The sequence below is a fragment of the Marinibacterium profundimaris genome, assembly GCF_002210095.1.
GTDB classification, from domain to species: Bacteria; Pseudomonadota; Alphaproteobacteria; order Rhodobacterales; family Rhodobacteraceae; genus Marinibacterium; species Marinibacterium profundimaris.
The window spans coordinates 1-57,671 of record NZ_AQQR01000003.1 but is presented as its reverse complement, the minus strand read 5'-3'; the positions used below and the strand labels follow the sequence as shown (position 1 = coordinate 57,671).

At 66.9% G+C, this 57,671-nt stretch carries 48 protein-coding genes and 1 tRNA gene (1 of these 49 running past the window's edge); 34 read left to right on the top strand and 15 right to left on the bottom strand.

All coding sequences use genetic code 11. The features are described 5' to 3' along the window. Together ATO3_RS08505 and ATO3_RS08500 are read right to left on the bottom strand one after the other, a co-directional pair. Positions 1-374: the 5' portion of a GNAT family N-acetyltransferase gene (locus ATO3_RS08505; protein ID WP_088649427.1), read on the bottom strand. Its footprint begins 223 nt before the window's first position; only the first 374 of its 597 coding nucleotides appear in the window; the start codon lies at positions 372-374; the stop codon falls past the left edge of the window. Beyond that, a complete protein-coding gene (locus ATO3_RS08500; protein WP_088649426.1) occupies positions 371-727 on the bottom strand; it encodes an MmcQ/YjbR family DNA-binding protein in 357 nt (118 codons plus the stop codon). Before ATO3_RS08500 ends, ATO3_RS08505 begins: the two co-directional genes overlap by 4 nt. A 354-nt stretch (positions 728-1,081) precedes the next feature. Here ATO3_RS08500 and cysS point away from each other — a divergent pair, with 354 nt between their 5' ends. The 4 genes from cysS (at position 1,082) to ATO3_RS08480 (ending at position 5,842) form a co-directional block, all read left to right on the top strand. After that, positions 1,082-2,521, top strand: a complete 1,440-nt coding sequence (gene cysS, locus ATO3_RS08495) for a cysteine--tRNA ligase (RefSeq protein WP_088649425.1) — start codon at positions 1,082-1,084, stop codon at positions 2,519-2,521. Positions 2,522-2,721: 200 nt separating this feature from the next. After that, entirely contained in the window at positions 2,722-4,368 is a 1,647-nt protein-coding gene (gene cimA / locus ATO3_RS08490; RefSeq protein ID WP_088649424.1) for a citramalate synthase, read from the top strand. Then, entirely contained in the window at positions 4,365-5,069 is a 705-nt protein-coding gene (locus ATO3_RS08485) for a class I SAM-dependent methyltransferase (protein ID WP_088649423.1), read from the top strand. The genes cimA and ATO3_RS08485 overlap by 4 nt, the downstream gene beginning before the upstream one ends. Continuing rightward, the gene (locus tag ATO3_RS08480; RefSeq protein ID WP_088649422.1) at positions 5,066-5,842 is read left to right on the top strand and encodes a squalene/phytoene synthase family protein; all 777 of its coding nucleotides are present in this window, start codon (positions 5,066-5,068) and stop codon (positions 5,840-5,842) included. The genes ATO3_RS08485 and ATO3_RS08480 overlap by 4 nt, the downstream gene beginning before the upstream one ends. 18 nt (positions 5,843-5,860) lie before the next feature. Here the strand turns inward: ATO3_RS08480 and ATO3_RS08475 are convergent, their stop codons facing one another. Beyond that, complete coding sequence (locus tag ATO3_RS08475) at positions 5,861-7,126, bottom strand: MFS transporter (protein WP_088649421.1); 1,266 nt, start codon at positions 7,124-7,126, stop codon at positions 5,861-5,863. A gap of 96 nt (positions 7,127-7,222) precedes the next feature. On the opposite strand from ATO3_RS08475, the gene ATO3_RS08470 reads away from it, so the two are divergent. The 3 genes from ATO3_RS08470 (at position 7,223) to ATO3_RS08460 (ending at position 9,039) form a co-directional block, all read left to right on the top strand. After that, positions 7,223-7,852 (top strand): DNA-3-methyladenine glycosylase family protein, encoded by a 630-nt coding sequence (locus tag ATO3_RS08470; RefSeq protein ID WP_233152083.1) that lies wholly within the window; start codon positions 7,223-7,225, stop codon positions 7,850-7,852. Next, a complete protein-coding gene (locus ATO3_RS08465) occupies positions 7,849-8,259 on the top strand; it encodes a hypothetical protein (protein ID WP_088649419.1) in 411 nt (136 codons plus the stop codon). Before ATO3_RS08470 ends, ATO3_RS08465 begins: the two co-directional genes overlap by 4 nt. A gap of 114 nt (positions 8,260-8,373) precedes the next feature. Then, positions 8,374-9,039 carry an alpha/beta hydrolase gene (locus ATO3_RS08460; RefSeq protein ID WP_088649418.1) on the top strand — a complete coding sequence of 222 codons (666 nt, stop codon included), beginning with the start codon at positions 8,374-8,376 and terminating at the stop codon, positions 9,037-9,039. Between the two features lie 27 nt (positions 9,040-9,066). Here ATO3_RS08460 and ATO3_RS08455 read toward each other — a convergent pair whose 3' ends face one another. Further along, complete coding sequence (locus tag ATO3_RS08455; protein ID WP_088649417.1) at positions 9,067-9,753, bottom strand: pseudouridine synthase; 687 nt, start codon at positions 9,751-9,753, stop codon at positions 9,067-9,069. 231 nt (positions 9,754-9,984) lie between these two features. On the opposite strand from ATO3_RS08455, the gene ATO3_RS08450 reads away from it, so the two are divergent. Beyond that, positions 9,985-10,569 carry an HNH endonuclease gene (locus ATO3_RS08450; protein ID WP_088649416.1) on the top strand — a complete coding sequence of 195 codons (585 nt, stop codon included), beginning with the start codon at positions 9,985-9,987 and terminating at the stop codon, positions 10,567-10,569. A gap of 363 nt (positions 10,570-10,932) precedes the next feature. Here ATO3_RS08450 and ATO3_RS08445 read toward each other — a convergent pair whose 3' ends face one another. Together ATO3_RS08445 and ATO3_RS08440 are read right to left on the bottom strand one after the other, a co-directional pair. Then, on the bottom strand, positions 10,933-11,394 hold the full coding sequence (locus ATO3_RS08445; RefSeq protein WP_088649415.1) for a disulfide bond formation protein B: 462 nt from the start codon (positions 11,392-11,394) through the stop codon (positions 10,933-10,935). Next, a complete protein-coding gene (locus ATO3_RS08440) occupies positions 11,391-11,969 on the bottom strand; it encodes a YqaA family protein (protein ID WP_088649414.1) in 579 nt (192 codons plus the stop codon). Before ATO3_RS08440 ends, ATO3_RS08445 begins: the two co-directional genes overlap by 4 nt. Positions 11,970-12,159: 190 nt before the next feature. Between ATO3_RS08440 and ATO3_RS08435 the strand changes: the two genes are divergently transcribed. The 4 genes from ATO3_RS08435 to ATO3_RS08420 all read left to right on the top strand — a co-directional run bounded on the left by ATO3_RS08435 (position 12,160) and on the right by ATO3_RS08420 (position 17,661). Beyond that, positions 12,160-12,633 carry a hypothetical protein gene (locus tag ATO3_RS08435; protein ID WP_088649413.1) on the top strand — a complete coding sequence of 158 codons (474 nt, stop codon included), beginning with the start codon at positions 12,160-12,162 and terminating at the stop codon, positions 12,631-12,633. 42 nt (positions 12,634-12,675) lie between these two features. After that, positions 12,676-12,759: transfer RNA gene (locus ATO3_RS08430), tRNA-Leu, on the top strand. A gap of 208 nt (positions 12,760-12,967) precedes the next feature. After that, on the top strand, positions 12,968-14,221 hold the full coding sequence (locus ATO3_RS08425) for a metallophosphoesterase family protein (RefSeq protein WP_233152082.1): 1,254 nt from the start codon (positions 12,968-12,970) through the stop codon (positions 14,219-14,221). Then, positions 14,221-17,661, top strand: a complete 3,441-nt coding sequence (locus tag ATO3_RS08420; RefSeq protein ID WP_088649411.1) for a YhaN family protein — start codon at positions 14,221-14,223, stop codon at positions 17,659-17,661. The genes ATO3_RS08425 and ATO3_RS08420 overlap by 1 nt, the downstream gene beginning before the upstream one ends. A 138-nt stretch (positions 17,662-17,799) precedes the next feature. Here ATO3_RS08420 and ATO3_RS08415 read toward each other — a convergent pair whose 3' ends face one another. The 3 genes from ATO3_RS08415 to hisD form a co-directional block, all read right to left on the bottom strand. Further along, positions 17,800-19,020 carry an HlyD family secretion protein gene (locus ATO3_RS08415; protein ID WP_088649410.1) on the bottom strand — a complete coding sequence of 407 codons (1,221 nt, stop codon included), beginning with the start codon at positions 19,018-19,020 and terminating at the stop codon, positions 17,800-17,802. Then, on the bottom strand, positions 19,017-19,568 hold the full coding sequence (locus ATO3_RS08410) for a hypothetical protein (RefSeq protein ID WP_088649409.1): 552 nt from the start codon (positions 19,566-19,568) through the stop codon (positions 19,017-19,019). The genes ATO3_RS08415 and ATO3_RS08410 overlap by 4 nt, the downstream gene beginning before the upstream one ends. Before the next feature lie 174 nt (positions 19,569-19,742). Next, positions 19,743-21,101 carry a histidinol dehydrogenase gene (gene hisD / locus ATO3_RS08405; RefSeq protein ID WP_088649408.1) on the bottom strand — a complete coding sequence of 453 codons (1,359 nt, stop codon included), beginning with the start codon at positions 21,099-21,101 and terminating at the stop codon, positions 19,743-19,745. A gap of 631 nt (positions 21,102-21,732) precedes the next feature. Between hisD and ATO3_RS08400 the strand changes: the two genes are divergently transcribed. From ATO3_RS08400 to preA, 3 genes are all read left to right on the top strand, one after another. Beyond that, positions 21,733-22,242 carry a hypothetical protein gene (locus ATO3_RS08400; RefSeq protein WP_088649407.1) on the top strand — a complete coding sequence of 170 codons (510 nt, stop codon included), beginning with the start codon at positions 21,733-21,735 and terminating at the stop codon, positions 22,240-22,242. A 246-nt stretch (positions 22,243-22,488) separates the two neighbouring features. Beyond that, on the top strand, positions 22,489-23,823 hold the full coding sequence (locus tag ATO3_RS08395; protein ID WP_088649406.1) for an NAD(P)-dependent oxidoreductase: 1,335 nt from the start codon (positions 22,489-22,491) through the stop codon (positions 23,821-23,823). Between the two features lie 68 nt (positions 23,824-23,891). After that, positions 23,892-25,196, top strand: coding sequence for an NAD-dependent dihydropyrimidine dehydrogenase subunit PreA (gene preA, locus ATO3_RS08390; protein WP_088649405.1), 1,305 nt, complete (start codon positions 23,892-23,894; stop codon positions 25,194-25,196). Positions 25,197-25,264: 68 nt separating this feature from the next. Here preA and ATO3_RS08385 read toward each other — a convergent pair whose 3' ends face one another. Then, the gene (locus ATO3_RS08385) at positions 25,265-25,510 is read right to left on the bottom strand and encodes an N-(5'-phosphoribosyl)anthranilate isomerase (protein WP_088649404.1); all 246 of its coding nucleotides are present in this window, start codon (positions 25,508-25,510) and stop codon (positions 25,265-25,267) included. A gap of 35 nt (positions 25,511-25,545) precedes the next feature. After that, positions 25,546-26,154, bottom strand: coding sequence for a TetR family transcriptional regulator C-terminal domain-containing protein (locus ATO3_RS08380; RefSeq protein ID WP_088649403.1), 609 nt, complete (start codon positions 26,152-26,154; stop codon positions 25,546-25,548). 196 nt (positions 26,155-26,350) lie between these two features. On the opposite strand from ATO3_RS08380, the gene ATO3_RS08375 reads away from it, so the two are divergent. Then, positions 26,351-27,601, top strand: coding sequence for a Zn-dependent hydrolase (locus ATO3_RS08375; RefSeq protein WP_088649402.1), 1,251 nt, complete (start codon positions 26,351-26,353; stop codon positions 27,599-27,601). Between the two features lie 118 nt (positions 27,602-27,719). Next, positions 27,720-29,171 (top strand): dihydropyrimidinase, encoded by a 1,452-nt coding sequence (hydA, locus tag ATO3_RS08370; RefSeq protein WP_088649401.1) that lies wholly within the window; start codon positions 27,720-27,722, stop codon positions 29,169-29,171. 90 nt (positions 29,172-29,261) lie between these two features. On the opposite strand, the gene ATO3_RS08365 is transcribed toward hydA, so the two are convergent. Then, positions 29,262-29,657, bottom strand: coding sequence for a cupin domain-containing protein (locus ATO3_RS08365; protein ID WP_198963252.1), 396 nt, complete (start codon positions 29,655-29,657; stop codon positions 29,262-29,264). Between the two features lie 95 nt (positions 29,658-29,752). Here ATO3_RS08365 and ATO3_RS08360 point away from each other — a divergent pair, with 95 nt between their 5' ends. Then, positions 29,753-30,172 (top strand): VOC family protein, encoded by a 420-nt coding sequence (locus ATO3_RS08360; RefSeq protein ID WP_088649399.1) that lies wholly within the window; start codon positions 29,753-29,755, stop codon positions 30,170-30,172. Between the two features lie 224 nt (positions 30,173-30,396). Here the strand turns inward: ATO3_RS08360 and ATO3_RS08355 are convergent, their stop codons facing one another. Together ATO3_RS08355 and acs are read right to left on the bottom strand one after the other, a co-directional pair. Then, entirely contained in the window at positions 30,397-31,083 is a 687-nt protein-coding gene (locus tag ATO3_RS08355) for an adenylate kinase (RefSeq protein ID WP_088649398.1), read from the bottom strand. A gap of 162 nt (positions 31,084-31,245) precedes the next feature. Beyond that, positions 31,246-33,204, bottom strand: coding sequence for an acetate--CoA ligase (gene acs, locus ATO3_RS08350; RefSeq protein ID WP_088649885.1), 1,959 nt, complete (start codon positions 33,202-33,204; stop codon positions 31,246-31,248). Positions 33,205-33,888: 684 nt separating this feature from the next. Between acs and ATO3_RS08345 the strand changes: the two genes are divergently transcribed. From ATO3_RS08345 to ATO3_RS28790, 14 genes are all read left to right on the top strand, one after another. Further along, positions 33,889-34,905 (top strand): C4-dicarboxylate TRAP transporter substrate-binding protein, encoded by a 1,017-nt coding sequence (locus ATO3_RS08345; protein ID WP_088649397.1) that lies wholly within the window; start codon positions 33,889-33,891, stop codon positions 34,903-34,905. 151 nt (positions 34,906-35,056) lie between these two features. Continuing rightward, positions 35,057-35,686, top strand: a complete 630-nt coding sequence (locus ATO3_RS08340; RefSeq protein WP_088649396.1) for a TRAP transporter small permease subunit — start codon at positions 35,057-35,059, stop codon at positions 35,684-35,686. Then, a complete protein-coding gene (locus tag ATO3_RS08335) occupies positions 35,686-37,083 on the top strand; it encodes a TRAP transporter large permease (RefSeq protein ID WP_088649395.1) in 1,398 nt (465 codons plus the stop codon). The genes ATO3_RS08340 and ATO3_RS08335 overlap by 1 nt, the downstream gene beginning before the upstream one ends. A gap of 104 nt (positions 37,084-37,187) precedes the next feature. After that, complete coding sequence (locus ATO3_RS08330) at positions 37,188-37,652, top strand: hypothetical protein (RefSeq protein WP_088649394.1); 465 nt, start codon at positions 37,188-37,190, stop codon at positions 37,650-37,652. Positions 37,653-37,827: 175 nt separating this feature from the next. Beyond that, entirely contained in the window at positions 37,828-38,382 is a 555-nt protein-coding gene (locus ATO3_RS08325; RefSeq protein ID WP_143747248.1) for a CZB domain-containing protein, read from the top strand. Positions 38,383-38,600: 218 nt separating this feature from the next. Continuing rightward, positions 38,601-39,320 (top strand): SpoIIAA family protein, encoded by a 720-nt coding sequence (locus ATO3_RS08320; protein ID WP_158217922.1) that lies wholly within the window; start codon positions 38,601-38,603, stop codon positions 39,318-39,320. A 407-nt stretch (positions 39,321-39,727) separates the two neighbouring features. Continuing rightward, on the top strand, positions 39,728-40,561 hold the full coding sequence (locus ATO3_RS08315) for an ABC transporter ATP-binding protein (protein ID WP_088649391.1): 834 nt from the start codon (positions 39,728-39,730) through the stop codon (positions 40,559-40,561). Positions 40,562-40,628: 67 nt separating this feature from the next. Beyond that, a complete protein-coding gene (locus ATO3_RS08310; protein WP_088649390.1) occupies positions 40,629-41,510 on the top strand; it encodes a branched-chain amino acid ABC transporter permease in 882 nt (293 codons plus the stop codon). Positions 41,511-41,514: 4 nt separating this feature from the next. Further along, positions 41,515-42,558 (top strand): branched-chain amino acid ABC transporter permease, encoded by a 1,044-nt coding sequence (locus ATO3_RS08305; protein WP_088649389.1) that lies wholly within the window; start codon positions 41,515-41,517, stop codon positions 42,556-42,558. A 27-nt stretch (positions 42,559-42,585) separates the two neighbouring features. Next, positions 42,586-43,755: an ABC transporter substrate-binding protein gene (locus ATO3_RS08300; protein WP_088649388.1), complete on the top strand. Its 1,170-nt coding sequence runs from the start codon at positions 42,586-42,588 to the stop codon at positions 43,753-43,755. 6 nt (positions 43,756-43,761) lie between these two features. Next, the gene (locus ATO3_RS08295) at positions 43,762-44,571 is read left to right on the top strand and encodes an ABC transporter ATP-binding protein (protein ID WP_088649387.1); all 810 of its coding nucleotides are present in this window, start codon (positions 43,762-43,764) and stop codon (positions 44,569-44,571) included. Positions 44,572-44,581: 10 nt separating this feature from the next. After that, on the top strand, positions 44,582-46,378 hold the full coding sequence (locus tag ATO3_RS08290; RefSeq protein WP_088649386.1) for an AMP-dependent synthetase/ligase: 1,797 nt from the start codon (positions 44,582-44,584) through the stop codon (positions 46,376-46,378). Between the two features lie 686 nt (positions 46,379-47,064). After that, positions 47,065-54,075, top strand: coding sequence for an autotransporter outer membrane beta-barrel domain-containing protein (locus tag ATO3_RS08285; protein WP_143747247.1), 7,011 nt, complete (start codon positions 47,065-47,067; stop codon positions 54,073-54,075). 355 nt (positions 54,076-54,430) lie between these two features. Beyond that, on the top strand, positions 54,431-54,586 hold the full coding sequence (locus tag ATO3_RS28790) for a hypothetical protein (protein WP_158217921.1): 156 nt from the start codon (positions 54,431-54,433) through the stop codon (positions 54,584-54,586). A 193-nt stretch (positions 54,587-54,779) separates the two neighbouring features. Here ATO3_RS28790 and ATO3_RS08280 read toward each other — a convergent pair whose 3' ends face one another. After that, positions 54,780-55,763 (bottom strand): zinc ABC transporter substrate-binding protein, encoded by a 984-nt coding sequence (locus ATO3_RS08280; RefSeq protein ID WP_088649384.1) that lies wholly within the window; start codon positions 55,761-55,763, stop codon positions 54,780-54,782. A gap of 86 nt (positions 55,764-55,849) precedes the next feature. Here ATO3_RS08280 and ATO3_RS08275 point away from each other — a divergent pair, with 86 nt between their 5' ends. Together ATO3_RS08275 and ATO3_RS08270 are read left to right on the top strand one after the other, a co-directional pair. Then, a complete protein-coding gene (locus tag ATO3_RS08275; protein ID WP_088649383.1) occupies positions 55,850-56,311 on the top strand; it encodes a helix-turn-helix domain-containing protein in 462 nt (153 codons plus the stop codon). A 56-nt stretch (positions 56,312-56,367) separates the two neighbouring features. Beyond that, a protein-coding gene (locus ATO3_RS08270) for an IS3 family transposase (RefSeq protein ID WP_088649382.1) occupies positions 56,368-57,515 on the top strand; the annotation gives its coding sequence in 2 pieces (ribosomal slippage) (positions 56,368-56,611 and positions 56,611-57,515; 1,149 coding nt in all). Positions 57,516-57,671: the final 156 nt, after the last annotated feature.

Genomic DNA, 57,671 nt, shown 5'->3' with positions numbered 1-57,671 from the left:
TCGGGCAGGACGGCGATGAAATCGATGTACCAGTCCCCGGCCATGTGCCGCTTCAGCCGCCGCAGCGGGGCCAGATCGGCGATCGGCGCGGCATCGGGATCGCCGGGATCCGTCATCGGGTAGGTCCAGACCCCGCCGGTCGGCGCCGCACCGGTGTCCGACAGCAGCATCCGCCCCGGCACGCCCCCGGCCAGCAGCCGCGCGTAGCTCTCGGTCCCGACGGCCCAGATGTCCTTGTCCGCCGTCACCTCGCGCGCCCAGATCAGCCGGGGCAGTTCCTCGTCGGCCATATCGCTCAGCCGCGCCACAAGGGCCGCGTCGCGCGCCGTCGCCGGGCGCAGGCCGGACCCTGGCCTCTCGTCGTCCGGGCTCATGCGCCCGGGACCGCGCGGGGCGCGAGCGTGGCCTGGACCGTCTTGGTCAGCCCCGCGCGGACGATGTCGTAGGAGCTTTCCAGCCGGTGGCGCAGCTCATCCTCGGGCGTGCCCCAGGGAAGCAGCAGCCAGGAGCGATGAAAATAGGGCGCCTTCTCGCCCACGCCGGCGTCGATCAGCATGGTCGCGGTCTCGACTGACTCCGTCTTTACCGCGACGCCCGCATCCATCGTGCCGATGCAGGCGAACATCTTGCCGCCGACCTTCCATGCGTCATGGCCTCCGCCCCATGGGTCGGATTTTTCGGCTCCCGGCAAGGGCGCGCAGATGGCTGTGACAAGGTCCCGGCTCATGCGCGGAGCGTGCCAGTGTCGGGGCGCCATCGCAACTGCGCAATGCGGACAGACCGGGGGTCGCGGCGGCGCTGCCCGGGCATCGGGCCATGGCGGGCCGCGCGTCTTGTGCCGGTCCGGAAACCGGGGCACCGACCTCTCGAAGCCACGCCAAACGGTCATGGCTTGGCGGCGGCGGAAAGAGGTGTTATCAGGCGGCCATGACACGGCACGCACGCATCAACATCTGCTGCATTACCGGCTGACATCGTCAGGCGGGCCGTTCTTTCTGTTTCCATCCCAGAGTGAACTTGCTAAGCCCGCCGGGCCTTGGCCGCCATTTTGCAACTCATTTGCAACCTTGCTTGGGGAAACATGGGCATGATCAGGTTCCACAATACGAAGACCCGCCAGAAAGAGGTCTTTGCACCGATCGATCCGGAAAATGTGCGGCTCTATGTCTGCGGCCCGACGGTCTATGACCGGGCACACCTGGGCAATGCCCGGCCGGTGGTGGTCTTCGACACGCTCTACCGGCTGCTGCGGCAGGTCTACGGGCCTGACCATGTCACCTACGTGCGGAATTTCACCGACGTCGACGACAAGATCAACGCCCGCGCGGCGGCCTCGGGGCGGCCGATTTCCGAGATCACCGAGGAAACCATCGGCTGGTACCTGGACGACATGGGCGCCCTTGGCGCGCTTCAGCCCGACCACATGCCGCGCGCCACCGCCTACATCCCGCAGATGATCGCCATGATCGAGGGGCTGATCGCCTCGGGCCACGCCTATGCGGCCGAGGGGCATGTGCTGTTCTCGGTCGAAAGCTATGCCGACTACGGCGCGCTCTCGGGCCGATCGGTGGACGACATGATCGCCGGCGCACGGGTCGAGGTCGCGCCCTACAAGAAGAACCCGATGGATTTCGTGCTGTGGAAGCCCTCGTCGGACGACCTGCCGGGCTGGGACTCGCCCTGGGGCCGGGGGCGTCCGGGCTGGCATATCGAATGCTCGGCCATGTCGGATGCGCTGCTGGGCGATCATTTCGACATCCACGGCGGCGGCAACGACCTGATGTTCCCGCACCACGAGAACGAGATCGCCCAAAGCTGCTGCGCCCACCCCGGCGCGGGTTTCGCCAATGTCTGGCTGCACAACGAGATGCTGCAGGTCGAAGGCAAGAAGATGTCGAAATCGCTCGGCAATTTCTTCACCGTGCGGGATCTGCTGGACCAGGGGATCCCCGGCGAGGTGGTGCGTTTCGTGCTGCTCTCGACGCATTACCGCAAGCCGATGGACTGGACGGCGAAGAAGGTCGATGAAGCTAAGGTCGTTCTGGACCGGTGGCGAAAAGCGCAAGAGGCCGCCGAAGGGAGCTTCCTGCGTCATGAGCTTGACCCGAGCGAGCAGAGCCCGGCGGTTCTGGATTCTCTCTGTGATGATCTGAACACCTTCAATGCGCGCCGTGGTCTCGATCTGCTGGCGAAGCGGGTTCTTGATGCTTCGGTGTCGGCAGACGACTGGAAAGTTGCGGCCAAGCAGTTCCTCAACGGGCTGGACCTGATGGGTTTTGACGAGCTTCTCACCAACGCCGCATCGGTGGATACGCTCAACGCGGCCGAGGTTCTGACTGGTCTCAAAGAGCGGCTTGGTACCGTACGTGAGACGGCCATGGCCACCAAGGATTTCACTGAGGTCGACCGCCTGAAGGCCGCGCTTGTGGCGGCCGGGGTCGAGGTGCGGATGTCGAAGGCGGGGGTCGAGCTGGTACCGGGGCCGGGCTTTGACGCCGCCAAGCTGGAGGAGATCGGGTGAGGGACGCAGAGGGTGGAGGGGGGCTGTCTGCCCCCCGCGCTGCGCGCCCCCCCGAGAGGTATTTTTGCAAAGATGAAGACAGGGTGTCGGTGTGACCCGGCGACCACGGAGGTTAAGACTTCATGAAGACGCCTCTGTAACCTGTTGAAAAGAAACAAGCGGAGGTCTGTCCCACGCGTGGGACATGCGGGAGCCAGGCGATGACCAAAGAGCGACTTTATCTCTATGACACCACGCTGCGGGATGGCCAGCAGACGCAGGGCGTGCAGTTTTCCGTGGCCGAGAAGCTGCGGATCGCCGAGGCGCTGGACGGGCTGGGGATCGATTATGTCGAAGGCGGCTGGCCCGGGGCGAACCCCACCGACAGCGCGTTCTTTGACGCCGCTCCGGACCTGCGGGCGCGCCTGACCGCCTTCGGGATGACCAAGCGGGCCGGGCGCTCGGCCGAGAACGACGACGTGCTGGCGGCGGTGATGAACGCCGGGACGGGCGCCGTCTGCCTGGTCGGCAAATCCGACAGCTATCACGTCGCGGCGGCGCTGGGGATTTCCGAGGAGGAGAACCTCGAGAACATCCGCGCGTCGGTCGCGCATCTGGTGGCCTCGGGACGGGAGGCGCTGTTCGATGCCGAGCATTTCTTTGACGGCTACAAACGCACCCCATCCTACGCGCTGGCCTGCTGCCGCGCCGCGCTGGAGGCCGGGGCGCGCTGGATCGTCCTGTGCGACACCAACGGCGGCACGCTGCCCGACGAGATCGCGCGGATCACCGGTGAGGTGATCGCCGCGGGGATCCCCGGCAACCGGCTGGGCATCCATTGCCACAACGATACCGAGATGGCGGTGGCGGGCTCTCTGGCCGCCGTCGGTGCCGGGGCGCGGCAGATCCAGGGCACGCTGAACGGGCTGGGCGAGCGCTGTGGCAACGCCAGCCTGACCTCGCTGATCCCGACGCTGCTGCTGAAGGCGCCCTGGTGCGAGCGGTTCGACATCGGCGTCACCCGCGAGGCGCTGGAAGGGCTGACCCAGGTCAGCCGGATGCTGGACGACATCCTCAACCGCGTGCCGATGAAACAGCTGCCCTATGTCGGCGCCTCGGCCTTTGCCCACAAGGCCGGGCTGCATGCCAGCGCGATCCTCAAGGACCCCTCGACCTATGAACATGTCGAGCCGTCGGCCGTGGGCAATGCGCGGATCGTGCCGATGTCGAACCAGGCGGGGCAATCGAACCTGCGGCGGCGGCTGGCCGAGGCCGGGATCGAGGTGGAGAAGGGCGACCCGGCGCTGGCCCGCATCCTCGACGGGATCAAGGCCCGCGAGGACAAGGGGTATTCCTACGACACCGCGCAGGCGTCCTTCGAACTGCTGGCGCGCGAAGAACTGGGGCAGATGCCCGACTTCTTCGAGGTCAAGCGGTACAAGGTCACGGTCGAGCGGCGGAAGAACAAGCGCAACGAGATGGTTTCGGTCTCGGAGGCGGTGGTCGTGGTGAAGGTGGACGGCGAGAAGAAGCTGTCGGTGAGCGAGAGCTTCGATGCGCAGGGCTGTGACCGGGGGCCGGTCAACGCGCTGTGGCAGGCGCTGGCGAAGGATCTTGGCCGCTATTCGGCGCAGCTGGCCGACATGCACCTCGTGGACTTCAAGGTGCGGATCACGCAGGGCGGGACCGAGGCGGTGACCCGCGTCATCATCGACAGCGCAGACGGCAAGGGCCGGCGGTGGTCGACCGTGGGCGTGTCGGCGAACATAGTGGACGCGTCTTTCGAGGCGCTGCTGGACGCGATCCGCTGGAAGCTGGTGCGCGACCGTCTGCGGGCCGAGGCGCCGGAACTGGAGAGCGCCGGATGAGTGCTTTTCACCGCCTCTATTCCGGGCTGGACCGCGAGGGGCCGGGCCTGCCGGAGGATGTCCACTGGGCGCTGGACCGGCTTTCGCTGAAAGGTCCGGTGCGGGTCTGCGATGCGGGCTGCGGCTCGGGCGCGGATACGCGGACGCTGGGGATTGCCTTGCCCGAGGCGCGGATCGAGGCGGTGGAACAGATGCCGCACCTGGCCGGGGAGGCGAAGGCGCGCTGTGGCGATCTGGGCAACGTGTCCGTGCGGCATGGGGACATGGGGGCGCTGGAGGGGCCTTTCGATTTGATCTGGTCGGCCGGGGCGCTCTATTTCCTTGGTGTGACCGAAGGGCTGACGGCCTGGGCCGACGCCCTTGCACCGGGCGGCGGCGTGGCCTTTTCCGAGCCGGTGCGCCTGACCGGCAATGACCCGGAGGTGGAGCGCTTCTGGGCGGAGTACCCGGCGCTGACCGACCTCGACGGGATCGCGGCACGGGTGCGACAAGCGGGGTACGAGATGCTGGATCACAGGCTGATCCTCGGGGCGCCCTGGGCGGCCTATTACCAGTCGCTGGCGGCGCGGATCGTGGCGCTGTCGGTGGAGGCGGATGCGGAGATGCGCCGCGTTCTCGACACCTCCTGGACGGAAATCGCCAACTGGCGCGCGGCGCCGGACCGGATCGCCTATGCGCTGGTGATCGCGCGGCCGTCATGAGCTTTGATCCCGATGTCACCGCCTGCGCCGCCCTGGTGGAAAAGGCCGATCCCGATCGCTTCCTCGCGGTGATGGCCGCGCCCGTGGCGGCGCGCGAAACGCTGTTTCCGATCTACGCCATGAATGTCGAGGTCAGCCGCGCGCCCTGGGTCACGGCAGAGCCGATGATCGCGGAGATGCGGCTGCAATGGTGGCGCGACGCGCTGGCCGAGATCGCCGGACAGGGAGCTGTGCGCAAGCACGAGGTGACCACGCCGCTGGCCCGGGTGCTAAGCGCCGACGAGGCCGTGCGACTGGATGAATATGTCGCGGTAAGGCGTTGGGATATATACAAGGATCCCTTCGAGGACGAGCCGCATTTCGATGCCTATCTTGAACACTCCTCGGGCGCATTGCTGCGGGCTGCGGGGCAATCCCTGGGCGAGGCGCCCGAACAGGTCCTGCTGGATCTGGGCTGGGCCATGGGGCTGGCGAACTGGTTCCGCGCCGTGCCCGAGCTGGAGGCCGCGGGCCGGATCCCGCTGCTGGACGGGACCGGGACCGGGGTGAAGCGGCTGGCGGAACGCGGGCTCGACCGGCTGAGCCGGGGGCGCAAGCGCATGCGCGAGGTCTCGGTCGAGGCGCGGCCGGCGCTGCTGGCGGCCTGGCAGGCGGGGCCGGTGCTGCGGCAGGTGGCCAAGGCGCCCGGCGCCGTGGCGCGGGGCGAGGTGTCGCTGTCCGAAGGGGGCAAGCGGGCGCGGCTGATGTGGGCCTCGGCGACGGGGCGGGTCTGATACCGCCCCGGTGCGGGCTTAGCGGACCAGCCGCTTCTGCAGGGTCAGCCAGACCAGGGCGCCGCCCGCAAGGGTGATGAAGGGCGCCATGGCGATGTTCACCGCGTTCCAGCCATCCACCGGCGAGCCGCCCGAACAGTTCATCAACCCGCCCGAGGCCAGCGAGGCAGCTGTCACCGCGCCGAAGACGATCAAATCGTTCAGGCCCTGCATCCGGCCGCGTTCATGCGGGGCATGGGCCGAGGCCAGCAACGAGGTGGCGCCGATGAAGCCGAAGTTCCAGCCGATCCCCAACATGACCAGCGAGCCGTAGAAGTTCATCAGGTCCACGCCTTCCAGCGCGATCACCCCGCCCACGGCAAGGATGAACAGACCGACGCCCATGATCTTCTCGGCCCCGAAGCGGGCGATCAGGTGGCCGGTGAAGAAGGACGGCACGAACATCGCCAGAACGTGGCCCGTCACGATGTTCGAGGCATCCGCCACGGCAAAGCCGCAGCCAACCACGGCCAGCGGCGTAGAGGTCATGACCAGGTTCATCAGCGCATAGCTGACGGCGGCGCAGATGACGGCGACGGCGATGGTCGGATCGCTGAGCAACTCGCGCACGCTGCGGCCCCTGGGCGCGTCGTGGGCGGGTGGCACGGGTTTGGGGATGTCGAGGCCGAAGAACAGGAAGATGCCCGCCACGTTCACCAGCATCGCCGCGACATAGACCGGGAAGAACCGCATCGGAGTCGCGTCCGGCGTGCCGGACGTCAGGTAGGACACCACCTGTGGCCCGATGATGGCGGAGACCAGCCCGCCGGCCATGACATAAGAGATCGCCTTGGGCCGGTAGGCGTCCGAGGCGGTGTCGGTGGCGGCGAAGCGATAAAAGCCCTGCGCCGACATGTAGATGCCGGTCAGGTAGCCGCCCGCCGCGAAGATCCAGAAGTTGCCCAGCCACAGGCCCAGGGCCGCGACCAGCCCGCCGAGCATGCCTCCGCCGGCGCCGACCATGAAGCCCGCGCGCCGGCCATGGCGCTGCATGAAGGGCGACAGCCAGGGCGCCGTGGTCATCGACCCGAAGACGATCAGCGAGATCGGCAGGGTGGCGAGACAGGGGTTCGGCGCCAGCTGCTGGCCCGCCAGCCCCGCGACGACGAAATTCATGGGCATCTGGCTGCCCAGGATCGCCTGCGCCGCGACCAGGAAGGCCACGTTGCGCCTGGCCCTGCGGTCGGAGCCAGCCTGATCCGGAACCTGCGGATCCACCAGGGTCTGATCGGTCGATGCTTGCATAAGGAGCGAGTATCTGGCTTGTCGGGAACCGGCAAGTGTGCCGGAGCGTCGCGGATGTCAGACAGGACCGCAGCAATCCGGGGAACCGGGGGAAACGTGACAGGAAGGATCATCGAAACGCCCGATTGCGTGGCCGAGGGCGCCGCCTGGCTGGCCGCGCAGGATCCGCGCCTGGCCGCCGCCCTGCACGAGACCGGCCCGCTGCCGCTGCGCCGCAAGCCCGACGGCTTTGCCGAGCTGCTGTCGGCGATCGTCAGCCAGCAGGTCTCGACCGCGTCGGCCAACGCGATCTGGTCCCGGATGAAGGAGGCGCGGCTGACCGGGCCGCGCAAGATCATGTGGGCGACGGATGACGATCTGCGCGCGGTGGGACTTTCGCGGCAGAAGATCCGCTATGCCCGGGCGCTGGCGGAGGCGCGGATCGACTATGCCGCCCTGCGCGGCGCGCCCACCGACGAGGTGATCGCCACCCTGGTCGAGGTGCCGGGCATCGGCATCTGGACGGCGGAAATCTACGCGATGTTCAGCCTGGGCCGCGCGGATGTCTTCGCGCCGGGCGATCTGGCCTTGCAGGAGGCCGCCCGCATCCTGTTCGATCTTCCCGACCGTCCGAAGGAACGCGCCCTGCGCGAGATGGCGCAGGCCTGGTCGCCCTGGCGATCGGTTGCGGCGCGGCTGTTCTGGGCCTACTACCGGGTCGCGAAAAACAGGGAGGGGATCAGATGAAAGCTTGGCTGCGCGCGGCGGGGATGCCCCTGCTGCTGACGCTTGGCGCCACGGGACCGGCGGCGGCGGTCGATTTCTCGCGCGAGACCTGGTGCGAGGGAGAGGTGGTCTTTCCCGACGACACCGGCCATGCGGGCATCTACGAGATGAAGCTGTGGTTCCACGAAGGCGCCTATTCGGTCGTGGCCCGCGACCTGGCCAATGGCGAGGTGATCGAGGACAGCGGCCAGTGCGACCTGACGCAGGAGCGGATCTGCAAGCACGTGATCCCGGGCGACGAGGCCTCGCCCGAGGACGCCTATGCCTTCATGCTGCAACCGATGGAGGGCGGGCGATACCTGTACAAGGAAATCTGGTTGGACGGATCCCAGGGCCGGGGGCTGGTGACATGTTACGGCGCGCTGTGAGCGTGACGACGGCCGCGCGCGGCCTGCCGGTACGGTCGTGCCGGGCCGGCCGGAGTGCAGGATGATGCGCCCCGACACCGGGGCCAGCGAAGACACCAATCGGGAAGGACAAGAATGACACGCGTATTGACAGCCGGGCGCCGGGCGCCGGTTTCCGGAGACACCCGTTCGGTGGTGGTGTTCCTGCATGGCTACGGGGCCAACGGGGCCGACCTGCTGGGTCTGGCCGACGTGCTGGGCGAACACCTTCCGGACACGTTGTTCGTGGCGCCCGACGCGCCCGAGGACTGCCCCGGGTCGATGGGCGGATTCCAGTGGTTCCCGATCCCCTGGATCGACGGCTCGTCCGAAGAGGAAGCCGCGCGGTCGATGGAGACGGCGGTGCGGGACCTGGATGCGTTTCTGGATGCGCTGATGGTCGACGAGGACGTGCTGCCGGAACAGGTGGTGCTGTTCGGCTTTTCGCAGGGCACGATGATGAGCCTGCATGTCGCGCCGCGGCGCGAGGATCCGGTTGCCGGGGTCGTGGCCTTCTCGGGGCGCCTGATGTCGCCCGAGACGCTGGTGGACGAGACGGTCTCGCGCCCTCCGGTGCTTCTGGTGCATGGCGATTCCGACGACGTGGTGCCACCGCAATCGCTGCCGGAAGCGGCCGAGGCGCTGCAGCAGGCGGGATGGAAGGATGTCTATGCCCACGTGATGGAGGGCACGGGCCATGGCATCGCGCCCGACGGGCTGAGCGTCGCGCTGGCCTTCATGCGCGACAAGCTGGGGCTCTGATCCGGACGGGGCGCGGCCTCGCTGCGCTCAGCCGCCCCGGCGCGGGGCTTTCGAGGGCCGCCCCTTGCGGGGCGGTTTTCCGGTGGCGCGCTTCGCGCGGGCAGGAGAGGCCGATGGGCGGCGGCCCTGCGGGTCGGGCGGCCCTTCGGGCCGTTTCGATCGGGGAAAGATCGTCGGGCTGAGCTCCATCCAGGTGCCGGGTGCCAGGCCGGCCAGTGTGACCGGGCCGATCCGCCAGCGCACCAGGCGCAGGCAGGGATGGCCCACCGCCGCCGTCATCCGGCGCACCTGGCGGTTGCGCCCTTCGGTGATCGTGAGCTCGATCCAGCAATCCGGCACGCTCTTGCGCTCTCGGATCGGCGGCACCCGGGGCCAGAGCTCCGGCGGGTCGATCCGACGGGCCTTCGCGGGCCGCGTCGGGCCATCCTTCAGTGTCACGCCCCGTTCCAGCGCGGTCAGTGCCTCATTATCGGGCAGTCCCTCGACCTGCACGAGATAGGTTTTTTCCAGCTTGTTGCGCGGGTCCGAGATCCGCGCCTGCAGCCGCCCGTCATCGGTCAGCAGAAGCAGTCCCTCGCTGTCGCGATCCAGCCGCCCGGCGGGGTAGACGCCGGGCAGATCTATGTGATCGGCCAGTGTTGCAAGGCCCTCGCCGCCTCCGGAAAACTGGGTGAGCACACCGTAGGGCTTGTTGAAGGCGATCAGTCGGGACATGCGCAGCAATCGTGTTGGGCCGGAGGGCATGGGCCAATAGGACGCGCCCAGCGTGGCGCGGATGTGGATAAGTGTCACCCCCCTGTCACGGAATCGTCTTAACACGCGATCCAGGGTGGTACATCTGGGTCTTGCCAGAAGGAAACCACGAGATATAGTCCTTTTACAGGGGCCTGAAGGGCGGCCCCACGGGTAACGGGGCAGGGCAGACAGGGCGAGGACGGCACGGTCATGGACGGCGATTTCAGGACGGAATTTGTTCGAGAACCATCGGCGCTGAAGCAGCATCCGGCGCTGGTCCTGAATGCGGATTACAGGCCTCTGTCCTACTATCCGCTGTCGCTGTGGCCCTGGCAGGAGGCGATCAAGGCGGCCTGGCTGGACCGGGTGGACATCGTGGCCGAATACGACGAGGTGGTCCGCAGCCCCAGTACGCAGATCCGAATACCCTCCGTCGTTGTCCTCAAAGATTACGTAAAACCCCAAAAGCGCGTGGCCTTCACGCGCTTTAATCTTTTCTTGAGGGACGAATTCCGCTGCCAGTATTGCGGCACCAAGGGGGATCTGACCTTCGACCACGTGGTTCCGCGCGCCGCCGGGGGCATCACCAGCTGGCAGAACGTGGTCGCGGCCTGTTCCCGCTGCAATCTCAGGAAGGGGTCGAAATCGCTGCGGCAGGCGGGGATGTCCCTGCGCAAGCCGCCGCGCCAGCCCTATGCCGAAGAACTGCGCAACATGGGCCGGAAATTCCCGCCCAACTACCTGCACGACAGCTGGATGGATTTCCTCTACTGGGACAGCGAACTGGAAGCCTGATCCCGGCGGTCATGGCATGCGGGGCAGGGTTGGGTCGACCCGGACCGGACGACGCTGATCTGAGGGCTCCGGTGTGGCCCCTCGGGCACCCCCGGGCAATGGACCGTGCGGCGCGGAACGCCGGCATCGGAACCGGCGTAATGGCCCGTCGCGACGGTGACGTTTCCCGGTCCATGACCCCAAAGCAGAAAACGCAGGACGGAAACAAATATCGTCAGGGTTTCGCTTTATTCCGAATTCCCGAATTCGTGAAGTCTTGAAGGGGATTTCGGCTCATCCGATACCGGCCAAAGGTGCCGGATACGGCCGGGCACAAAAACACCTTTCCAGCCGCGGGCCAGGATGCTCCGAAAACGGCCGGGCTCAGGCGCTGCGCCGGGCCGCCGCCAGCCAGATCAGGGCCAGGCCGATCGCGATGATCGCGTTCCAGCTGGCCATCGACAGGCCGAACATCTCCCAGGCGATGTCGTCGCAGCGCACCAGAGGGGCGGACATGATCTGGTCCATCAGGTCGTCCGTCGACAGGCCCGTGACACTGCCCGAGGTGCAGCTGCTCGGGCCCTCCCACCAGCCGCGTTCGACGCCGGTGTGATAGATCCCGACACCCGCCGTGCCCAGGGCCGCCAGCCCGCCCAGCAGCGGCAGCAGCCGCCCCTGGATCGCCAGCGCCAGCGCGCCGATGACGACGGCGGCGACATGCGGGTAGCGCTGCCAGTAGCACAACTTGCACGGCGGCAGCCCGCCCAGGTACTGGAAGGCCAGGGCACCAAGCAGCAGCGCGGCAGAGCCGCCCGCGGCCAGAAGGATCAGTCGGGTTCGTGTCAAAGTGCTTTCACCAGAAGGAAGCCGCCGATCAGGGCGATCACGAAGGCGGTCAGGACAAGCCCCAGTCGCCGCTCGATAAAATCGCGGATCGGCGGGCCGAAGGCATGAAGAAGCCAAGCCACCAGGAAGAACCTGCCGGCCCGGGCCAGGATCGAGGTCGCGATGAAGGTGCCCAGCGGCATGCCGGTCCAGCCGGACATGATCGTGATCACCTTATACGGGAACGGCGTCAGCCCCGCGGTCAGCACCGCCCAGAAGCCGAGGTCGTTGAAGCGCTGGTTGAACTCCTCCATCGCGTGGGCCTTGCCCAGCGAGGCGAGGATCGGCTGGCCGATCGTGTCGAAGGCGAAGGCGCCGATCGCGTAGCCCAGCAGCCCGCCCAGCACCGACGACACCAGCGCCACGGTGGCGATCAGGAACGCCTTGTCGCGCGCCGCCAGTATCATCGGGATCATCAGCAGGTCGGGCGGGATCGGGAAGACCGAGCTTTCCAGGAAGGACACCCCGGCCAGCGCCCACAGCGCCCTGGGATGATGCGCCAGCGCGATCGTGCGGTCATAAAGATTTCTGATCATGTGGGATGCGTCCCGTAGCCGGCGATGGTCCTGCAAAAGCATGCCCCGTACGCGCGGTCAAGACTGCCCTTTTGGTCTCAATTCTGTTCTTGTGAAAGTCGACCCAGCCAAATCGGCCAATGCCGACGGATTGACCGAAGAGCCCGGTTTGTAAAAACAGCACGACAGGTTCGTAGGTGCAGAGGATATCATGAGTGACATTGAAGATCCCAGGATCGCGGTCTTGGCCGAGGGGGTCATCCGCTCGACCCGGCTGATGCGGGCGCTGGGGCTGGATGGTCTGGGCCTTGCCCTTGCCATCGCCTTCCACGATGCGACCCGTCCCTGGACGGCGCGTGCCCTGGCCGATTACATTGCCTTTCCGCGCACAAGCGTTCTGAAGCGCCTGCGCGAGTACCAGGACCTGGGGGTTCTTCGAAAGACCGGCGACGGGTGGGAAGTCTACCCGGAACCACAGCTGATGCTGCGGAAGATGCTCTCGGAATACATCGACCTGCTGGGCGGAGACCGGGTCGGCTTCTCGCCCGAGGTGCTGGATTTCTGCAAGGGAACGAGCGAGGGGGCGGTGCGCCCGGCGCGGCGGCGGCTGGACATGGAGGAGGCCCAGAAGATCTGCTTTCCCGCCGGCACCTCGCTGCTGAACCTCAAAATGCCCGCGCGATAGGGCTGGACATCGTGGCGTCGCGGACGCTAGAGCATCGGATGGGCCCAAGTGGCGGAATGGTAGACGCAGGGGATTCAAAATCCCCCGCCTTCGGGCGTGCCGGTTCGAGTCCGGCCTTGGGTACCAATGGCCCGACAGTATCGCAGTACCCCCCGCGGCAGGGGGCCGGACACAGGCCGGTCGATGCCGTGGCGGCTTTCTGTTATCCTCGGTGCTGTCCTGCAATCCCTGCGCTGCGCTGGCGGCCTCCGCAGCCTGTCGCCGCCATGCCGCGCAGTGATGATCCGCGCGCGGACATGTTGCTTTTGGCAGTCCCCCGCCGGATAGTCGCCTGATGTTCCGCTTCCTGCATACCGCTGATCTGCATATCGATTCCCCGCTGCGCAGCCTTGCGCTGCGCGACGCCGATCTGGCCGAACGCGTCGGCTCCGCCACCCGCACCGCGCTGTCGCGGATCGTGGACGCCTGCCTGGAACACGAGGTCCACGCGCTGCTGATCGCCGGAGATCTCTTTGACGGCGACATCCACAGCATGAAGACCGCCGCCTTCGTCATCGCCCAGTTCGAAAGGCTGGACGCGGCCGGGATCCCCGTCTTTCTGATCCGCGGCAACCACGATGCCGAAAGCCAGCTGACCCGCGAGATCGACTTGCCGCCCAACGTGACGCTGTTCACCGGCCATGGCGGGGTCGAGGAACTGCCCGATCACGGGGTCGCCATCCACGGCATCAGCTTCGCGCGTCCCTCAGCCCCCGAAAGCCTGCTGCCGAAGCTGCGCCCGCCGGTGCCGGGACGGTTCAACATCGGCCTTCTGCACACCAGCCTCGCCGGGGCGCCCGGCCACGACGTCTATGCGCCCTGCAGCATCGCCGATCTTACCGGTCACGGCTTCGACTACTGGGCGCTTGGCCATGTCCACGGTCGTCGGATCCATGCCGAGGCGCCGCTGATCGTGATGCCCGGCATGCCCCAGGGCCGCGATATCGGCGAGGCCGGACCGAAAAGCGCCACGCTGGTCACCGTGACCGAGGGGCGGGCCGAGCTGCGCGAGGTGCCGACCTCGGCCGTGGTCTTCGAGAGGGTGACCTGCGATCTGGGCGACATCGACGACTGGCGCGACGCGCGGGCCGCCGTGATGGGGGCGCTGCGCGCGGCGACGCCGGCCGACGAGGGCTGGCTCGTGGCCCGGGTCGAGCTGCGCGGGCAGGGCGATCTTGCCTGGCGCATCCGCCGCGATCTGGACCTGTTCTCGGCCCAGATGGCCGAGGACGCTCAGGCCGAAGGGCGCATGGCCATCGAGAAAATCGAAATTACGCTGCAGGACCGTGCCGAGGCCGCCGCCCATGGCGGTGCCCGGGCCGACCTGGTCAGCCTGCTGCACGAGGTCTGCGAGACGCCGGCATTTCGCGACCGCGCCATCGACATGGTCCGCGCCCTGTCCGAGGATCTGCCCCCCGAGATCCGCGGCGATTTCGGCCGGACCGAAGAGGATCTTGCCGCCGTGGCGATCCGGATCCTGGACGAGGGGGCCGAGGAGGTCGCCGCGCGCCTCTCGGCCGGAGCGGCGGCGCAGGGCGAGGAAGGCTGATGCGGCTGCGCCGGCTCGATCTGACACGCTACGGGCGGTTCACCGATCACGCGATCGACTTCGGCACGGCCACGCCCGGGCGTCCGGACCTGCATGTGATCTTCGGCCCCAACGAGGCGGGCAAGACCACCTGTTTCGAGGCCTACCTGGATCTGCTGTACGGCATCCCGATGCGCAGCCCCTACAATTTCCTCCATGATTACGACAGTATGGAGGTCGGCGGCCTGCTTGAGATCGACGGCACCCCCACCGCGCTGCGCCGCATCAAGCGCCAGCGCAACGACCTTCTCGACGCCGATGGCCAGCCGGTCGGGCCGGCGCTGCTGTCGGGCGCCCTGGGCGGGATCGGGCGGGACCAGTACCGCGCGATGTTCTCGCTGGATGACGACACGATCGAGGCTGGAGGCGAGGATATCCTTGCCAGCCAGGGCAGCCTGGGCGAGCTGCTGTTCTCGGCCGCCGCCGGCCTGTCGGACCTGGGCGCCGAGCTGAAGACGATGCGCGAGGAGGCCGAGGCCTTCCACAAGCCGCGCGGCCGCAAGACAGAGCTGGCCGAGGCAAAACGCGCGCTGAAAGAGCTGCAGGGCCAGCTGCGCGAGATCGACCTGAGCGCCAGCCGGTACCGCCAGCTGAAGGCCGCCGACACCGCCGCCCGTAGCCGCGAGGCCGAGGCGCGCGCCCGGCGCGAGACGCTGCAACGCGAGCTCAACCGCGCCCGCGCCATCGCCCGCTGCCTGCCCCTGCGCGCCGAGCATGACGCCCTGCAGGGCCGCCTTGCGCCCATCGCCGACTGGCCCGCCGTGCCGGCCCATTGGCAGGCCGAGGCCGAGACCCTGCGCGATGCCGAGGTCGAGGCCCGCACGCGCCTGTCCGGCGCCACGGATGCCATCGCGCGGCTTGAGACCGAGGGCGATACGCCGCCCCGCGATCCGCTTGCCCTGACCCATGCCGAGGCGCTGGGACAGCTTATGGACAAGCCGCGCGCCCGGGCGCTCTCGGCCGAGGGGGACCTGCCCAGCCGCCGGGCGTCGCTGTCCGAACTGGCGGGCGAGATCCGCGCGCTGCACCGTGACCTGTCGCTGCCCGACGAGACCCTGCCGCCGCCGTCACCGGCACTTGCCACAGCCGAAACAGCCGCCCGCGCCCTGCAGGAGGCCGAGCGCGCCGCGACCCGCGCCGCGCAGGACCTGGCCGAGGCCGATGCTGCATTGGTCAAGGCGACCGAGGCCGCGCCCGATACGTCCGATACGCCGGATCCCGATCTGGCCACCCTGCTGGAAGAGCTGGAGCCCGAGACCCTGGCCGGGGACGTGTCGCGCGCCCGCGCGGCTCAGGCCGAGGCGCAGGCCGACCTCGCCGCGTCGCGCGCGGCGCTCACGCCCTGGACCGGCCCGGAGGATACACTGCCGCCGCTGCTCCTCTCCCGAGATCAGCTTGCCCGCCGCCTTGACCGGTGGTCAGACGCCCTCCGCACCCTCGACCGGGCCGAAGAGCGCCGGGCCGAGGCGCAGGTGTCGCGCGATCAGGCACAGGCGCGCTGCACGGCGCTGGAGGCCGATGCCTCCCTCGTGACGGATGCCCAGGCCGAGGCCGCGCGCGCCGCCCGCGACACCAGCTGGACCCGCCACAGCGCGGCGCTGACATCCGAGACCGCCGCGCTCTTCCATGCCGAGATGCTGCGTCTCGACAGCTTGCAGGAGGCCCGGCTGGGCATGGCCGAACAGCTGGGCCGCCTGCGCGACGGCAGGCTTGCGACGATCGACGCCCAAACCTTGCTGGAGGCCCGCATCTCGGAACACGCGAGGGCCGAGGAGATCCACGACACGCTCCTCCAGGACTTCCGCGATCTTTGCAGCCGCTTCGGCCTGCCCGAACTGGACCCCGCCGACCTCACGGCCTGGCTCGATCACCTTCATCGCGCGCACGAGGCGCAGGCGAGGCTGGCGCGCGCCGGGCAGACCCTGGCCGAGGCGCAGGCAGCGCAATCCGCCGCCGCCGCCCGCATGTGTGCCGCGCTTGGGCTTTCGGAGGCGGACGGAACGCCATTTGCCACGCTGACCGCCCGTGCCCGCGCCGAGCAGCTGCGCCGCGCCGAAATGGCCGCCCGTATCGCCGAGCACCGCAAGGCGCTGGACACCGCGCGCCAGTCCCGCGAGACGCGGACGCGCGCCCTGGATCAGACCCGAACCGCCCTCGATACGGCGTCGGCGGACTGGAGCCGCGCCCGCACGGCACTGCCCGAGACGCTCCACGACGCCGCCGCCTTCCTCACCGCTCTTCCGGCCCTTCGCACGCTGCTCGAAACCCGCACCGAACGCGACCGGCTCGCCAGCCGCATCGCCGCGATGGAGGCCGACCAGGCCGGCTTCGCTACCTCCGTCGCCCGGATGGCGGCCGCCCTGCAGGAGCCCGAGCGGGAGACACCCGGTGCCACCGCCGCGGCCCTGCGCGCCCGGCTGGCCACAGCGCAGGAGGCCGAGACCCGCCATGCCGACCGGCAGGCCCGGCTGGCCGAGCTGCGCCAGGCGGAACAGGAGGCGCGCAGCCGTTTGTCGGACATCGCTGCCGACATCGCCGACAAGGCCCGTGCCCTGCCGCAACCCCAGGCGATCGCCAGCGCCGGCGACCTCCTCTCGGCGCTGTCCACCGCCGCGCAGGCCGAGACGCTGCGGCATGAAATCGACAGGCTCCGGCAGGAGATCCTGCCCGCCCTCGGGGCAGAGGACATGGCCGCTGCCGCCGAAATCCTCGATGCGGCTGACCTGCCCGAGGTCGAGGCGCGCTGCGCGGGGCTCGACGGGGATCTCGCAACGGCGCAGACCGAGCTGGAGGATGCCATCGGCGAGGCGCGGCTAACCGCCGGCGCGCTGCAGGCGCTTGGCGGCGACGATGCCGCGGCGCGGCTGGCCGAACAGCAGGCGACGCTGCTGGTGGATCTGTCCGACAAGGCCCGGCGTCACCTGCGGCTGCAGATCGGGCTGGCTGCGGCGGAACAGGCGCTGGCGCGCTACCGGGACAGCCACCGCTCCGCGATGCTGTCCGCCACCGCCGACGCGTTCCGCACCCTGACCGCCGGCGCCTATACCGACCTGCAGACCCGTACCGCGGGCGAGGCCGAGACCTTGCTGGCCATCCGCGGGCGCGACAATCGCTCGGTCGCGGCATCCGAGATGTCGAAGGGCACACGGTTCCAGCTTTACCTGGCGCTGCGGCTGGCGGGCTATCGGGACTATTCCGCGCGCGGCGTGGCCTTGCCCTTCGTTGCCGATGACATCATGGAAACCTTTGACAACACGCGCACATCCGCCGCGCTGGGTCTTCTGCGCGAGTTGGGGCGGCAGGGGCAGGCGCTGTACTTCACGCACCACGAACACGTGGTGGAGCTGGCCCGCGAGATCTGCGGCGACGATCTGAACGTCCACGACATCAGCCCCGGGTGACGCCCCGGCTGTCTGGAGGTGGTCCGGCAACGGCCCGACGACGATCCCCTGGCACAGCCAGGGCCGATCGGTGACTCACTCAGCGACGCCACGGCCAGACTTTGACACCGAAAGCGCCGGCACGGCCGGGGCAGGGGCTTAGCCTTCGCCGCCCAGCCCCGTGCCCATGAACAGCATGATCCAGACCTTCATCCGCATGATCAGCGCCTTTTCCAGCGCCCAGGCCTGGATCACCTCGCCCATGAAGGTCCCGGCCATCGGCCCGCTGATCTTCGTCGTATAGGCCTGCACAAGGCAGCCGCTGCCCTCGACCAGCATCGCCTGGTGTTCGGGATAGACCAGCCGCAGATAGACCACCAGATCCCCGGGCCCGCCACGCTGGATCTGCTGCGAGGGCTGCAAAAGCGAGCCGGTCGGCCCAAGCTGGCCGGTGGCCACCGCCTCCTGCACCCGTGTCACGCGGGCCGGGAAGACAGAATTCTTCATGCCGCTGTTGATGTTCGTCGAACAGGCGACCTCGGCCGGCATGCCCTCGTGCAGCACGGCGCGGTTGACCTGCGAGAACCCTCCGACAATCTCCAGCGGAGATTCTTCGGACACGTCGGGCACGATCACCATGGACGGGTTCAGCGCAATCTGCGCGGCCCGATCCCCCACGTTCAGGGTCAACTGGTCGATCCGCCCGTCCACCATCGCGGTGACGCGGGTCTTCGACAGCTCCACCTGTTTCTGGTTCAGCTGCGCCTTCGCCGCCGTCAGCTGCGCGGGCAGCACCTGATCGACCTGCAATTGCAGCGACTGCACCTTGTATTCCGCCGCCGACACCTCGGCCGAGGCGGCGTCGAACCGGTCCTTGGCACGCAGGTACTTGTCCTCGGCATAGGCCGGAGAATTCTCCTGGCCCAGCCGTTCGAGATTGGTCATCGTCAGCTCGGCCTCAGCCTGGTCGGCCTGGGCGCGCAGCACCTCGGCCTGGGCTTCCTGCACTTCGGACTTGGCCAGCGCGATCTGGCTTTGCACCTCCGCCACCTGCGCCTGGGACGCGGCGACGGCGGCCTGTTCCGAACTGTCGTCGATGGTGAAGAGAAGGTCGCCCCTCTTCACCTGCTGGCCGCCCACGACCATGATCTCGGTCACCGTGCCCGACGTTTCGGGCACCACCGGCACGATCCGGAAGGGGATCAGCGCGTTGCGGCTGTCGGGGTGGTAATACTCGATCGTGAAGATCAGCGCGAAAAACAGCACCATCCAGACAAAGATCGCACGGTGCACGGCATAGACCGTGATCTCGCGCTTGCGCAGGCGCAGGTAGGCCACGCGGATCAGCAGCGGGAAACAGGTGATCAGAAGCTCGATCATCTCCGGTAACCTCCCGGGAACTCGTCCGATTCCGGCTTGATCCACAGCGCGATGTCGCGTGCCAGCGCGGCCGCGATCAGCGACAGGGGCAGCAGGATGCTGAAACTCTCCAGCGGCGGCAGCAGGTCATAGGCCAGCCCGATCGTCAGCATGGTCGGGATCGTCGTGCGCAGCGGTGTGGTCCCGCCGCGCCGTTCGGCGTAGCGGTCGAAGATGGCGTAGATCCAGATCACGATGAACAGCAGGAAGCCCAGGGTGATCAGCCCGTACATGGCGAAGCTGTCGGTCTCGCCCGGGGCGGCCCAGGCATCGGGCGCCGGATCCTCTGTCATCGTCGCGGTGGCCGTGGTGTCAGTCGTGGTGTCGACCGTGGTACCGGCAGCGGTGCCGGCCGATCCGGGCGTCGGGGCCGCGGCCGTGCCGCCATCGCCTGCGGCCGGTTGCGCGGATACCGCGCCGGACGCCGCAGCGCCAGGTGCGCCGTCATCCTGTGCCGTCCCCACGGCGCTGTCGCCCGAGGGTCCCGTTTCACTGTTGGTTGTCGCCATGGTCGGAGTCTCCGCACCCTTCGCCGCCTGCTTGCCCCCGGGGCTATTTCTGGGTGAAATCTCCCATGAACGCAACGATTTATGCGCCGGAAGCCGTGCATTGTACCGACCGATCCATTGTCGGCTTCACGCCCTTGCCCTTGAATGCCCGATGCTTGACCGCACCGCGCCGTTTCAGGCCACGCGGGCCTTTCGCTTGGCCTGCGTCCCGGCGGCATCACCATCACCGGGCTCTGCTGCCGCTCCCTTCGCGCTGTCATCTGTCAGCTTTTCCAGCCGCACCTCGGCCGAGGCCGCGTGGGCGGCCATCCCTTCGGCCCGGCTGATCCCCGCGGTGGCGCGCGCCAGCTCGGGCATCGCGGCCCGGTCGGTGCGCTGCCAGGTCACCGTCTTGGTGAACTTCTGTACAGACAGCCCGCCGGTGTAGCGTGCCGCACCGCTGGTCGGCAGCACGTGGTTCGGCCCCGAAACCTTGTCGCCGAAGGCCACCGTCGTCTCCTGGCCCAGGAAGAGCGACCCGTAGGTGCTCAGCCGCTCAAGCCACCAATCGAGATCGCGCGCCTGCACATGCAGGTGCTCGGGCGCATAGGCCTCCGAGATCTCGACCATCTCCTCGCGGCTGTCGCACAGCATGACCTCGCCCCGGTCCGCCCAGGAGACGCGCGCCAGGTGACCGTTGCGCTCGGGCAGGCTGTCGATCAGGGTCGGGATCAGGCGCATCACCTCCTCGGCCAGCGGCTGGCAGGTGGTGGCCAGCCACACCGGGCTGTCGACGCCATGTTCGGCCTGACCGACAAGGTCCCAGGCGACGATCTCGGGGTCGGCGCTGTCGTCGGCCAGCACCAGACTGTCGGTGGGGCCGGCGAACATGTCGATGCCGACGCGCCCGAACAGCTGGCGTTTCGCTTCGGCCACATAGGAATTTCCGGGGCCGGCCAGGATGTTGGCTTCGGGGCAGCCGAACAGCCCGAAGGCCATGGCCGCGATCGCCTGCACCCCGCCCAGCGTCAGGATCCGGTCCGCTCCGGCCAGGTCCATCGCGTAGATCACCGCGTCGGGAATGCCGCTGCCCGGCTGCGGCGGCGAGGCCGCGAGGATCGTGCCCACGCCCGCCACCTTCGCCGTGGTGATCGTCATCAGCGCCGAGGCGACATGGATATATCGCCCGCCCGGCACGTAGCAGCCCGCGCTCGCCACCGGGATCTGCTTCTGCCCGGCCCAGTGGCCCGGTCGCAGCTCGACCGCGCAATCCTGCAACGTGGCCTTCTGCGCCTCGGCAAAGCGGCGGATGTTGTCATGCGCCAGCCCGATCAGCGCGCGCTGGTCGTCATCCACGCGGGCGATGGCGGCGGCGCGGGCCTCGTCCGACAGCTCGGCCGGTCCCTCCCAGTGATCCAGCGTCCGGGCATAGTCGAGCACCGCCGGCGCGCCGTCGGCCTCGATCCGTTCCAGCATCTCTCTCACCGTCTCGCGAAGGTCGGCGGATTCGGAGGCCGGCCGGGGATCGGCGCGTTTGAGATGACGGATGGTCATGCGGACACCTCGTGTCGAAGGAATTTCGGTCCTGGGACCATTGGGCCGAACGGTCCCGGCACCTTCGCGCCCTGGTGCGTCGATTCGATGGCGCGGGCTGCGTGCGCCTGGACCCGAACGGTCAAGACGTGCGACAAGGCGCTGTGCATCAAGGAAAATGGCGACAAAGGTCTTTGGTCTCAACTGGCTGGATGCAACCTCTGCGTGTTGCACCTTTGGTTCTGTATAGACGGGCGCAGGCAGGGTGTCATGCCTGTCGGAGCTGTGAGACCCGCGTGATATGCGCGCGGGGTCGGATCTGCTCTGCTGGCGGGCATCGGGCCATGTCTTTGCGGTCTCGCTGACCCGGCGATCTGCCGGGCGTGGCCTTGTTGCATCATCATGTGGTGTGGTGCGGGCGTCAGCATGACAAGATCGGGGCAGGGCCGCCCGAGCCCGGCCGGGGCGTGCCGGGCCCATGGCCGGCCCGCGGTTCTGACCTTACGGCAATTTCCAGCCTGTCGCCGTCACGATCCGGCCACGCTTCGGAATTCGCTTGGTTTTTCCCCGATCATGGGGTCAATGTCATCTGGCCTTTGCATGACAGGGTCATGCTGGGCGCACGTGTCAGTTAATAAAGAAGAGGGACAACATGTTTACCAAGTTCATTGCCAGCCGCACCGCCGCCTTTACCGTGGCCGCCGGCCTCGCGGCCGCCCTGACCCCTGCCGCTCAGGCGCAGGAAGCCTGGAAGACCGTCGGTGACTGGAACATCGTGGTCGAGGAAAACGCGGGCAATGGCTGCCTGATGGAGAAGACCTTCGACAACGGAATCCTGCTGCAGTTCGGCCTGCTGCCGCTGCGCGACGGTGGCTTCTTCGCCGCCTATTCCGAGGACTGGACCTTCATCGAGGAAGGCGCCAAGGCACCGGTCAGCTTCCTCTTCGAGGGCGTGGAATTCAACGGTGAATCCGAAGGTTACATCGACGGCCCCTGGTACGGCGGTTTCGTCTTCACCAACAACGTGGCCCTGGTCTACGAATTCGCCAAGAAGACCCAGATGACCGTGACCGCGGGCGACAACCCGCCCGTCACGCTCAGCCTGGACGGCACGCTGAAGGGCGTCGAAGAGCTGATCAACTGCCAGGCGGCACAGGGCTGATCCGCCGGGTCCCGGCGCAGGCCGGACCCGTGTTTCAGGGCCCTGAAGCCCGTCGATAGAATGCGAAGGCGCCGGCCCCTGGTCCGGCGCCTTTGTTTTGGGCAGACATACCCGCCCGTACCGGCGCGACGGGTCCGGGCTGGCCACAAGACATATTTTACCAATTGATAAAATTTCAACCTGTGCCAGACTTCCTCCATGGGCCGGGTTCATCCCGGCACAGGCCAAGCAACGAGGGAGACAGCCATGGCCACGCCCAGTCGCGCTCCGGGGATCGCGCCCGGACGCCTCTCCTCCGAGGAGATCGCCGCCAATTTCAAGGATCTGCACGCGCCCTATGCCGCGCACGAGGCCTCGGTGGCGGCGGACCGCTGCTACTTCTGCCACGACGCGCCCTGTGTGACGGCCTGTCCGACCTCGATCGACATCCCGCTGTTCATCCGCCAGATCCAGACCGGCCAGCCGGAGGCGGCGGCAAGGACGATTTTCGACCAGAACATCCTGGGCGGCATGTGCGCCCGGGTCTGCCCGACGGAAACGCTGTGTGAAGAGGCCTGCGTGCGCGAGGCGGCCGAAGGCAAACCGGTAGAGATCGGCCGCCTGCAGCGCCACGCGACCGATGCGCTGATGGCCAGGGGCGTGCATCCCTTCACCCGGGCCGAGCCGCCGGGCCGCAGCATCGCGGTGGTGGGCGCCGGGCCGGCGGGGCTGGCCTGCGCGCACCGGCTGGCGATGCTGGGCCATGACGTGGTGGTGTTCGAGGCCCGGCCGAAGCCCGGCGGGCTGAACGAATTCGGCATCGCCGCCTACAAGTCCACCGATGGATTCGCGGCGGCCGAGGTCGACTGGCTGCTGCAGATCGGCGGCATCACGATCGAGACGGGCAGGGCGCTTGGCGCCGGCCTGACGCTGGACGGGCTGAAGGCCGAGCACGACGCCGTCTTCCTGTCGATCGGGCTGGCTGGGGTGAACGCGCTGCGCGCCGAGGGGGGCGACAGGACCGGCGTTGTGCCGGCGGTCGATTTCATCGCCGGCCTGCGCCAGGCCGAGGATCTGTCGGCGCTGCCCGTGGGCCGCGACGTGGTGGTCATCGGTGGCGGCATGACGGCGGTGGATGCCGCCGTGCAATCCCGTCTGCTGGGCGCCGAGACCGTGACCATGGCCTACCGCCGCGACCGCCCGGCCATGGGCGCCAGCGTCTATGAACAGGACCTTGCCGCCTCGAAGGGCGTGCGGCTGATGTTCAACGTCACCCCCGTCGCCGTGCATGGCAACGGATCCGTGGCCGAGGTCGAGCTCGCCTATACCGAAACCGTGGACGGCAAGCTGGTCGAGACCGGCGAGACGATCCGCCTGCCAGCCGACCAGGTCTTTGTCGCCATCGGCCAGTCTCTCTCCGCCGTGCCCGAGGGCGTGGCGCTCGAGGGCGGCAAGATCGCGGTCGAGGGGCCCGGGCGCACCTCGATGCCCGGGGTCTGGGCCGGGGGCGATTGCGCCGCCGGCGGCGAGGACCTGACCGTGACCGCCGTGGCCGAGGGCCGGGATGCCGCGATGGACATCCATGCCGCGCTGAGCGCCTGAGGCGGACCGGACATGGATATTTCCGCAACGACCAGGACATCAATGTGCCACAAGGGGAGGATCCCGGCATGGCTGATCTGACAACGGACTTTCTGGGCATCCGCAGCCCCAACCCCTTCTGGCTGGCCTCCGCGCCGCCCACGGACAAGGAATACAACGTCCGCCGCGCCTTCGAGGCGGGCTGGGGCGGCGTGGTCTGGAAGACCCTGGGCGAGGCGGGCCCGCCGCTCGTCAACGTCAACGGGCCGCGCTACGGCGTAGTGCATGGCGCCGACCGGCGGGTTCTGGGGCTCAACAACATCGAACTGATCACCGACCGCCCGCTGGAGGTGAACCTGGAGGAGATCGCCCGCGTCAAGGCGGATTACCCCGACCGCGCGCTTGTCGTGTCGATCATGGTCCCCTGCGAGGAGGCCGCCTGGAAGGCGATCCTGCCCCGCGTGGCCGAGACCGGAGCCGACGGGATCGAGCTGAACTTCGGCTGTCCCCACGGCATGAGCGAGCGCGGCATGGGATCTGCCGTGGGGCAGGTGCCCGAGTACATCGAGATGGTCACCCGCTGGTGCAAGCAGAACTACGACAGGCCCGTCATCGTGAAGCTGACGCCCAACATCACCGACATCCGCCAACCTGCCCGGGCGGCCAAGAACGGCGGGGCGGATGCGGTCTCGCTGATCAACACGGTGTCGTCGATCACCTCCGTGAACCTCGACACCTTCAGCCCCGAACCCTCGATCGACGGCAAGGGCAGCCATGGCGGCTATTGCGGCCCGGCCGTCAAACCCATCGCGCTGAACATGGTGGCCGAGATCGCGCGCGACCCGGAGACATACGGCCTGCCGATCTCGGGCATCGGCGGGGTCACCACCTGGCGCGACGCGGCCGAGTTCCTGGCGCTTGGCGCGGGCAACGTGCAGGTCTGCACGGCGGCGATGACCTACGGCTTCAAGGTGGTGCAGGAGATGATCGCCGGCCTGTCGCAATGGATGGACGACAAGGGCCATGCCTCCGTCGCCGACATCGTCGGCCGCGCGGTTCCCAACGTGACCGACTGGCAGTATCTCAACCTCAACTACATCACCAAGGCGCGGATCGATCAGGACGCCTGCATCAAGTGCGGCCGCTGCTTTGCCGCCTGCGAGGACACTTCGCACCAGGCCATTTTGATGAAACCCAGCCGCGTCTTCGAGGTCGATGACAGCGAATGCGTTGCCTGCAACCTTTGCGTCGATGTCTGCCCGGTCGAGGATTGCATCACGATGGAGCAGCTCGCCCCGGGCCAGCGCGACCCGCGCACCGGACAGGTCGTCCCGGCGGAGTACGGCAACTGGACGACCCATCCCAACAACCCGATGGCGAAGGCGGCGAAATAGGCCGGCGGCGCGCGGGGTGTCCGAGAAAATTCGCCGAATTTTCTGCGGCCCCGGGCGGACGTGGGGGATCAGAACAGAAGACGGATCGGGCCATCGTGGCAGACGACCACAAACTGGTCCGCCGTCTGGATCACATGGTAGCCGCGCTGGCGCACTTCGGCGAGAAACGCCTCGCGCCCGACTTCGCGGTCGACCCAGCTCATCGACCGGCGCACGACCGCGCCGCGCCGGGCCGCCTTGCTGGAAAACAGCTGTTCGATCCAGGGATCGCGGCGATGGCGCTCGGGTGGACAGGGATCGGCGGGCCTGTGCATGGCGGCAGGCTAGGCCCGGGTTGGTTAAGGGGTCGTTAAGGCGTCAGCAGCCGCGTGAACAGCGTGTCCAGATAGTCCGGCGCGGCCTCGAACGGATCTTCCTGGCCCAGCACGGCGCGCACCTGCACGTCGAAATCCGCGTAATGCTGGGTCAGCGACCAGATCGAGAAGATCAGGTGATGCGGATGCACTGGAGCGATGCGCCCGGCTGCGATCCAGCCCCGGATCACCGCTGCCTTTTCGTCCACCAGCGCCTTGAGATCGCGCGACAGCACCGGCCCGATCCGCGGCGCGCCCTGGATGATTTCATGCGCGAAAAGCCGGCTTTCGCGCGGGAAATCGCGGCTCATCTCCAGCTTGCGGCGCACGTAGCCCAGCAGCTGCTCCAGCGGTTCGCCATCGGGGTCGAGATCGTGCAGCGGCGCCAGCCAGGTGTCCAGCTGGCGTTCCAGGAGGGCCAGGTAGATCGCTTCCTTCGAGGCGAAATAATACAGCAGGTTCGGCTTCGAAAGCCCTGAAAGGCTTGCGATTTCGTCCACCGTCGCCCCCCGGAACCCCTGTGCCGAGAAGACCTCGAGCGCGGCATCCATGATGGCGGCGCGGTTCTTCTTCTGGATCCTCGTCGGCGTGCGGTCCTTCGGCATCGGGGCGGTCTCTCCTGCTGCGTCCCGGATGCGCCGCAAGACGCCCGGGCTGCTGCCTCTTTCGCGGTCAACGCAGGCCTGGCGGCGCGGATCCCGCGCGCCCCGGCGGGCGCGGCGCTTGACTGTCTTCGGCCCCGTGGTAGCGTCGCTTTGACCAACTGGTCAAATCAAAACGAACATGAATGTGGGGGCGGGCATGGCAGCGCCGGGTGAGAACCTTCGGATCAATGGCGAACGGCTCTGGGACAGCCTGATGGAGATGGCCAGGATCGGCCCCGGCATCGCCGGGGGCAACAACCGCCAGGCGCTGACCGACGAGGATGCCGAAGGCCGCGCGCTCTTTCAATCCTGGTGCGAGTCCGCCGGGATGACCATGGGCGTGGACGAGATGGGCAACATGTTCGCCCGCCGCGAGGGCACCGACCCCGAGGCGCTGCCGGTCTACATGGGCAGCCACCTCGACACTCAGCCGACGGGCGGCAAGTACGACGGCGTGCTGGGCGTGCTGGGCGCGCTCGAAGTGGTGCGGACGCTCAACGATCTCGACATCCGGACGAAGCATCCCATCGTCGTGGTCAACTGGACCAACGAGGAGGGCACGCGCTTTGCCCCCGCGATGCTGGCCTCGGGCGTCTTTGCCGGCGTGCTGGACCGCGACTGGGCCTATGCGCGCGAGGATGGCTCGGGCAAGACCTTCGGCGCCGAGCTGGAGCGCATCGGCTGGAAGGGCGACGAGACCGTCGGCGCCCGCAAGATGCACGCGCTCTTCGAGCTGCACATCGAGCAGGGCCCGATCCTGGAGGCCGAGGGCAAGGACATCGGCGTCGTCACCCACGGACAGGGCCTGCGCTGGATCCAGTGCACCGTGACCGGCAAGGAAAGCCACACCGGCTCCACCCCGATGCCGATGCGCCGCAACGCCGGGCGCGGGCTGGCACTGATCACCGAGCTGGTCCACGAGATCGCCATGTCGCACCAGCCCAACGCGGCGGGCGCCATCGGTCATATCGATGTCTACCCCAATTCGCGCAACATCATCCCCGGCCGCGTGGTGTTTACCGTCGATTTCCGGTCGCACGTGCCCGAGGTGCTCTCGGCGATGCTGGAGGAATTCGGTGAAAAGGCGCCACAACTCTGCGAGGAGATCGGTGTATCGCTGGAGACCGAGATCGTCGGCCAGTTCGATCCGCCCGCCTTCGACGAAGGCTGCGTCGCGACCATCCGCGCGGCGGCCGAACGGCTGGGCTACAGCCACATGGATATCGTCTCGGGCGCGGGGCACGACGCCTGCTGGGTCAACGATGTGGCGCCGACGGCGATGATCATGTGCCCCTGCGTCGACGGGCTGAGCCACAACGAGGCGGAGGAGATTTCCCCTGCCTGGGCCGCGGCGGGGACGGATGTGCTGTTTCATGCGGTGGTCGAGACGGCGGAGATCGTGGACTAGGGGGCGCTGCCCCCGTCGCCCGCGGGGCGACTCCCCCGGAGGTATTTGGACAAAGATGAAGACAGGGGCCCGCGCACCGGCCTGACGGCGGGGCCGGGTGGGAAAACGGAGAAGAGACATGTCCACCATCATCAAGGGCGGGACCATCGTCACCGCCGATCTGACCTACGAGGCCGATGTCCGCGTCGCGGGCGGCGTGATCACCGAGATCGGGCCCGACCTGACAGGGGACGAGGTGCTGGACGCCTCGGGCTGTTACGTCATGCCCGGCGGGATCGATCCGCATACACATCTGGAGATGCCCTTCATGGGCACCTATGCCGCCGAGACCTTCGAAAGCGGCACCAGGGCGGCGCTGTCGGGCGGGACGACGATGGTGGTGGACTTTGCCCTGCCCAGCCCGGGCCAGGGGCTGATGGACGCGATCAAGATGTGGGACAACAAATCCACCATGGCGACCTGTGACTATTCCTTTCACATGGCGATCACCTGGTGGTCCGAGCAGGTCTTCAACGAGATGAAGGAGGTGGTGGATCGCGGCATCACCTCGTTCAAGCATTTCATGGCCTACAAGGGCGCGCTGATGGTGAATGACGACGAGATGTTCGCGTCTTTCACCCGCTGCGCCGAGCTGGGCGCGCTGCCGCTTGTCCATGCCGAGAACGGCGACATCGTGGCCGACCTGCAGGCACGGCTGCTGGCCGAGGGCAACACCGGGCCCGAGGCCCATGCCTATTCCCGGCCTCCGGAGGTCGAGGGAGAGGCCACCAACCGCGCCATCATGATCGCGGACATGGCCGGGGTGCCGCTTTACGTGGTCCATACCTCCTGCGAGCAGTCGCACGAGGCGATCCGGCGCGCGAAGCAGAACGGCAAGCGCGTCTGGGGCGAGCCGCTGATCCAGCATCTCGTGCTGGACGAGAGCGAATACCAGAACCCCGACTGGGACCATGCCGCGCGGCGCGTGATGTCGCCGCCGTTCCGCTCGAAGCTGCACCAGGACGGGCTTTGGGCCGGGCTGCAGGCGGGGACGCTGTCGGTCGTGGCGACCGATCACTGCGCCTTCACCACCGAGCAGAAGCGCATGGGGCTGGGCGATTTTACCAAGATCCCCAATGGCACCGGCGGGCTGGAGGATCGGCTACCGATGCTCTGGACCAAGGGGGTGGCCACGGGGCGGCTGACGCCCAATGAATTCGTCGCCGTGACCTCGACCAATATTGCCAAGATCCTGAACATGTATCCGAAGAAGGGCGCGGTGCTGGTGGGGGACGATGCCGACCTGGTGGTATTCGACCCGGAGAAGGGCAAGACGATCACCGCCGACACGCAGCAATCCATCATCGATTACAACGTCTTCGAGGGGATGGAGGTGAAGGGCCTGCCGCGCTTTGTCCTGACCCGCGGCAAGGTCGCGGTCATGGATGGCGAGATGAAGGCCGAGGCCGGGCATGGCGACTTTGTCCCGCGAAAGCCGCACCAGCCGGTGAACAGGGCGCTGTCGACCTGGAAGGAGCTGACCGCGCCGCGCAGGGTGGAACGTTCGGGGATCCCGGCGACCGGGGTCTGAGCCAGGGACGCCGGGACCGGGTTGCCCCGGCGGGGGCGGCGGGGCAGACGGGCTATCGCGCCCTGACCGCGCCCGCGGCCGGCCTGAGCGTCAGGGCACCAGCTCTTCGAGTTCGGGCAGAAGCTTCACGCTTTCCTGTTCGTTCGGATCGGTGCGCGAGATCACGGCCACCGCGTCCACGCTGCCCGTGTTCATCGGCAGGTGCGGCATGCCGGCCGGGATGTAGATCAGGTCGCCGGCGTTGGTCTCCATCAGGTGCTCAAGCCGCTCGCCCCAGTACATGATGGCCGATCCTTCCATCACGTAGATCGCCGTCTCGTGGCTTTCATGCAGATGCGCCCTGGCGCGGCCTCCGGGCGGGATGCGCAGGATATGCATGCAGATCGCCTCGCTTCCGGTGGTCTGGCGCGCGATGCCTTCGAAGTAGGAAAAGCCCTGCTTGCCGTCGTAGGTTCCGCCGGGGCGGAGCTTCTGGCAGGGTCGGATGACACGGTTGTCGGACATGGGTCGACCTCCCTCCATGGACAGGCCGATTGGGCGCCCTGGGGGGTGATCCTGTCAAGAGAAGAAAGGATAAGGCGATGGCGGAAGACCTGCAGGGGCTGCTGGAGGCGGCAGTCTATGTCGGGGACCTGGATGCGGCAGAGGCCTTCTATGGCGGCACCCTGGGGCTGGAGCGTATCCTGAGGCTGGAGGGGCGGCACGTGTTCTTCCGCTGTGGCGGGTCGGTGCTGTTGTGTTTCGTGGCCGAGGAGACGCGCAAGCCGCCGGGCAATCCGGACCTGCCGGTGCCCGCCCATGGGGCCGAGGGGCCGGGGCATGTGTGTTTCTCGGTTGCGGGGCCGGCGATGGACGGCTGGCGGCAGCGGCTGGAGGGCGCGGGGCTGGAGATCGAGGCGGATTTCCAATGGCCCAATGGCGCGCGGTCGATCTATCTGCGCGATCCGGCGGGCAATTCGGTGGAACTTGCCGAGCCGAAGCTGTGGTTCGGGGAGGGATGAGGCACGGACGAGGCCGGCGGGCCGCGAGGGCGTGGCGGTGGGGTAAAACCCCACCCTACGCAGGAGCGGCTTCAAGAGGCGGCCTGTGAGCCGGGGCCGACGCGACGCGTGACGGTGCCGGCCACTGGTGCACCCGTCTCCGGCCGCGTGCCGGGGGCAGGACGGGGTCTGGACGGCGCAAGGACGGGTAGGGTGGGGTTTCACCCCACCGCCACCGGTCCGTCTCAGGCGACGGCGGTTTCCACCCTGCGCGACAGGGCGGCGAAGATCTCGTCGATCTCGCCCATGGCGTCGATCCTCTGCAGCACGCCGGTGGCGTCGTAATAGCCGATCAGCGGGGCGGTGTCGGCGTGATAGGCCTCGAGCCGCGCGGCCACGGTTTCGGCCTTGTCATCGGCGCGGCGCTTGAATTCGGTGCTGCCGCACTTGTCGCATTTGCCCGCCGCTTTCGGCTGCTTGAAACTGTCGTGATAGCCCTCGCCGCAGCCGGCGCAGGTGTAGCGGCCCGAGATGCGTTCGACCATGGCGGCGTCGTCGACCTCGAAGCTGATCGCGGCGTTGATCGACTGACCGCTTTCGGCCAGCAGCGCATCCAGCGCGCGCGCCTGGAACGTGGTGCGCGGAAAGCCGTCGAGGATGACGCCCTGCTGGCAATCGGGTTCGGCCAGCCGGTCGCGCAGGATGGCGATGACGATCTCGTCGCTGACCAGCCCGCCGGAGTCCATCACCGACTTGGCGGCCTTTCCCGCCTCGGTCCCCTGCGCCACCGCGGCGCGCAGCAGGTCGCCGGTGGAGAGCTGAACGAGGCCGAAGGTCTCTTCCAGCTTGCGCGCCTGGGTGCCCTTGCCGGCGCCCGGCGGGCCGAGAAGGATGAGCACGGCAGGCGCTGTGGTGGGTGTCGTTCCGTCCATGTGGTGGTCTCCATCGAGGGGCGCATGGGCGCTCGCGCGGGTCGGGGGCGGCCGGTCAAGTCGTGAACAAGCCGTTAATGTGGCCCTGCAACCCGTTGATTTTCCTGAAGGGGGTCGGTGTCCCACGCGTGGGACACCGAAGCGGTGGGTTGGAAACCCACCCTACTTGGCGCGGTTCTCGATCAGGTCGTCGACCACCGAGGGGTCGGCCAGGGTCGAGGTGTCGCCGAGCGAGTCGAAGTCGTTCTCGGCGATCTTGCGCAGGATCCGGCGCATGATCTTGCCCGACCGGGTCTTGGGTAGGCCCGGGGCCCACTGGATCACGTCGGGGCTTGCGATCGGGCCGATCTCGGTGCGGACCCACTGGCGCAGCTCCTTGCGGAGCTCTTCCGAGGGTTCGGCATCGTTCATCAGCGTGACGTAGCAATAAATGCCCTGGCCCTTGATCTCGTGCGGGTAGCCGACCACGGCGGCCTCGGCCACCTTGGCATGCGCCACCAGCGCGCTTTCGACCTCGGCCGTGCCCATGCGGTGGCCCGAGACGTTGATCACGTCATCGACGCGGCCGGTGATCCAGAAATCCCCGTCCTCGTCCCGCTTGCAGCCGTCGCCGGCGAAGTAATAGCCCTTGTAGTCCGAGAAATAGGTCTTCTCGAACCGCTCGTGATCGCCCCAGACGGTGCGCATCTGGCTGGGCCAGCTGTCGGCGATGCACAGCACGCCCTCTGTCGGGTAGCTGTGGATCTCCTCGCCCGTCTGCGGATCGAGCACCACGGGCTTCACCCCGAAGAACGGCTTCATCGCCGATCCAGGCTTCAGCGCATGGGCGCCGGGCAGCGGGGTCATCATGTGGCCGCCCGTCTCGGTCTGCCACCAGGTGTCGACGATGGGGCAGCGGCCCTGGCCGATCACGTTGTAATACCAGTTCCAGGCCTCGGGGTTGATCGGCTCGCCCACCGTGCCGAGGATCCGCAGCGACGACAGATCGCATTTCTCGACCGGCGCATTGCCCTGGCCCATCAGCGCGCGCAGCGCGGTGGGGGCGGTGTAGAACTGGTTCACCTTGTGCTTCTCGCAGACTTCCCAGAAGCGGCTGGCGTCCGGCCAGGTCGGCACGCCTTCGAACATCAGGGTGATCGCGCCGTTGGCCAGCGGCCCGTAGACGATATAGCTGTGCCCCGTCACCCAGCCGACATCCGCGGTGCACCAGAACACATCGCCATCGTGGTAGTCGAAGACGTATTCATGCGTCATCGCGGCATAAAGCAGGTAGCCGCCGGTGGTGTGCACCACGCCCTTGGGCTGCCCGGTCGAGCCGGAGGTATAGAGGATGAACAGCGGATCCTCGGCGTTCATCTCGGCGGGGCGCGCGTAATCGTCGGCCTCGAGCGCCATCTCGTTGTAATCGTAGTCGCGCCCGTCGATCCAGGTGGTCTGATCGCCGGTGCGCTTGACCACCAGGCATTTCACGCTGTCCTTGCAATGGAGCAGCGCGGCATCGGCGTTGGATTTCAGCGCCGTCTTGCGGCCGCCGCGCGGGGCGGTGTCGGCGGTGATGATCACCTTGGCGTCGCAGCCGTTGATCCGGGCCGACAGCGCGTCGGGCGAGAAGCCGGCGAAGACGATGGAATGGATCGCGCCGATCCGGGCGCAGGCCAGCATGGCATAGGCCGCCTCGGGGATCATCGGCAGGTAGATCACCACCCGGTCGCCCTTGCGCACGCCCATGCTCTCGAGCACGTTGGCCATCCGGCAGACGGCCACGTGCAGCTGGCTGTAGGTGATGTACTTGGCCGGCTCGTTCGGATCGTCGGGTTCGAAGATGATCGCGGTCTGGTTGCCGCGGTCCTTCAGGTGGCGGTCGATGCAATTGGCCGAGACGTTCAGCGTGCCGTCCTCGAACCATTTGATGTCGACGTTGCCGGGGGCAAAGCTGGTGTTCTTCACCTTGCTGTAGGGCTTGATCCAGTCGAGCCGCTTGCCTTGCTCACCCCAGAAGGCCTCGGGATCGTCGATCGAGGCCTTGTACATCTCTTCGTATTTCGCGCTGTCGATCTTGGCGTGATCGACGATGTCGTCCGACGGGGCAAAGACGGCGGTTGCGGCGTGATCGCCGGTCATGTCGTTCATGATGGTCTCCTCCTCACGTGGAAGTGCGTGGGGCGGAACCTCCTGTCCAGGCCCCCGCGCGTCTGTCCTCTGGATGGGCAGATAATACCCGGACTTGAAAATAATGGAATAACCATAAGTAAAGAAACGATTTGCTTGTAAACGTTTTTCTCAAGTGAGATCATTCTTGTAAATCGTCACGTTGCGGAACCGGAAAAGATCCAGTGCCGCAGGCGATTGTTTGTCAACATTTCCCACGGGTGTAAATGACAGGGCCACATGTTAGCGCCGGAGTCGGTCGATGCCGCCCTGCGGCATCGGTGTGACATATGGTGCCGGGCCTTGCGGAGCACGCCGCGAAGTGACGCCACGGCACAATCGCACGGGGCCGAGTCGCGTCGCCTGGTTGCGGTAACGCCGGTTTTGCCGGCACCGGCCGTCCGATGGTGTCGCACAAGGATCGCAGGGCAGGCGCCGGACCCCGGACGCTGACCGCACTACCGGGGCAGGGCGCAATGGATCGGATCCTGCCGCACTTGCGTCCTCTCCGCCCTTCGCCTGCACGTTTCGGATGAGTGACCATCCCGCGAGGGCTTGGCACGGCAGATCGCTTTGGCTAGCCTGATCGCCAAGCCGCCCCGTGCCCTTGCTGCTTGCGAGCCGCGGCACGACAGGCGGCATGAACGGGAGGAACTTATGACACGATACCTGACCGGCGCCGCCACCGCGGCGCTTTGCGTTGCCTTCGCCACCGAGGGCATGGCCACCGAGTGGAACGTCTCGCTCTGGGGCAAGCGCAGGGCCTTTACCGAACACGTGGAAAAGCTGGCCGAGCTGGTCTCGGAGAAGACCGACGGGGAGTTCACGATGAACATCTCCTATGGCGGGCTGTCCAAGAACACCGACAACCTTGACGGGATCTCGATCGGGGCCTTCGAGATGGCGCAGTTCTGCGCCGGCTATCACCCCGACAAGAACCGCGTGATCACGGTGCTGGAGCTGCCGTTCCTCGGCGTGAACACGCTGGACGAGGAAGTGGCGATCAGCCACGCCGTCTACGAACACCCGGCGGCAGTGGACGAGATGGCGCAGTGGAACGCCAAGTATCTGATGACCTCGCCCATGCCGCAGTACAACATCGTCGGCACCGGCGAGCCGCGCGACGAGCTGGCGGAATTCGACGGCATGCGCGTCCGCGCCACCGGCGGCATCGGCAAGGCCTTCGAGACGGTGGGCGCGGTGCCGACCTCGGTGACCTCGTCCGAGGCCTACCAGGCGATGGAATCCGGCGTGGTCGACACGGTGGCCTTTGCCCAGCATGCGCATCTGTCCTTCGGCACGATCAACGAGGCCGACTGGTGGACCGCGAACCTCAACCCCGGAACGGTAAACTGCCCGGTGGTGGTCAATATCGACGCCTACGAGTCGCTGACCGACGAGGAGCGCGAGGCGCTCGACAGCTCGGTGCCCGAGGCGATCGACTATTACCTGGAAAACTACGGCGAGCTGCTGAAGCAGTGGGACGAGGTCCTGGACGAGAAGGGCGTCGAGAAGGTGATGCTCTCGGACAAGGCTATCGCCGAATTCCGCTCCACCGCGGCAGATCCGATCCGCGAGGCCTGGATTGCCGACATGGAAGCCCAGGGGATCCCGGGCCAGGAGCTGTATGACCTGGTGATGGAGACGCTCGAGGCGCAACGCGCGGGCAACTGATCCGGGGGGCGCGTACCCGGGCCGCTTTCCTCAGGGGGGCGGACCGGACCCGCCGCAGGCTTCGGCACCGGCCGGGCACGCGACCCGCATCCCCATCCGACCACCCGAAGGCGGCAGCAAGACCGCCTCGGTTCAAAACGAAAGGCAGGCCATGGCCGGATCCTCCACCGTTCTCGAGGACAGCTCCCTTCTCAGCCGGCTTGACCGCGCCTTGCTGCCGCTGGAGCGCCTGATGGCGCTGCTGTCCGGGCTTGCGGTCTTCTCGCTGATGTTTCTCGCGGTCTACTCGGTCACCGGGCGCAAGTTCTTCAACGCGCCGCTGCCCGGCTATGTCGACCTGATCGAGGCGGCGATGCCGTTCATCGCCTTCCTTGGCATCTCTTACGTGCAGCGCAATGGCGGGCATATCCGCATGGACATCGTCGTCGGCGCGCTTGGCGGCCGGGCGCTGTGGCTGTTCGAGCTGATCTCGACCCTGCTGGTCCTTTTGCTGATCGTCATGCTGGTCTGGGGCGCCTGGGCGCATTTTGACCGCAGCTTCGACCTGACGCGGCCGCTGTGGAGCCGTGACAGCTCCATCGATATCGGCCTGCCGATCTGGCCGTCGAAACTGGTGGTGCCGGTGGCGTTCTCGGTCCTGGTGCTGCGGCTGCTGCTGCAGATCTGGGGCTTTGGCCGGGCGCTGGTGCTGGGGCTGGACGCGCCCGTGGCCGTGCCTCTGATCCAGTCGATCGAGGAACAGGCCCGCGCCGAGGCCGAAGCGCTGGAGGAAGAGGGCTGATGGACGAGATCTCGATCGGTCTGTGGACCACCGCCTTCCTGCTTTTCATGGTCGTCATCGGCATGCGCGTGGCCTTTGCCGCAGGGCTGGCCGGCTTCCTGGGCCTTGTCTGGCTGCGCTGGAACGGGTTCGATTATGCGCCCGACCGCTTTGGCAAGGCGCTGGAGATCAGCGTCAAGATCGCAGGCCAGGTGCCGCATTCCAAGGTCTCGGCCCAGGCGCTCAGCCTGATCCCGACCTTCATCCTGATCGGCTACCTCGCCTATTACGCGCGCCTGACCTCGGCCATGTTCGAGGCGGCCAAACGCTGGTTCGCCTGGGTGCCGGGGGGGCTCGCGGTGTCGACCGTCTTCGCCACCGCCGGTTTCGCCGCCGTCTCCGGCGCCTCGGTCGCCACGGCGGCGGTCTTTGCCCGCATCGCCATCCCCGAGATGCTGAAGGTCGGCTACAACAAGCAGTTCGCCGCAGGTGTGGTGGCGGCAGGCGGCACGCTGGCCTCGCTGATCCCGCCCTCGGCGATCCTGGTGATCTACGCGATCATCGTCGAACAGGACGTGGGCAAGCTGCTGCTGGCGGGGTTCATCCCCGGTGCCTTCTCGGCCATTGTCTATGCCACGCTGATCATCGGCATCGCGGTGATCTTCAAAAGCGTCGGCCCTCCGGTCACCGGCTTCACCTGGCGCCAGCGCTTCGCCTCGCTGCCGCCGGCGCTGCCGATTGTGGCGGTGGTCGTGATCATCATCTTCTTCGTCTACAACCCCTTCGGCGACGCCTGGGGCACGCCGACCGAGGGTGGCGCGGTGGGGGCCTTCATCGTCTTCGTCATGGCCCTGGCGCGCGGCATGCGCTGGGGCCAGCTGAAAGAGGCGCTGATCGAGACGGCGAAGCTGACGGTGATGATCTTCACCATCATCTGGGGCGTGCTGATCTACGTGCGGTTCCTGGGCTTTGCCGACCTGCCGGGGGCGTTTTCCGACTGGATCACCTCGCTGACCCTGTCGCCGATGCTGATCCTTGTCTGCATCCTTCTGGCATACGCGGTGCTGGGCATGTTCATGGACGCCATCGGCATGCTGCTTTTGACCCTGCCGGTGGTCTACCCGGCGGTCATGGCCCTGAACGGGGGCGAGATGGTCTCGGCCGCCGACAGCTCCTTCGGCATGTCGGGGCCGATGTGCGCGGTCTGGTTCGGGATCCTGGTGGTGAAAATGGCCGAGTTCTGCCTGATCACGCCGCCCATCGGCCTGAACTGCTTTGTCGTGGCCGGGGTGCGCCCCGATCTGTCGGTGCAGGACGTGTTCAAGGGGGTGATGCCCTTCTTCGTGGCCGATGCCGTGACCATCGCGCTGCTGGTGGCCTTCCCGGCGATCGTGCTGTGGCTTCCAAGCCTGGCCTGACCGGGCTGCAACGGCGGACGCCCTCGCGGGGCTTTGATCGGGGCGGGGCGGGGACGGGCGTCTCGGCCCTTGCCACCGGCGGCGCGCAGGGCCTTAGTACGTCCATGCCTGCCGCAGTCTCCCTTCGTGCCGCCCTCGCGCCGCTCATCGCCCTTGTCCTGGCCTGTCCCGGGATCGCCGCGGGTCAGGACCTTGGCGTCTGCGCGCCGCTGGAGGGCACCGGCTCCTACAGCCAGTGCATCAACGAGCAGCTCACCCGCCAGCGCAAGGACCTGCGCGAGGACGCGCCCGGTCGGTCGCCCCGGCCGGTGCAGCGCCCCGATTTCGTGATCACCGATCCGGACCTTCGCGTGCCCGATTACCGCGACACGATGACCGAGCGGACCGAGCGCGACATGGAGGCCGCCCGCCGCAACAGCGACCTGCGGACCAGACAGCTGCAGCAGCAGATCCGGCGCGACCTGCAGACCGGCCCGCTGGCTCCGCCCCCGCTTGGGATGCCGCAGCTTAGGCCGCCGACGCCGGGCTTCGGCGCGCCGCAACCGGCGGCCCCCTGGATGCGGCCCTGACCCTGACCGCGCGTATTCTACGCAAATCCGACACATCCCGTCCGCAGCGGTTAAGCGCCTCTCAACGCCCCGGCGCCGACACTCGGCGTGAACGCCCTGGCCCCGGTGCGCGGGCAAGGCGCGGTGGAACAGGGCTGCATGGACTGGGATGAATGGGGCAATGACGGAACACGGCATGACGACATCCGGGGCACGGACCCCGGTCGAGGACAGCCACGGCAGCGGCAGCCCGGCGGCTGCTGGCGGCGTGGGCGGCGCGGCTCTCTGCGTGTCCGGCGGCGGACCCGACAGACCCCGCCCTGGGCAGGTGGCCGCCTCCCGGCCAGATATGAACGACGCTGCGCCGGCTGATCTGCCGCCCGACACGTCCATCCTGCGCGCCGGGATCGAAGATGCCCTGGCAGATCACAACGCGATGAAGCAGCGTCTGCGCAACGCGACCCGGGGCGGGCTGTTGCCGGGGCCGGCGCTGGCAATCTCATCCGAGGATACCTGCCGTTTCGGCCGCTGGTTGCAGAGGCTCAAACAGTTGCCCGCCATCGCCCGGTCCCCGCATTTCCGCGCCGTGGTCACCGCGCATGGCGCCCTTCACCGCGCCGCCGGCCACGTCGCCCGGCTGATCGAGGATGGCCAGCGCGACCGGGCCACCGAAGAGCTGGACGGCGAAGCCTATCGCGGCGCTGCCGGCGTGCTGATCGCCGAGCTGGAGGCCTGGCAGCGCAGCCTATGAGGCCTTTCGTTTGCGTCCCGACGGCCGGCCCCAGGTGCCGTCTTTGGACCGGTGCGGCATGACGGTCCAACCACGCCGGCCGGCCCGGGTCCTGCATGGCGTCACGTCCGGACGCCCGACACCGGTCTCCGGACGATCTGCCGCGCATCCCACGGGTTTGTGCATGGCCTGCACACTTCCTATCTCTTGGACAGGCTATTCTGACTGGGAGAACACAGATGATTGCCGCAACGCTTATCCCCGACACCAACCTGCTCGAGATCACGCTGTCCGGCGCGGTCACCCGAGAGGATTACGAAAAGGTGCTGATCCCCGCCATCGACGGCGCGCTTGAGAACAGCGACAGCCTGCGCGCGCTGGTCCGGATCGAGCAGGGGACGGATTACACCGTGGGCGCGCTGTCCGACGATGCCTGGATGGGGCTGAAGCACTGGCGCGGCTTCGAGCGGATCGCGGTGGTGGGCCGCGATGGCTGGATCGGGAAGGCTCTGAAGGGTGTGTCGATCCTGATGCCATGCCCGGTGATGCTGTTCGACGCCGGGCAGGAGGACGACGCGCGCCGCTGGCTGCGCGAAAGCCTGGGGTCCATTCACCAGACAGACCTGGGCGACGGCGTGCTGCACGTGCAGCTGATGGGCAAGCTGGATCCGGCGGCCTATGCGGAAGAGGTCGAGGACATGAATGCCTTCATCCGCGCCAACACGCGGTTCCGCCTGCTGCTGGACCTGCGGGAATTCGACGGCTGGCAGGGGCTGGCCGGGATCGCCGAGCATCTGAAGCTGGTCCGCGACCATCATTCGATGATCGACAAGGCCGCCATCGTGGGCGAGCGCGGCTGGGAGAAGCTGGCCTCGCGCATTGGCGGGGCCGTGATCGGGGCGGACACGAAGTATTTCGCCGGGGATCTCGAAGCGGCCAAGACCTGGATCAAGTCCTGACCGGTTCGGCGCCGCCGATCACGGGCGGCGCCGTCCCTTCGCCCGCTTGCCATGCCCCGGTCTCCGGTGTTCCGGTGTCCGAAGGCAGCCCGAACAGGTCCGGTCCGGGCTAAGCGCGACCCTGGCCATCCGCGTCGGGACCATGCCAGGCGCCCCACCTGAATGGCGCGATCGCCGCGAGTCCCACTCCGCCAGGCCGTCCCGGGCGTCCGGCCGTCCCGAGCCACCCGCCGTCAGTCTTTTCGGTTGCGGAAATTTTTGGGTTGCGGCTATCCTTTGCCCAACGCGCCGGGGAGAGGAGCCCCGGCCGGTCTGGGAGGACGCCAATTGCTGAGGCCGGGGTACGACTCTGGGCAGGGTCTTCGACCGCGTGTCGGGGGCGTGAAATCGCGACCCGAGGGGGCAGCGTGACCCCGGGGCCGGCTGCCGGGGCGGCCCGCCTTTCGGTCGAGGATGTCACCTTGTCCTTCGGTGGCATCCGGGCGCTTGGCGGCGTTTCCTTCACTGCCGAGCCCGGGTCGATCACTGCGGTGATCGGGCCCAACGGGGCTGGTAAGACCTCTGTTTTCAATTGCATTTCAGGCTTCTACCGGCCCTCGACGGGGCGGATCCTGCTGGATGGCGAGAACATCGGCCGGCTCTCTCCGCCGAAACGTGCGGGGCTGGGCATGGCGCGGTCGTTCCAGAACATTGCGCTGTTTCGCGGGATGACCGTTCTCGACAACATCAAGCTCGGTCGCCACGCCCATATGAAAACCAACCTGCTGCAGGCGCTGGTCTATGCCGGGCCGGCGCGGCGCGAGGAGGAGGCTCTGAGGCAGGAGGTCGAGGAGCGGATCATCGACTTTCTCGAGATCGACCATATCCGCAACCAGCCGGTCGCCACGCTCTCCTATGGGTTGCAAAAGCGGGTGGAGCTGGCCCGGGCGCTGGCGATGCGGCCGCGGCTCTTGCTCCTGGACGAACCCGTGGCCGGGATGAACCGGGAAGAGACGGAAGACATGGCGCGCTTCATCCTCGACGTGAAGGAGGAATGGGGCGTGACGATCCTGATGGTCGAGCATGACATGGGTCTGATCATGGATATCTCGGACCATGTCACGGTGCTGAACTTCGGCGAGGTGATCGCCGCCGGCCTGCCGGCCGAGGTGCAGGCCGATCCGCAGGTGGCCGAGGCCTATCTCGGCAGCGGCGATCCCGCCGAGCTGATGCGCCGGCTGCACCGGGAGGCGGCGGAGTGAGCGCCGGGCGGAAGCAGGCCACAAGCCAGGCGGTGGGCTGTACGGGCAACCGCGTCGGGGCCCGGGGATGAGCGACTGGCTCTTCTTCATAGAGGTCTCGCTTGCCGGGCTGGGGTCCGGTGCGCTGCTGGCACTGGCCGCGCTGGCCTTCGTCCTGATCTACAAGGCGACGCAGGTCGTGAACCTCGCCGTGGGCGAGCTGCTGATGCTGGGCGGCTACCTGTTCTTCGCCTTCGCCGCCGGCTGGGGCCTGCCGGCCTGGGCGGCGGTGCCGCTGGCGGTGATCGGCGGCGGGCTGGTGGGCGCGGTGGTCGAACGCGGCATCATCCGGCCGATGCTGGGGGAATCCGCGATCTCGGTCTTCATGGTTACGGTCGGGCTGGGCTCGGTCCTGATCGGGCTGGTGGAGCTGATCTGGACCGCCGATCCCCGGACGCTGCCGGCCTTCATCTCGACCAAGCCGCTGTTTCTGGGCGAGGCCTATGTCTCGCGCAAGATCGCGGTGGCCTTCGCGGTGGCGGCGGTGGTGATCGGGATCTTCCTGCTGCTGTTCCGGTTCTGGCGCGGCGGTGTTGCGCTGCGGGCCACGGCGACGGACCAGGCTGCGGCCTATTCCTGCGGGATCAACGTGCCGGGCGTCTTTTCCATCGCCTGGATCGTGGGCTGTGCCACGGCGGCCGGCGCGGGGATCCTGCTGGGCGCGATCGGGGGGATCTCTCCGACCATGGGGGTCTTCGGCCTGTCGGCGCTGGTGGTGGTGATCGTCGGCGGGCTCGACAGCATCCTTGGCGCGCTGGTGGGCGGGCTGGCGCTGGGGCTGATCCAAAGCTGGACGGGCACCTACCTGGGCGGCGAATACACCAACGTGGTGACCTTCGGCATCCTGATCGTGGCGCTGATGATCCGGCCCTATGGCCTGTTCGGCACGCACGAGATCGAAAGGCTGTGACCCCATGATCATCGGCACCGCGAAGGAGACCTATCGTGCCGATGCCGCGCTGCTGACCACGCGCCCGCAACAGACCTGGACCGGGGTGCTGGCGCTGGTGCTGATCGCGCTGCCGTTCACGCTGAACGACTACTGGCTCTACCTGGTCTGCCTGATGACGATCAACGCAGTGGCGGCCACGGGGCTGAACATACTGACGGGCTTCACCGGGCTGGTCAGCCTTGGGCAGGCGGCCTTCATGGCGGTGGGCGCCTATACCGTAGCCTGGATGGAGCGTGACCTGGGCACGCCCTTCCCGGTGAACCTTGTGGCGGGCGGGCTGGTGGCGGCGGGCATCGGAATCGTCGTCGGCATCCCCAGCCTGCGGGTGAAGGGGCTTTACCTGGCCATCGCCACCATCGCGGCCTCCTTCATCCTGCATTTCCTCTTCGTTCACTGGGAAGCGGTGACCGGCGGGAACACCGGCATCAACGTGGCCCCAGCGCGGATCCTGGGCACCGAGCTGGTCAGTTACTTCGGCCTCTACTGGATCATCATGCCGATCACCGTGCTGATGGTGCTGGGCGCCGCCAACCTCTTTCGCACCCGCATCGGCCGGGCTTTCATAGCGATCCGCGACCGCGACATCTCGGCCGAGGTGCTGGGCATCCCGCTCTTGCGCTACAAGCTAATGAGCTTCGCCATCGCCTCGTTCTACGCGGGCGTCGCGGGCGGGCTCTGGGCCTATTTCTTTCGCGTTATCACGCCGGACAGCTTTCCCTTCATGGCGTCTGTCTTCCTGCTGGCGGCGATCATCGTCGGCGGCATGGGCACGATCATCGGCGCGCTGCTGGGCGCGGCCTTCATGACGCTGGTGCCCGAGCTTCTGCGCTTTGTCATGGACTGGGCCAGCCCCTGGCTGCCCAACGCGACGGTTCTGCTGTCGCCGGTGCGCACCATCGTCTTCGGCCTGCTCATCATCGGCTTTCTGGTGTTCGAGCCGCAGGGCCTGGCCGAGATCATTCAACGGGTCCGCCGGTTCTTCCGGCTGTGGCCCTTCCGGACGTGACTGACAGACCGACAGGGAGGACAAGGTATGTTCAGGATGACGAGACGGGCGGCGCTGGGTGCCGTTGCCGGGCTGACGCTGGCCGCGGGGCCGGCTCTGGCGCAGGAGGAAGAGATCGTGATCGGCGCCTCGCTGCCGCTGACCGGTGTCTTCGCCTTTGCCGGCGTGGCCATTGAATCGGGGTTGAACGATTACATCACCCTGCTGAACGAGGAGGGCGGCATCGACGGAAAGCCCGTGCGGCTGGTCTATGAAGACACCGGCTACAAGGTCGAACAATCGCTGGCGGTGTTCAACAAGATCACCTCGTCGGAGGATGTGCATTTCTACTATGGCGACAGCACCGGTTTCGCCAAGACCATCGGCCCCGAAATTGAACGCTCGGGCGACATGGTGCTGGCCGGCGCCTCTTTCGCGACCGAGCTGAACGATCCCGAGATCCATCCCCACGCCTTCATCACGGGCCCGGATTATTCCGAGATGGTCGAGATCCTGCTGGAATACATCGCCGAGGAAAGCCCCGGCGCCACGGTCGCCATGATCAATTCCGATACCGAGTTCGGCCGCGACCCGATCGAGCGCACGAAGGCCAAGGCAGAGGAACTGGGCCTGGACATCGTGCTGGAAATCGTGACCGCGCCCGGAGCTGTCGATGTCTCGACCGAGGTGCTGAAGCTGCGCCGCTCGCGGCCCGATTACGCGATCTTCCACGGCTATGTCCTGGCGCCCCTGCCGGAATTCATCACCCAGGCCAAGGAGCTGGGGCTGGAGACGCAATTCATGGGCACCTTCTGGTCCATGGACAGCAAGCAATGGGCCGATGTGGGCGAGGCGGCGGACGGCTACATGGGCGTGATGCCCTACCGCTACTACCATGACACGGCCGAGGATGCGCCGATGCTCGACAAGATCCGCGAGATGCGGGGCGTGTATCAGCATTCCGGCTACATGCAGGGGTTCCTGTCGGCCATGCTGATGACCGAGGCGACGAAGCGCGTGATGGCCTCGGGCGAGGAGCTGACCGGCGACACGCTGAAGGCCGCGCTGAACTCGATCCAGGATTTCGACACCGGCGGGATCATCGGCGTGCCGATCTCGATCCCCGGCAATTCGGTCCCTGTCGGCCGGGTCTACCGGTTCGACGCGGCGGCGGGCGAGATGATGCCTGTCTCGGACTGGATCACGCTCGGGGACTGACCGGACATGCCCGCGGACGCGATCCTCGAGGTCGAGAATATCGAGCTTGTCTACAACAAGTCGGTGCAGGTCCTGCGGGGCCTGTCGCTTCGGGTGCCGCGCGGGCAGATCGTGGCGCTTCTCGGCTCAAACGGGGCCGGGAAATCCTCGACGCTGAAGGCGGTTTCGCGGCTCTTGTCGCTGGAGAACGGAGAACTGACCGCCGGGCGGATCCGGTTCGACGGTCAGGACACCGCGGGCATGCAGCCCCACGCGCTGGTCCGGCGCGGGCTGTTCCACGTCATGGAGGGCCGCCGCATCTTCGAGGACCTGACGGTGGAGGAGAACCTGACGGCGGCAACCTTCGCGCTGTCGGGCCGGGATCTGCCGCGCGGCGGGTTCGACGAGGTCTATGGCTACTTCCCCCGCCTGGCCGAGCGGCGTGGCACGCGCGCCGGCTACCTGTCGGGCGGGGAGCAGCAGATGCTGGCGATCGGGCGCGCCCTGATCGCGCAACCCGCGCTGATCCTGCTGGACGAGCCGTCTCTGGGGCTGTCGCCGGTGCTGGTCGAGGAGATCTTTACCATCATCGCGCGGATCAACCGGGACACCGGCGCCTCGATGCTGCTGGTGGAACAGAACGCCGCCGTGGCGCTGGCGCTGTCGCGCTACGCCTACATCATGGAGAACGGCAAGATCCAGATGGACGGCCCGTCGGACCGGATGATCGCGGACCAGGACGTGCGGGAATTCTACCTTGGCCAGTCGGATGGCGCCGGGGCGCGCAGCTACCGGGACGTGAAGCATTACAAGCGCCGCAAGCGGTGGCTGTCGTGAGGCGCGGGTCATGACGCTCCCCGATCTGACCCTGCCGCAGATGCTGCGGGCCAATGCGGCCGAGGCGCCGGAGGGCAAGGCGGTCCGGCAGAAGGATTTCGGCATCTGGCAGGTGACCACATGGCGCGGCTATTTCGAACGCGCCTGCGACGTGGCCCACGGGCTGCGCGACATGGGCCTGCCCGAGGGCGGCCACCTGGCGGTGCTGTCGGAGAACCGGATCGAATGGGTGCTGGCGCAGATGGGCGCCGGCTGTGCCGGGGCGATCACCGTGGGCGTCTATCCGACCAGCCCGGCGCCCGAGGTCGGCTATGTGCTGGACCATGCCGATGCCGAGATCGTCGTCTGCGAGGACCAGGAACAGGTCGACAAGGTGCTGGAGATCCGCGACCGGCTGCCCCGGCTGATCCGCATCGTGGTGATCGAGACGCGCGGCCTGCGCGGCTATCCGGAGGGGCTGGTGACCTCTTTCGCCGCGCTGGAAGAGGCCGGGCGTGCCCATCGCATGGCGCATCCCCGGATGGTGGATGACGTGCTGGCGCGGCAGGGGGCCGGGGACATCGCGCTGATGGTCTATACCTCGGGCTCCACCGGCAAGCCCAAGGGTGCGATGCTGAGCTATCGCAACCTGCGGGCCCAGGCGATGGCGGTGACGGACCGGCTGAACCTGGGGCCGGAGGACACCTGCCTGTCCTACCTGCCGCTCTGCCACGTGGCCGAGCAGATGACGACGGTGATGGCGCCGGTCTACAACCGCGGCCTGGTGAACTTCGGGGAGAGCCTGCGCACCGTGCAGGAGGACCTGCGCGAAGTGGCGCCGACGATCTTTCTGGGCGTGCCGCGCATCTGGGAGAAGCTGCATTCCGCGATCCATATCCGGATGCTGGAGGCCGGCGGCTACCGAAAGGCGCTTTACGACCGGGCGCTTGCCGCCTGCGCGCCCTTCGCCACCGTCCCGAAACCCGACCGTAGCCTGGCCCAGACGCTGAGGTTCACCTTCTGGTACTGGCTGGTGTTCCGGGCGCTGCTGAATTTCATCGGGTTGCGCCGGACCCGGATCGCCATGACCGGCGCCGCGCCCATCGCCCCGAATGTCGTGACCTTCTTCCGCACCATCGGCGTGCCACTGGTCGAAGTCTACGGCGCGACCGAAACCTCTGGCATGGCGACCTCGCAGCGGCTGACGCGGCTGGAGCCGGGCAGCGTGGGCGACGCGGTGCTGGGCGCCGAGCTGCGCATCGACGCCACCGGCGAGCTTCTGGTGCGGGGCGACATGGTGTTCGAGGGCTATTACAAGAACGACGCGGCCACGGCGCAGACGATCCGCGACGGCTGGCTGCATACCGGCGACGTGGCCGAATGCCGGGACGGGCAGTACCGCATCGTCGACCGGATCAAGGACATCATGATCACGGCGGGGGGCAAGAACCTGTCCCCGTCAGAGATCGAGAACCGGGTCAAGGGCAGCCCCTATATCAAGGAATGCATCGTGATCGGCGAGCGGCGCAAATACGTGGCCGCGCTGATCCAGATCGAATTCGACACGGTAGGCAAATGGGCGGAAGAGCAGGGCATTCCCTACACCAACTTCCGCAATCTGGCCGAGACACCTGCGGTGCGCGCGCTGGTCGAGGAAGAGGTGGCGGCGGCCAATGCGGCGCTGGCACAGGTCGCCAATATCCGGCGGTTCCACCTGCTGACAAAGGAGCTGGACCACGACGACGACGAGGTGACGGCAACGATGAAGGTCCGCCGGTCGAACATCGCGCAGAAATACGCGGGCGAGATCGAGGCGCTGTTTGCCTGACACCGGACGGGCCGCCGTGCGACACGTCATCCTGCGGATCCGATGCCCTGGCCGCACCCTGTGGCGACGATAGACTGGATATCGCCGCCAGGGCCGCCTCGAGACGCGAACCATACCTTGGCAAGATCGCCCAACGGGGTGGCTTGGGGACGCTCCCGAACTCGGGGCCGCCTTCTATGTGTTTCACCGGGCCGCACTTCGGCATGGCGCGATGGCACGATTCCAGCCTGTAGGACCCGACTCGAAACCGTCTTGCGAAAGCGCCCGACGACCACGGCACATCCTGGTATCCCAGTTCTTCGCGTCAGACCAATTCGGGATTTTACGCTGACGGGAATAAGTGTTTCGGATATGTCGCTTAGTTAAGTAATGGCTAACGCTTCCGCGCTTTGATCCCTTGAGTGAGCGTTTGCCTTGTTAATCTCTTCTTCGCGAACCGGCCGTCCTGGTTGGGCCGTTTTTCTGTTCAGTCGAGCTGAATGATCAAGGTCGCACGTGCCCTGGCTGGTCCAGGGCGGGCGGGCCTGGCGGGAATACGGTCGGACGCATTGGTCAAGTGGTTACAAACGCATCCGCGTCACTGCGCTGCGTCTGACAAGGTACGCGAGGAATTCATGTTCGGGATCAAATCTGTCAAAGCGGCCAGGCCCGCAACTGTTCTTGCGGTCCTGATGTCGACCACGGCAATGTCGCCAGCCCTTGCCGATTGCAGTGTCTTCAACGGAAGCATCCTGAACTGCACCGGCGATGTGACCGGGATCCAGGTGACGCCGTCAAACGACGGCATCACCACCGTCCAAGTCAGCAACCTGACATCGGACATGACCGATTCCGGGGATGGCAACAATTACTTCCTGAACCTTACCGCAAGGAACCAGTCGGACCTGCATCTGGTCGAAGCCGATTTCGATCTGTTTGGGGGGGGGTACAGTATGGATGTGCAAACCGGCGCCATCTTCGGCGAGATCGAGATGGCCAGGGGCGCGGACCAGGATGGCGAAAATGCCACGGAAGCCCGGGGGCTCGGCCGAGATGTCTACGCAGCCGACGGCGGGGCCGGGTCCAGTTCGAATGGCCTTGGTGTCAAGGTAACGGGACCCGACGGTACGATGCTGTCGGCCTCGCCCACGGATCAAAGCGCGGGCATCAACCTGACCAGCACCGGCGGGGATGGTGGCAACGCACAGGAAGCCTATACCAAAGACGCTGGCGATGCAGCCCATGGCGGCAACGGTGGACGCGGCGGCGACGGGGGCGACGTCTATCTGACTGTGGCCGACCAGGTCGCTCTGCGGTTCTCGACGGTTGGAGCAGGCAACGGCATCTACATGTCCAGCACGGGGGGCAATGCCTCTGCCGGCGGTATCGGATCGACCAGGTTTGCCGATTCCGCCTATGGCGGAGTGGGCGGTGCCGGCGGGAACGGGGGCGACGTGTCCCTCTACGCTCCCGGTTCCGACAACCAGATTTCGACCGAAAACGGGTATGGCATCGCGTTGCTGTCACAGGCCGGCGACGGCGGCACCGGCGGGCTTGCGGACGGCGACATCGACTATCCGGGGGCCGGCGGCAATGGCGGCACCGGCGGCAGCGTCGAACTCACTGGCTTCGGAGGATCCGTCAGCACGCAAGGCGATGACGCCTCGGCGATCTGGTTGCAGTCGGCCGGCGGCGTAAGCGGGGCCCAGGGCAACTCGAAGGGATTTGACGGATCCTACCATCCGGCGGATCCGTCCCTGCCAGGCTATGCCGGTTCGGTCACGGGCACCCTGAACAACGCCAGCCTGTCGACGAGCGGCGACACGGCCCATGGTCTGCTGGCACAAAGCGTCGGCGGACAAGGCGGCAGCGGTGGCGACAGCAGCGGTGTGACCAGCTACGGTGCCAGTGCCGGTTCGGGCGGGGACGGCGAGGATGTGACGCTGACGATCACCAACACCACGTTCGAGACCGGCGGACAGTTCAGCGGCGGCATCGTGGCGGTCTCGGCTGGCGGCGGCGGCGGCACGGGCGGGCATGCATCAGGCCTGACGGCGATGGGCGGCACCGGCGGATCGGGCGGCAATGGCAGCGATGTGACCGTGTCCCTGGACGCCACCACGATCCGTACCGGGGGACAGTTTGCCGACGGCCTCCACGTGATGAGCGTCGGTGGGACGGGCGGTTTTTCGGGCGGTGCCTCCGGTATCAAGTCGATGGGGGCCAGCGGCGGAGCCGGCGGCAATGGCGGCACGGCCAGCCTGACCACCACCAACTCGGAAATCGAGACCAATGACTTGGCTTCCGCCGGCATTGTCGTCCTGTCGGGCGGCGGCGGCGGCGGCAGCTCGCACTCTGTCTCGGGGCTGGAAACCCTGGGGGCCTCGGGCGGCAGCGGCGGCGATGGCGGCGATGTCAGCTATACCTCCACGGCCGATCCCGACAGCGGCAACGGCACCAGCGTGGCGACACAAGGCGACATGTCCGAAGGCATTGCCCTGATCTCGCACGGCCGTGGCGGCGGCAAGGCAAGCTCCTCGTTCAAGCTGTCCATCTTCGGAGGCAACCAGCAGATCGGGGCGACCGGATCGGGCGGCGGGAACGGCGGCAACATCACATTCTCGATGTCGGATGCGGATTCCATTTCAACCGCCGGCCATGCCTCGGAAGGGCTGCTGGCCCATTCGGTCGGCGGCGGCGGCGGCAAAAGCGGCAATGTCACGCAAATCGACGTGATCAACTCGGGCTCGGCCTCGACCCAGTCGCTGGGAGCCGCGGGCGGCGACGCGGGCGAGGCCGGCGACATCACGGGCACGGTGGCCGGGACCATCATGACCACGGGCGCGGCCTCGGCCGGGGTCCTGGCCGTGTCGCTCGGCGGTGGCGGCGGTGTGGCCGGCAACCAGACGGACGTGACCGTGGGCGTGACCCTCAACAGCAATACCGGTGCCGGTGGCGGCGCGGGCGGAAACGCCGGCACGGTGGACATCAAATCGTCTGCGGCGATTTCCACCAGCGGAGACCTGTCCGAAGGTGTGATGGCGGCCTCGATCGGCGGCAGCGGCGGGCACTCCAGCAACGTGCAGAACATCGGCGTAGGCTTGAATGTCAGCGATGTCGGGATCAACAGCCGCGTGGGCGCATCGGGCGGCAGCGCCGGATGGGGACATGACGTGACCGTCGCGCTGGACGAAAACAGCAGCATCAAGACCACGGGCGATGTTTCGGCCGGTGCGGTGGGCCTGTCGGTCGGCGGGTCGGGCGGCAATGGCGGGACCGTCGTGAATGCGGGCGCAAACATTGTGAACCTGGGCATCGCAAACGGTTCGTCGGGCGGTTCCGCCAGCGGCGCCTATTCGGTGACCGCATCCAATGACGGTACCATCGACACGAGCGGCCATGTCAGCCCCGGCCTCTTGGCCCTGGCGGTCGGCGGGTCGGGCGGCAAGTCGGGGACCGTGGTGAACGGGTCCGCGTCGGTTCTCGATCTGACCATGACATTTGGCGGCAGCGGCGGAGGCGGCGGGACGACCCAGGAAGTCACAGTCACCAACACCGGCGCGATCCGCACCGCGGGCGATCTGTCGTTTGGGATCCTGGCGTCCTCCATCGCCGGGGCCGGCGGCGCGGGAGGCGTTACCGTGTCGGGGAACATCGGGGTCTCCTCGGCCCAGAACACGCTTGGGTCTTCGGGCGGCGCAGGCGGCACGGCGTCCACGGTTACCGTATCAAGTTCCGCGGACGTGACCACCACGGGGAACAAATCCTCCGCCATCGCGGCCCTGTCGATTGGCGGCAGTGGCGGCGCAGCCGGGACGACCTTCAGCGGCGCGGGCGATTTCGGCCCAATGTCCGGTTCGGTGACGCTCGCGGTCGGCGGCGACGGTGGGAAGGGCGGCACGTCCGACACGGTATCGGTCACCACGACGGACGGAACCATCACGACCACGGGCTTTCGGTCGCACGGGATCGCGGGCAAGTCCCATGGCGGACACGGCGGCATCGGCGGGGGGATCTTTGCCGGCAGCATAGACGGCTCCAGCGTAGGGTCGGGGTCGGTCTCGGTCACTGTTGGCGGATCCGGCGGCGACGGCGGCGTCGCCGGCGACGTCGAGATCGACAATGCGGCCAACGTCAAAACCAGCGGGCATTATTCCTTCGGGCTCGCGGCTGTATCCAGCGGCGGCAGCGGCGGCGATGGCGGGTCGAGCTATTCGGGTAATTTGACCGTCACGACGGGCACCAGCCTCGAAACCAATGTCACTGTCGGCGGAGACGGCGGCAACGGCGGCACGGCCGGCGACATCAGTCTGCGGAACACGGGTGATATCAGCACCACTGGCGGCAATGCCCATGCCATTTTTGCCAACTCGGTCGGCGGCAACGGCGGCTCCGGCGGCTCGGGCGTGTCCTATCTGGCAAACTTCGGCACCACCAAGAACACCAAGGTTTCGTTCAGCGGCAATGTCTATGTCGGCGGCAGCGGCGGCAGTGGCAGCACGGGCGGGAAGGTCACGGTAGAGAACAGTGCCACCATCACCACCGAGCAGGACACATCTGCCGGGATCCATGCCCATTCGGTCGGAGGCAATGGTGGCGAAGGCGGAAATGCGGGCGCCTTCACGGTTGGCTACACATCGGAAACCGAGGGCACCGAACCGATGGAGCTGAACTACAGCTTCAGCATCGGGGGCGACGGCGGCGGCGGCTCGACCGGCGGCGACGTTTCGGTCAGCAACGACAAGGGCGGCGCGATCTCGACCCAGGGCACCACGTCCTACGGCATCTTCGCGCAGTCGGTCGGCGGCAACGGCGGCTCCGGCGGAAATGGCGAGCCCGATGCCAAAGGCTGGGTGGCCGACATCTACGACGCCTACGAGGACGTCAATTCCATCAAGGAGCAATACGAGCAGATCAAGAAGGCCAAGGAAAACATCGCGAACCTTCTGACGAACTTCTCGATGTCGATCGGAGGATCCAGCGGCGCGGCCGCCGACGGCGGCGATGTCACCGTCTCGAACGCGGGCGCGATTTCCACCTCGGGCCACAGCGCCACTGCGATCTATGCGCAATCCGTGGGCGGCGGCGGCGGCGCGGGCGGCGATGGCTCGCAAGGGCTTCTGACGTCCATTGCGTTGGCCGGGTCCTCGGGCGGCGGCGGCGACAGCGGCGAGATCTCCATCACCAATGACGGCACGCTCAACACGACCGGCGCGGGTGCGATGGGCATCTATGCCCAGGCGGTCGGCGGCGGAGGCGGCACCGGCGGCGATATCGAATCGTCGATCGTGCACGGCTTCACCGACATGTTGCAAACCATCGGCTCGCAGACCATGGGCGACAGCAACGGCGGCGATGGCGGCAACGGCGGCGATGTGACCATTTCGCTCGGCGCCGGGTCGTCGATCCGCACCACGGGCGCAAACGCGCATGGCGTCTGGGCGCAATCGGTTGGCGGCGGCGGCGGCGCAGCGGGTGAATTCGATGTCGAGGAAAGCGGCAACAGCCCTGGGAAGGTTGGAAGCACCGGTAACATGGGCAATGGCGGGTTCGTCGATCTCGATATCGACGGCGACATCACGGTAACCGGCGATGGGGCGCACGGCGTCTTCGCACAAAGCGTCTCGGGCGGGACCTATGACAGCACCGCGGGCGGGGTTCGTCTGAACGTCTCGGGCACGATTTCGGCCCAGGGCGCGAACGCCCGTGCCATCCTGGTGCAGGCGGACGCCCAATCGCTGGAAATCGTCAATTCCGGGTCCTGTGTTGGCAGCAAGGCGAACACCAAGATGTGCAACGGCACGTCCCATGTGACCGTCGAGAAGGGCGCCACGGTCGAGGTCACGGGGCAGGATCCCTATGGCGCCGTGGGTTTCATGAGCGGGCTTGAGAACCTGAACAGCGACGGATCGATCTTCGTGTCGAACCTGCTGGAGAACTTCGGCACCGTCTCGGCCCTGTCCGGGGACAGCTTCGGCACGGCGATCGCGTCGGACGGGACCGGGGCGCTCAGGATACAGAACCGGTCCGGGGGCAAGATCACCGGCTCGGTGGTGCTGACGGGCGACCCCGGAAGCAATTCCGACAGCGGTCAACCGACCGAGTTCGTGAACTATTCCGGTGCGAGGTTCGAGCCGGGCGACACCGTCTCACTGGGACGTGCAGGCACGTATACCGGCGAATCCGGTAGCACGATTTCGCCCTTCGGAGACAGCCAGGTCGGATCCTCGGCCTTCACGGTGGGAATGGCACACAAGGAGCAGGGCACCTATGTCGTCAACCTGACCGAGGTTTCGGGGTTGATAAAGTCGGACCACATCAGCCTCCAGGACGCGGGCGGAGCCGATGGAGTTCTGGCGCCGATGGAGATGTTCTCGCCGGTCGTCAAGCCGACCTGGCTGACCGCGCCGACGCAATGGTGGTTGATGGACAAAGCTACGATCATCGCGGAAATCGATTACTCCGTGGGCGTTTTCGACGACGAAGGCGCCACGGTCTCGGACTCTCCGACCGCGACATATTCTCTCGGTACAGCCGATAGCGGCCATGCGCTGGTCCTCTCGTACTCCATCGACTATTCGGGCGACACGACGGGCGCGGTGCTGAGCGGCAATGCCAGGGAATATGGCAGCTACTTCACCGACGTGGCGATGATGGCCGAAGAGGGCGGGACCGATGCCGCGCTTCGGCACGACATTGCGGCGCTTGGGGCGGACTACCTGAATGCCGAGTCCGACCTCGATCTGGAAACGGCCTACCGGTACCACATCCTCGACGAATCCCTGATCGGCGCGACCGGTGCGGCGCAGTCGGCGCATGCGATACGGAACCTTCTGCAAAGCTGCCCGACGATCGACCCTGCCGCGGGCCTCGATTTCCTGCACCAGACCCAATGCACCTGGGTTCAGGCGATCGGATCCAAGCGGCACCAGGATGCCACCGACGAAAGCCCGGCCTATGACGAAAACAGCTGGGGCATGGCCGTCGGCACGCAGCATGAGGTCGGACCGGACCTGTTCCTGGAATTCGGCGGCCAGATCGAAACGGTGTCGGTGGGCGGCGCGAACTTCTCTCAGGACGGTGAGCGCTATTCCTTTGGCGCGGCGCTGAAGAAAGAGATCGGGCGCTACACTCTGTCGACCACGCTGGTGGGCGGTCTGTATAACCTGGACTATGACCGCCGCTACAGCGTGAACAACCGGGGCTACGAGGCCAATTCCGACATCGACGGCCGGTATCTGGGGGCAGAACTGCGCGCCTCTGCCGTCTATCTCGGGCAGGGCGGTTTCTATGCCAAGCCGTCTGCGGCGCTGGCCTATACCAAGGTCTGGCAGGACGGCTTTACCGAAAGCGGGACCGGATCCCAGAACTGGCAGGTCGGGTCGCAGGATTACGGCTGGCTGACCTTCAACCCGATGATCGAGCTTGGTCGCGCGTTCAACGTGCAGAACCGCGCCTCGCTGGCCTATGTCCGGGCCGGCGCAACAATGACCCTGACCGATCCGTCGCTGACGATGACAAGCGGGCTGGTGGGGGCGGACGCCTCGGTCGCGAACCTGTCCAGCACGCTGACCACGGACCGCTACCAGGGCGACCTGGCCCTCGGGGTCGAGATCATGCTGCGGGACAATCTGGCGGTGTCCCTTGAGGGCAGCGGCGCGATGTCCGAGAACAGCTACGACTACGGCGGAACGGCCCGGATCGAATTCCGGTTCTGAGCCGGCATTGACCGGCGATTGGGGTCGGGGGGATTAGCCCCCCGACCTCTTTGGTATGCGGAGTTGGAGTTTTCACGGCAAGGACAGCCAGAAGCCAAAGCCGTCTTTGCGCTTGCGCTTGATGATGGTACCCGGGGATGCGACAGCCGGGCCATGTTACAACATTTGCTGTAGCTCCTTCCCGAAATGGCCGCGATTTGCACATGTCAGACAGGAACGGGCTTGAAGGCTGATCGATAAGTGGCGGAACAAAATATAAAAAGCCGCGCTCTCGACGCGTCACCGCGACAAGCTCATCATAGTTTTCAGGGCCCTGACCGAGCGTCAGATCGCGCGACTGGAAGGGGCTTTGCCGATGAAGGCAGACCTGACGGCAGATGTGGCGCTGCGTCTCGCGGCCGCGTTGCAGGTTGAGCTGGAAACACTGCTGGGCGACAAGGCGTTGACAGACATGTATCTTGCCAGACCCGCACGCAGTTGCAGTTGCAGTTGCAGTTGCAGCTGCTTCTGACACGCAGTCAGGTTTGTGCGACGCGAAGGCCCTTGTCGTGACATCGGCTGCGTCAAGCCTCCGCATGGGCCTGAGCGCATCAAAGGGGGGGGCGGGGCGTCTAATACGCCCGTCAGCCAAGGCTTGAACGACCTGCAAATGCAGGAAAGGGCGCCGCATATCGCGGCGCCCCAGAGATCAGCCGAGCCAGAGGTCAGCCGAGGCAGTCCGTCAGGCTGGACGCGAGGTTACGCAGCAGCTGCGGGTAGAGGTCCGCGCCGGGCTCAAGTTCTGCGCCCAGCGGGTCCATGATGCCGGTCTGAGCATCGGTGCCACGGAATACCGTTGCGACGAGATCAGGGTTGAACTGCGGCTCGGTGAAGGCGCAGGAGACGCCCAGTTCGGCAACCTTGTGCTGGATTTCCTCGATCCGGGCCGGGCTGGGGTCCGAGGCATCGCCCAGGGTGATCGAGCCACTGGCAGGAAAGCCGAAGCGGTTTTCAAAGTACTGATAGGCGTCGTGGAAGACGATGAAATTCGCGCCGCGCACCGGATCAAGCTGGGCCGAGATCTCGCCGATCAGGCTCTCTAGGTCGGTCCTTCCCGCCTCAGCATTGGCGCGGTAGGTGGCAGTGTTCTCGGGGTCGAGCTCCGACAGTTCCGCCGCGATGACGTCGAGCCATACGCGCGCGTTCTCCGGGTCCAGCCAGGCGTGCGGGTCATGGCCATGATGGTCGTGGCCTTCGTGTGCGTGCTCGTCGTCATCATGATGGTCGTGGTCGTGATCATTCGCTTCTTCATGGTCATCATGACCTTCGTGATCATGGCTGTGCGCCTCGAAGGTTGCACCTTCACGGAACTCGAGTTCGGTCGTTCCGTCCGTTTCCATCAGCTCGATCACGTGGGCGTTGTCAGCCAGTGCCTCAATCGAGCCTTCCAGCCAGGGCTCAAGTGACTTGCTGATCCAGAAGACCGCATCTGCGCGATTGAGCGCCGCAGCCTCTGAGGGACGCAGCGAATAGCCATGGGGGGATGCGCCGGGCTGGACCAGAAGGTGAGGGGTGCCCAATTCACCCATGACGATGGAAACCAGGGAATGAACAGGCGGAATGTCGGCGGCAACCGAGGGAACCTCGGCCGCAGCCGCACTTGAGAGACCCAGGACGGAGACAGCCCCAAGGAGTAGTTTTCTGGACATGAGGACCTCTGCGTTATGTTGTAACACTGCGCGATTGGCTATGCGTTACGATATAACATTGCAACCCGCAGCTACGGGAGAAGAAGATGAAAGCCGTCGGGTTTTCGAAGCACGATCATGCCGCCTGCATTGCAGAGCAGGTCGCCATGGCGGAGGATCACTGCGCCGAACGACGGCTCCAGTTCACGCCGGTGCGTCGCAGGGTTCTCGAGATACTGCTCGAGGATCACAAGGCGCTTGGCGCGTACCAGATTCTTGATCGGCTGAAGGATGAAGGATGGGCGGCCCAGCCTCCGCTGGCCTACCGGGCGCTGGACTTTCTGGTGACCTACGGCTTCGCGCACAAGGTCGAGCGGCTGAATGCCTATGTGGCCTGCCTGCACCCTGGAGAAACCCATTTCCCTGCCTTCATGATTTGTCGTGTGTGCGACTCGGTGGCCGAAACCGTCTCGGCGCCATCGAAAGGGTTGCTGGGGGCCGCGGCGCGTGCGGCTGGGTTCCGGATAGAGCAGACCGTCGTCGAGGCCATCGGGGTTTGCCCTGACTGAGGTGCCCCTAGATTTGTAGACGCTTTGCCCCCTAACTTTGAGGCGAGGAGGCCGAGATGGGGACAAGCAACTACAGCGATGAGTTCAAGCGGGACGCGGTGCATCAGATCACTGTGCGTGGCTATCCGGTTCGGGAGGTATCCCGGCGCTTGGGCGTCAGCACTTACTCTCTCTATAAGTGGCTAAAGGTGTTCGGGGAGCCGACGTCAAAGCCGGGTGTGGACCACGAGGCCGAGAACCGGCGCCTGAAGCGCGAACTGGCTCGGGTGACCGAGGAGCGCGACATCCTAAAAAAGGCAACGGCGTACTTCGCGCGCGAGTCCCAATGAAGTACGCCTTCATCGGGGCGCATCGCGTGGAGTTCGGCGTACGGGCCATGTGCCGGGTGCTGCGGGTCCATTTCTCCGGCTTCTATGCATGGCTTAAGGAACCGTTAAGCCACCGCGCGCAGGAGGATGCGCGTCAGACCGAGCTGGTCCGCCAAGCCTGGACCGACAGCGGCAAGGTCTATGGCTACCGCAAGCTGACGGATGATCTGCGCGATCAGGGCGAAAGCATCTCGGAGAACCGTGTTGCCCGGTTGGCGTCACTGGCCGGGATCGCTGCGAAGATCGGCTACAGGCGCCGCCCCGGCCGATATGGCGGCAAGCCTGCTGTCGTCGCTGAGAACAGGTTGGAGCAATGCTTCGATGCCTCTCAGCCCGATCAGGTCTGGGTGACCGACATCACCTACATCAAGACCCATGAAGGCTGGCTGTACTTGTGCGTCGTCATCGATCTGTACTCGCGCCGGGTTGTCGGCTGGTCCGCCCAGTCCCGCATGACGACGGACCTCGCCCTGCAAGCCCTGCTGATGGCCGAGTGGCGGCGCAAACCCACAGGTAGGGTCATGGTCCACTCAGACCAGGGTTCCCAGTTCACCAGCCGGGAGTGGCAGACATTCCTGCGCCAGCATGATCTGGAACCAAGCATGAGCAGACGCGGCAATTGTCACGACAACGCTGTCGCCGAGAGCTTCTTCCAACTCCTGAAACGGGAACGCATCCGGCGTCGTACCTACCCGACCCGCGATGCCGCCAGGCAGGACGTGTTCGACTACATCGAGATGTTCTACAACCCGAAACGCAAGCACGCGAAAAACGGCATGCTGTCGCCCGTTGATTTCGAGATCAGGCAGCAGAAACTGACCAAGGCGGGTGTCTAGGAAACTAGGGGCACCTCAGCTGCCGCATGACCCGCGGGGCTGACCGGGAGATAATCCCCATACGGCGCGCAACAGTGATCGCGTCTCTCATCTCCCGGTCATCCAGTCGGAAGTCCCACATCGGTCGTGCTATGGCGAATATGGAGGCGAGATGGC

Coding starts and splice junctions, on each gene's coding strand:
- ATO3_RS08415 (WP_088649410.1), bottom strand. CDS start 19,020: ATGATCGAGCTTCTGATCACCTGTTTCCCGCTGCTGATCCGCGTGGCC.
- ATO3_RS08360 (WP_088649399.1), top strand. CDS start 29,753: ATGGCGGAAGACCTGCAGGGGCTGCTGGAGGCGGCAGTCTATGTCGGG.
- ATO3_RS08380 (WP_088649403.1), bottom strand. CDS start 26,154: ATGCCGAAGGACCGCACGCCGACGAGGATCCAGAAGAAGAACCGCGCC.
- ATO3_RS08275 (WP_088649383.1), top strand. CDS start 55,850: ATGAAAGCCGTCGGGTTTTCGAAGCACGATCATGCCGCCTGCATTGCA.
- ATO3_RS08475 (WP_088649421.1), bottom strand. CDS start 7,126: ATGCAAGCATCGACCGATCAGACCCTGGTGGATCCGCAGGTTCCGGAT.
- ATO3_RS08280 (WP_088649384.1), bottom strand. CDS start 55,763: ATGTCCAGAAAACTACTCCTTGGGGCTGTCTCCGTCCTGGGTCTCTCA.
- ATO3_RS08320 (WP_158217922.1), top strand. CDS start 38,601: ATGATTGCCGCAACGCTTATCCCCGACACCAACCTGCTCGAGATCACG.
- ATO3_RS08290 (WP_088649386.1), top strand. CDS start 44,582: ATGACGCTCCCCGATCTGACCCTGCCGCAGATGCTGCGGGCCAATGCG.
- ATO3_RS08465 (WP_088649419.1), top strand. CDS start 7,849: ATGAAAGCTTGGCTGCGCGCGGCGGGGATGCCCCTGCTGCTGACGCTT.
- ATO3_RS08385 (WP_088649404.1), bottom strand. CDS start 25,510: ATGCACAGGCCCGCCGATCCCTGTCCACCCGAGCGCCATCGCCGCGAT.
- ATO3_RS08440 (WP_088649414.1), bottom strand. CDS start 11,969: ATGATCAGAAATCTTTATGACCGCACGATCGCGCTGGCGCATCATCCC.
- ATO3_RS08450 (WP_088649416.1), top strand. CDS start 9,985: ATGGACGGCGATTTCAGGACGGAATTTGTTCGAGAACCATCGGCGCTG.
- ATO3_RS08395 (WP_088649406.1), top strand. CDS start 22,489: ATGGCCACGCCCAGTCGCGCTCCGGGGATCGCGCCCGGACGCCTCTCC.
- ATO3_RS08410 (WP_088649409.1), bottom strand. CDS start 19,568: ATGGCGACAACCAACAGTGAAACGGGACCCTCGGGCGACAGCGCCGTG.
- ATO3_RS08300 (WP_088649388.1), top strand. CDS start 42,586: ATGTTCAGGATGACGAGACGGGCGGCGCTGGGTGCCGTTGCCGGGCTG.
- ATO3_RS08375 (WP_088649402.1), top strand. CDS start 26,351: ATGGCAGCGCCGGGTGAGAACCTTCGGATCAATGGCGAACGGCTCTGG.
- ATO3_RS28790 (WP_158217921.1), top strand. CDS start 54,431: ATGAAGGCAGACCTGACGGCAGATGTGGCGCTGCGTCTCGCGGCCGCG.
- ATO3_RS08295 (WP_088649387.1), top strand. CDS start 43,762: ATGCCCGCGGACGCGATCCTCGAGGTCGAGAATATCGAGCTTGTCTAC.
- ATO3_RS08335 (WP_088649395.1), top strand. CDS start 35,686: ATGGACGAGATCTCGATCGGTCTGTGGACCACCGCCTTCCTGCTTTTC.
- ATO3_RS08420 (WP_088649411.1), top strand. CDS start 14,221: ATGCGGCTGCGCCGGCTCGATCTGACACGCTACGGGCGGTTCACCGAT.
- ATO3_RS08285 (WP_143747247.1), top strand. CDS start 47,065: ATGTCGCCAGCCCTTGCCGATTGCAGTGTCTTCAACGGAAGCATCCTG.
- ATO3_RS08355 (WP_088649398.1), bottom strand. CDS start 31,083: ATGGACGGAACGACACCCACCACAGCGCCTGCCGTGCTCATCCTTCTC.
- ATO3_RS08310 (WP_088649390.1), top strand. CDS start 40,629: ATGAGCGACTGGCTCTTCTTCATAGAGGTCTCGCTTGCCGGGCTGGGG.
- hydA (WP_088649401.1), top strand. CDS start 27,720: ATGTCCACCATCATCAAGGGCGGGACCATCGTCACCGCCGATCTGACC.
- ATO3_RS08435 (WP_088649413.1), top strand. CDS start 12,160: ATGAGTGACATTGAAGATCCCAGGATCGCGGTCTTGGCCGAGGGGGTC.
- hisD (WP_088649408.1), bottom strand. CDS start 21,101: ATGACCATCCGTCATCTCAAACGCGCCGATCCCCGGCCGGCCTCCGAA.
- ATO3_RS08425 (WP_233152082.1), top strand. CDS start 12,968: ATGTTCCGCTTCCTGCATACCGCTGATCTGCATATCGATTCCCCGCTG.
- cysS (WP_088649425.1), top strand. CDS start 1,082: ATGGGCATGATCAGGTTCCACAATACGAAGACCCGCCAGAAAGAGGTC.
- ATO3_RS08325 (WP_143747248.1), top strand. CDS start 37,828: ATGACGACATCCGGGGCACGGACCCCGGTCGAGGACAGCCACGGCAGC.
- ATO3_RS08345 (WP_088649397.1), top strand. CDS start 33,889: ATGACACGATACCTGACCGGCGCCGCCACCGCGGCGCTTTGCGTTGCC.
- acs (WP_088649885.1), bottom strand. CDS start 33,204: ATGACCGGCGATCACGCCGCAACCGCCGTCTTTGCCCCGTCGGACGAC.
- preA (WP_088649405.1), top strand. CDS start 23,892: ATGGCTGATCTGACAACGGACTTTCTGGGCATCCGCAGCCCCAACCCC.
- ATO3_RS08330 (WP_088649394.1), top strand. CDS start 37,188: ATGCCTGCCGCAGTCTCCCTTCGTGCCGCCCTCGCGCCGCTCATCGCC.
- ATO3_RS08455 (WP_088649417.1), bottom strand. CDS start 9,753: ATGTCCCGACTGATCGCCTTCAACAAGCCCTACGGTGTGCTCACCCAG.
- ATO3_RS08400 (WP_088649407.1), top strand. CDS start 21,733: ATGTTTACCAAGTTCATTGCCAGCCGCACCGCCGCCTTTACCGTGGCC.
- cimA (WP_088649424.1), top strand. CDS start 2,722: ATGACCAAAGAGCGACTTTATCTCTATGACACCACGCTGCGGGATGGC.
- ATO3_RS08305 (WP_088649389.1), top strand. CDS start 41,515: ATGATCATCGGCACCGCGAAGGAGACCTATCGTGCCGATGCCGCGCTG.
- ATO3_RS08340 (WP_088649396.1), top strand. CDS start 35,057: ATGGCCGGATCCTCCACCGTTCTCGAGGACAGCTCCCTTCTCAGCCGG.
- ATO3_RS08500 (WP_088649426.1), bottom strand. CDS start 727: ATGAGCCGGGACCTTGTCACAGCCATCTGCGCGCCCTTGCCGGGAGCC.
- ATO3_RS08480 (WP_088649422.1), top strand. CDS start 5,066: ATGAGCTTTGATCCCGATGTCACCGCCTGCGCCGCCCTGGTGGAAAAG.
- ATO3_RS08485 (WP_088649423.1), top strand. CDS start 4,365: ATGAGTGCTTTTCACCGCCTCTATTCCGGGCTGGACCGCGAGGGGCCG.
- ATO3_RS08460 (WP_088649418.1), top strand. CDS start 8,374: ATGACACGCGTATTGACAGCCGGGCGCCGGGCGCCGGTTTCCGGAGAC.